The sequence below is a fragment of the Streptosporangium sp. NPDC023615 genome, from assembly GCF_040640155.1.
Lineage (GTDB): Bacteria > Actinomycetota > Actinomycetes > Streptosporangiales > Streptosporangiaceae > Streptosporangium.
The window spans coordinates 1-52,169 of the sequence record NZ_JBFABE010000059.1 but is presented as its reverse complement, the minus strand read 5'-3'; the positions used below and the strand labels follow the sequence as shown (position 1 = coordinate 52,169).

The window sequence follows — 52,169 nt, the reverse complement described above, 5'->3', positions numbered from 1 at the left end:
GAATGGCGCAACGTCGCGGCGAACTGGCTCGCCTACCACACCTCGGCGGTGCCGGGCCGGGTGCTCATCGGCGGCACCGGCTTCAGCCAGGACCTGCGCGACGTCTGCAACGACAGCCGCTTCAACGCGACGCTGCTGTCCTTCCACCACTACGCCTTCTTCTACGGCGCCATGACCTACGACGCCTTCCGGAGCCACATCCAGACGCGCCTGGGCAACTGCGCCTCCCGCGCGGTCGCGACCGAGTTCGGCGCGCCGATGTCCACCGGCCTCGACTACAGCGACCCGAACAGCGCCGACAACTTCGTGCGCTACATCCGCGCCGTGGCCCAGGTCATGCGCGACAACCGGATGGGCGGCACCTACTGGCCCGCCCTCGGCGGCAAGACGGGCACCATCGGCTACGACTGGTACTCGATGTACGCCCTGAGCGGCAGCGGCACCGATCTCAACCTGACGATCCGCAACGCCTCCGGCGCCAACCGGATCCGGTACGCCTGGGGCGACACCGTCAGCGACCCCACCCCCCCGCCGGTGACGTACTACCGGGTCGACGTGCGCCACAGCGGCAAGGCCATGGACGTCCAGCAGCCGAACACCGACAACGGCGCGCGCGTCGGGCAGTACCCCTACGGCGGCAACGCGTGGCAGCAGTGGCGGTTCCAGGACGCCGGCGGCGGCTACTGGCGCATCGTCAGCCGCCACAGCGGGAAGTGCCTCGACGTGGTGAGCGCCTCGACCGCCGACGGCGCCGAGCTCGTCCAGTACACCTGTGGCACCGGCACCAACCAGCAGTTCCAGATGGTCGCGGTCGGCGGCTACTTCCAGCTCCGGGCACGACACAGCGGCAAGTGCGTGGACGTGCCGTCCGCGTCGACCGCGGACGGCGCGATCCTCAAGCAGTACCCGTGCAACACCGGCGCCAACCAGCAGTGGTCGCGCACGGCCGTCTGACGGCCGTCCCGGCGTGACCGCGGACGCGGTACGCCCCTCACACCCCCGGTGCCGATCTCGTGCCCGGTGCCGGGGGAGCGGGCGCGGGGCCGGCGGGTGAGGTCGCGCAGGGGGCGGTGACGGTGATCGTCACGGCGCCGGGGGCGCAGCCGCCCGCGCGGGTGCACGCCTCGACCGGGACGGTCCAGACGCCCGGCACCCGGGAGGCGCCGCCGAGCAGCCCGTCGGCGTCGATCGTGATCCCGGCGGGCAGCAGGGTGGTGTCGACGACCCGGAAACCGAGCGTCTCACCCGCGGGGGCGGTCAGCGTGATCCTGCCCCTCAGCGGCCGTCCGGCCGGGGCGCCGAAATGGCCGAGGATCGGGCGGGCGAGGGGCGGTGAGGGCCGGACGGCCGGCGGGGCGGCCGGGATCGCGCGGGGCGCCGGGGTCACCCGGGTCATCGGGACGGCCCGGGCCGGCCGGGGGAGCGCGGTCGTCCGGGGGGTACCGGTCCCGCGGCGCACCGGGACCGCCGCCGGCGGGCCGGCCGGGGGCGGGGAGGCGAGAGGCGGCCGGACGAAGGGGAGCGCGGGGTCCGGGAGCGGGGCGGGGACGGGGCGGGGCACCGGAAGGGGGACGGCGATCCGGGCCGGGGAGGCGGGCCTCGTGCCCGGGGACGCGGCCGACACGGCGGCCGATTCGGCAGACGCGGCAGACGCGGTGGCCGGTGTGCCGTACGCCAGGACTCCGGCGACGATCACCCCGGCTCGGAGGAAACCCTGTCTGCGCCACATGAACGATCCCCCGTACGAGAAACGGACCCTTCCCTCACGATGCCGGAGGGATCATCAAGGGATCGTCCGGGGGGTCTCCGCGATCACCCACGATCGGGTCAGGGCGTTCGGGCACCGATGATCGGGGGATCGGGAGGCGGGCTCGGGGCGCGTCGTGCGGGGTGTGGCCGTACCGCTCCGTACGGCGGCACCGCGCGGCGGGATGTGTGACCTCTGGATGCCGGGTTCACCGGTCGGCGGACGTCGTCACGGCCGGCTGCGCACCGTCCCCGTGATCGGCCGGGGCGCGGTGTGGTGATCCGGTGGTCGGTGAGGTTCGCGCTCCCCCATGGATCGGCCGGGAGCGCGGGTGACGCGGTTCAGGGCGGGGCCGGGCCTCGCCCGGCGGTCAGTTGAGCACTCGGGTGACGAACAGAGCCAATCGATCCGCTCCTGTCACGATTCCATCGAAGACTCCGTTGACCGCACTCGCCGCTTCGGCGGGCTTGGTGAACAGATAGAAGACCACGAACGCTACCGCGAGGTAGGTGAGGACCTTCTTGACCTGCATGGGGGCCTCCTGGCAGTTCCAATCCCAGCCGTATATACCCGAATTTTATCGATCTTTGGCATCTGCGGCCCGGGTGGCTCCCGGATTTTGATGATCATACCCGGAGCACGGGGACGAGCCGTGGTCCGGTCGCGAGTCTGGCATAGGTCACACCCGCCATGGTGCGGTCATGGGGCGATCCTGTCCAATGTTCACTGCCAGGTATACCGGTAGGGCTAGGCCGGGCGGGCGGGTACGGCGGACCCGGGGACCGTTCCAGGGGGGGCGGGCGCCGGGCCGGGAGGGGCGGCGGGCCGGAGACCGCCGCCCCCGGGGGCGGGCGGGGGACGCGTGGGGAGGGGGTCAGGCGACGAAGCCGTGGAAGCGCGAGATCTCCTCGTCACGGTGGTGGACGACCACCTCGGTGGGACCGATCAGGCTCTGGTGCACCTCGGCGCGGACGGCGGAACCGTTCGGCAGCGTGCCCCTGAGGGAGAAGTCCCCGGCCGCCTCGGCCCGGTCGACCTCCCGGCCGTCGACCGTGAGGACCCAGCGGGCGTGCACGGGACCGGTCTTGCCGGTCACCGCCACCGTGTGACCGTCGACGTGGACGCTGTAGTCATCGCTCGTAAGGCTCATGTCCCCCGATTTCCCTGGAAGGGGGGCCTTTAACGTCGTGCGGGACGGCGGTCCGGGCGGCCGGTGCCCGCCCCGGCCGCGACGGCGGCCCCACGGCCCCCGTCACCTCCGCCTTCGGCTCCCGGTCTCGCGCCGGGGCGGCTCAGATGCCCAGGGGGGTGTCCATCAGCCGGGCGACCGCCTCGTCGTCGCCGCTGACGTCGACCTTGGCGTGCGCCTGGCGGCCGAAGCAGAACAGCAGCAGCTCCCCGGCCCGGCCGGTCACCTCGACCTGCCCGGTGGCGTCCCTGGGGCCGCCGATGGCCACGCCCCCGCCGATGCGGTGCAGGATCACGCGGACGGGGGAGCGGCGCAGGAACACCCGGGCGCCGGCGCGGATCTGCTTCCAGAACCGCTCCTCGAGGTCGCCGGGGAGCTCGCGCGGCTCCCAGACCCGCTGGGCGCGCCGTACGTCCTCGTGGTGGACGAAGTACTCCGTCGTGTTGACCACCTCGTCCAGGGCGGGCAGCCGGTAGAGCCCGGCCGGGCCGGAGCGCACCAGCTCGACGAGGCCCGTGTAGCCCTTCGTGGACTTGAGGGCCTCCTGCACCCTGGCGGTGCGCCCGGCCAGCGGCTTGAGGAGGATGCCCCCGGCGGCGTCGGGGCGGCGTTCGCGGAGCACGAGGTGGGCGGCGAGGTCGAAGGTGGTCCATCCCTCGCACAGCGTGGGGGCGTCCGGCCCGACCGTGGCGAACAGGTCGGCGAGCGCGGCGCGCTCGACGCGGGCGTGGTTCATCGGATACCTCCGTAGGCGGTCCGGGGCCTCGGCCCCGGGGCTCGACCCCCCGGCCCGCGGCAGTAGGAAGGAGGTCGATCGATCATTCTAGCAACGTCGTTGCGCGGGCAACCGGTGGCGTGCTCCCCTCAGGCCGGGAGGCGGGCCCGGGAATAACCGCATGATCGACTTTGATAGGGACTTAGGTAGAAACAAGCCACACATCTCCTCCGAAGGGACACTCCCCGCGTGTCGAGCAAGGTGACCACCGCAGTCATGCGCCGGGGGATCGGTGTCCTCGGGGTGGCCGTCCGCGCCGAGAAGTCGATCTTCACCGCGGCCGTCCTGTCCAGCGCCCTGTACGGCTTCATGACCGTCGCGGCGGCGTGGGCGCTGGGCTGGGCCACCGACCACGTCGTGCTCCCCGCCTTCAGGAACGGTGACATCACCACCGGCACCCTGGTCGCGGGGACGCTCCTCATCCTCGGCGTGTCGCTGCTCAAGGCGCTGGGCGTGGCCGGCCGGCGCTACTTCGCCGGGGTCATGCAGTACCGGATGCAGGCCCGTTCCCGCCGCGACGTCACCCGCCAGTACCTGAGGCTCCCGCTGGCCTGGCACCACCGCCACCCGACCGGGCAGCTGCTGTCCAACGCGGGCTCCGACGTCGAGGCGGCCTGGGCGCCGCTGGCCCCGCTGCCGATGGCGGTCGGGGTGGTGGTGATGCTCGTCACCGCCGCGGTCGCGATGGTGATCACCGACCCGGTCCTCGCCCTGGTGGGCTTCCTGGTCTTCCCCGCGATCGCCGTGCTCAACCTGGTCTACCAGCGCAGGCTCAACCCGCTGGCGACCCGCGCCCAGCAGCTGCGCGCCGAGGTCAGCGAGATCGCCCACGAGAGCTTCGACGGCGCCCTGGTCGTCAAGACCCTGGGCCGCGAGGACGAGGAGACCGCCAGGTTCACGGCCAAGGCCCAGGAGCTGCGCGACGCCAACATCGCCGTCGGCCGGGTCCGCGGCCTGTTCGACCCGGTGCTGGAGGCGCTGCCCACCCTGGGCGTGCTCGCGGTGCTGCTGATCGGCGCGATGCGGCTGGAGAGCGGCGCGATCGGCTCGGGGGTGCTCGTCCAGGTCGCCTACCTGTTCACGCTGCTGGCCTTCCCGATCCGGGCGCTGGGCTGGGTGCTGGCCGAGCTGCCCCGGTCGGTGGTCGGCTACGAGCGGATCCGGGCCGTGCTGGACGCCAGCGGGTCCATGGAGCACGGCACGGCCGAACTGCCCGGCACCGACCCGGTCAGGCTGGAGGTGCGCGACCTGGCCTACGCCTACGGCGACGGCGACTTCCCCGTCCTGCGCGAGGTGAGCCTGGAGGTCGAGCCCGGACGGACCGTCGCCCTGGTCGGCCCCACCGGCTCGGGCAAGTCCACGCTCGCCCAGACCTTCGTCCGCCTGGTCGACCCGGCCTCGGGCGCCGTCCTGGTGGACGGCACCGACCTGCGCGAGGTGGCCCGGGGAGGAGTCAGCGGCGCGGTCGCCCTGGTGCCCCAGCAGACGTTCCTGTTCGACGACACCGTACGCGGCAACGTCGCCCTCGGCCTGCCCGTGGCCGACGAGGAGGTCTGGGCGGCGCTGCGGCTGGCCCAGGCCGAGGGGTTCGTCAGCGCGCTGCCCTCCGGGCTCGACACCATGGTCGGCGAGCGCGGCACCTCCCTGTCCGGCGGCCAGCGCCAGCGGATCGCCCTGGCCCGCGCGCTGGTGCGCCGCCCCAGGCTGCTGATCCTGGACGACTCCACCTCCAGCGTCGACCCGCAGGTCGAGGCCAGGATCCTGTACGGGCTGCGGGACGCGGCCCAGGTCTCCACGGTCGTCGTGATCGCCTACCGGATGGCCACCATCGCCCTGGCCGACGAGGTCGTCTACCTCGACCACGGCCGCATCGCCGACCGCGGCTCCCACGCGGAGCTGCTGGAGCGCTGCGAGGGCTACCGCAACCTGGTCACCGCCTACGAACGTCAGGGCGCCGAGCGCGAGGCGCTCGCCGCCGAACACGAGGAAGAGGTCAGCGCGTGAGGCAGTACGACCGGAGCCCGGCCGCCCCCGGACCGCGGGCGGGAGGGCTCCGATGAGCGCGTTCCAGGGGATCGAGCGCTCCGGCCTGGCCACGGTCCGCCACGGGCTGTCGCTCACGCCGGAGTTCCGCAAGGGCCTGGCCGGGACGCTCGCGCTGGCCGTGGTCGCCACGGCCGGCAAGGTCATCGTGCCGATCGCGGTCCAGCAGACCATCGACACCGGCCTGGCCGGCGACACCCCCGACCTGGCCTACGTCCGCACCACGGTGCTGATCTGCGCCGCCGCGGTGGTGTTCACCGCGCTGTGCGCCTACCTGATGAACGTCCGCCTGTACCGGGTCACCGAGTCCTCGCTGGCCACGCTGCGGGTGCGCGGCTTCCGGCACGTGCACGACCTGTCGGTGCTCACGCAGAACACCGAGCGGCGCGGCGCGCTCGTCTCCCGGGTGACCGGCGACGTCGACCAGATCAGCACGTTCATGCAGTGGGGCGGACTGATGATCATCATCGCCCTGGGGCAGTTGCTGGTCGCCACCGCGCTGATGTTCGTCTACTCCTGGCAGCTCGCCCTGGTGGTGTGGGCGTGCTTCCTGCCGCTCATGGTCGTGCTGCCGCGTTTCCAGCGGTGGCTGTCGGGGGCCTACACGCGGGTGCGCGAGCGCACCGGCGACATGCTGTCGGCCGTCAGCGAGGCCGTGGTGGGCGCCGCGGTGATCAGGGCGCACGGCTCGGAAGCCCGTACGGCCGAGCGGCTCGACGTCGCGATCGAGGCCAACAAGGCGGCCCAGGCCCGCACCCAGCGGATCGTCGCTACCGTCTTCCCGCTGACCGAGATCGTCGCGGCCGTCGCGCTGGCCGCGCTGGTGCTGGTCGGGGTCAGGCTCGGGCTGGCGGGCGACATCAGCGAGGGGCGCCTGGTGGCCTTCCTGTTCCTGATCACGCTGTTCGTCTCGCCGATGCAGATGGCCACCGAGGTGCTCAACGAGGCGCAGAACGCCGTCGCCGGGTGGCGGCGCATCCTCGGCGTGCTCGACACCCCGGCCGACGTCGCCGACCCCGGCGACGACGGCGTCGACCTGCCGCGCGGCCCCATCTCGGTCTCCTTCCAGGACGTCGGATTCTCCTACCCCGGCGGGGCGCCGGTGCTGCACGGCGTCTCGGCCGACATCACGCCGCGCTCGCGGGTGGCCGTGGTGGGGGAGACCGGCTCGGGCAAGACGACCTTCGCCAAGCTGCTCACCCGCCTGATGGACCCGGTCTCGGGCAGGATCACCGTCGACGGCCACGACCTGCGCGACGTGCGCTTCTCCTCGCTGCGCCGCAGGATCGTCATGGTGCCCCAGGACGGGTTCCTGTTCGACGGCACCCTGGCGGAGAACATCGCCTTCGGCCGGCCCTCGGCGACCGAGGCGGAGATCAGGCTGGCCCTGACCGAGCTGGGGCTCACCGACTGGCTGGAGGGGCTGCCCGCCGACCTGGCGACCGAGGTCGGCCAGCGCGGCGAGTCGCTGTCGGCCGGTGAGCGCCAGCTCGTCGCGCTGGCCCGCGCCTACCTGGCCGACCCCGACCTGCTCCTGCTGGACGAGGCCACCTCGGCGGTGGACCCCGCCACCGAGGTGCGGCTGGCCCGCGCGCTGGAGGGGGCCACCCGGGGGCGTACGGCCGTCTCCATCGCCCACCGGCTCTCCACCGCCGAGGCCGCGGACGAGGTGTTCGTCTTCGACCGGGGCCGGATCGTGCAGCGCGGCCCGCACGCCGAGCTCGTGCGGCAGCCGGGCGTCTACGCCGACATGTACGCCTCCTGGGTCTCGGCGGCCCGTTCGTAGGTGCCCCGCGGCCGGCTGGGAGCGGGGACACGGCCGGCCGGGACCGCGGGGAACGGCCGGTCAAGGCCGTCCCGTCGTCGAGGATTAGCCTGGTCACGGTGAGGTAGAGGCAAGGACGGGCGGATCCCACGTTCCGCCCCGGGGAAGGGACCGATGACAGAGGTACTGGGCGAAGAGCCCATGGGCGGGCAGCCGCCCGTCCTGGACGTCCGATCGGCCATGGAACGCAGCGACCTGCTCGACGAGCTGGCGGACCTGCGGGTCGAGGACGACGACGACGACGATCCCGTCCTGGTGCGGGTGGACGGGTCCCCGGTCGACACCTGGCGGGAGAGGTACCCCTACTCCGAGCGGATGGACCGGGCGGAGTACGACCGGCTCAAGCGACTGCTCCAGATCGAGCTGCTCAAGCTGCAGTACTGGATCAAGGACAACGGCGGGCGCCTGATCATCCTCTTCGAGGGGCGTGACGCGGCCGGCAAGGGCGGCACGATCAAGCGCTTCATGGAGCACCTCAACCCCCGCGGGGCCAACGTGGTGGCGCTGGAGAAGCCGAACGAGCGCGAGAGCACCCAGTGGTACTTCCAGCGCTACATCTCCCACCTGCCCGCCGCCGGGGAGATGGTCTTCTTCGACCGCTCCTGGTACAACCGCGCCGGCGTCGAGCGGGTGATGGGCTTCTGCACCCCCGAGGAGTACCTGGAGTTCCTGGAGCAGGCCCCGGCGTTCGAGCGGATGCTCGTCCGCGACGGCATCCACCTGGTGAAGTTCTGGTTCTCGGTGTCGCGCTCGGAGCAGCGCACCCGGTTCGTGATCCGGCAGGTCGACCCGGTGCGGCAGTGGAAGCTCTCGCCGATGGACCTGAAGTCGCTCGACAAGTGGAACGACTACACCGAGGCCAAGGAGGACATGTTCGTCAACACCGACACGGAGGAGGCGCCGTGGACGGTGATCAAGAGCAATGACAAGAAGCGTGCCAGGATCGAGGCCATGCGGCACGTCCTGAGCATGTTCGAGTACGACAACAAGGACCACGACGTCGTCGGCACCCCCGATCCGAAGATCGTGGTCCACGCCGCCGACGTGCTGGACGACGACCGCTCGAGCTGAGCGCCCGCCGTCCCACCCGTGCCGGGCACCGGCCCTCCCCGCCGGTGCGGCACAATTGCGGCATGCCCCTTGACCCCGCCATCGCCGCCCGGCTGAAGCGCACCGCCGACGGGCTGGTCCCCGCCGTGGTCCAGCAGTACGACACCGGCGAGGTGCTCATGCTCGCCTGGATGGACGACGAGGCGCTGCACCGCACGCTCACCACCGGCAGGGCCACCTACTGGTCACGCAGCCGCGGGTCCTACTGGGTGAAGGGCGACACCTCCGGCCACGTCCAGCACGTGAGGTCCGCCGCGCTCGACTGCGACGGGGACACCCTGCTGCTCAGGGTCGACCAGGTGGGCGCCGCCTGCCACACCGGCGACCGGACCTGCTTCGACGCCGGCGAGCTGGCGGTGACCGGGGCATGACGGCCGGGCGGGAGCCGTGGATCTGGCTGGGGGCCTGCGTGGCGGGCGCCCTGCCGGTGCTGCTCGCCGCCGGGCGCGACTGGTTCACCGTGACGTACGGCACCCGCCAGGTGGCCCTCTCGGCCGCCGAGCTGGCCCCGGCGCTCGGGCCCGCCGCCTGGGCGGCGCTCGCCGCGGCGGTCGCCGTGCTCGCGACGGGCGGCCTCTGGCGCGCGGTCGTCGGCGCGGTGCTGGCGCTCTGCGGGGCCGGGGTGGTCGCCGCCTCCTGGTGGGGGAGCGGTACGGACGCCGCGCTGCGCCTCGCCGCCGAGCGGGCACCGACGGCGACGGCGACGGGCGCGGTCCCGCACCTCGTCCCGGCCCCCGCCTGGCCGCTCGTCGCCGGGGCCGGAGGGGTGCTCCTGCTGGCCGCGGGCGTGGCGGCGGTCCTGCGGGGCGGTCGCTGGCCGGGCATGTCCGGCCGCTACGACCGCCCCGGGACCGCCGGTCCCGGCGCGGGCCGTCCCGCCCCGGGCTCCTCGGCGCCGAGCGGCCCGAGCGCCGTGAGCCCCCCGAGCGCCGCGAGCGAGCGGGCGCTCTGGGACGCCATCGACGAGGGGACCGACCCGACGGCCGGTCCGGACCCCGGGACGCCTGACCCGGCCGCGCGCCCTCGGTGACGTCCCGGTCGCGGTGGGCTGGTCCGGAGGGGCGTACCCCGTCGTTCCGGAGGCATTTTCGCTAGTATTTCGCCCGTAACCCGGAAAATCAGGAGTCATCATGAGCTACGGCAATCAGTCCGGTGGTTATGGACAGCCTCCGGAGAACGGTGGCTACGGCTCCTCGGACCCCAAGGGTTCCTCCGGCGGCTACCCGCCCCCCGGTGGTTACGGCTACCCGGCCGACCACGGTCCCGCGGGGGGCTACGGTTCGCCGGGCGGCTACGGGCCCGCGGGCGGCTACGACCCCTCCGGGGGCTACGGGCCGCAGCAGGACGGGTACGGGCCGGCCGGTCACGACCCCTACGGCGGTTACGGGGGCTACGGGGGCTACGGGCCGCCGCCGTCCCGGCCCAACAACGGCATGGCCATCGCCGCTCTGATCATGGGCATCTGCGGGCTGATCGCCTGTGGCGTCCCCTCGGTCGTGGGCGCCGTGCTCGGTCACATCTCCCTGGGACAGATCAACCGGACCGGTGAGGACGGGCGGGGCATGGCGATCACCGGGCTGGTGCTGTCCTACATCGGGATCGCGTGCTGGGTGGGCTTCCTCGTCCTCTGGCTGGTGCTGGTCGGCACCCTCGGCGGTGCCGCCCTGCTGAACGGCGGCTGAGCCGGGTCCTCCGCGGGTAGGCTGGCCGGCCGGAGGCGGGTCATCGGTGGGAGGTGCTGACGGTCGTGCCGACGAGCCGGGCCGCGAGGTCACGGGTGGCCGTGCCGGTGTCGCTGGGGATCGCGGCGGCCGCCGCGGTGGCCTTCGTGGCGGCGGTGGACCCGAACGAGCCCGGCCACTACCCCCCCTGCCCGTTCCTGGTGCTCACCGGCCTGTACTGCCCGGGCTGCGGCGGGTTGCGAGCGGTGCACGCGCTCGCGCACGGTGATCCGCCGGCCGCCCTGGGGCTCAATCCGCTGGTCGTGATCCTGATCCCGGTCGTGGTCGCCCTCTGGGGCCGGTGGACGCTGCGCGTCTGGCGCGACGGCGCCGCCGTGGTCACGGACGGGGGCGCCGCCGCGGGCGGGGGCGGGAAGACGGGCACCGGCATGGGCGGGGAGGCGGGCACGGGCGCCCGCGCGGGGACGGGCGGGATCGCCGGGCCGAGCTCCCGCAAATCCGTACAACCCGCGCATGGATGGCTATTACTGACTTTAGTGCTCGCATTTTGGATAGTGCGAAATCTTCCTTTTGGTGAATTCCTAGCCCCATAGTCACCTATAGGTCTCACCCCGTGGCCGGGTGACCCCGGGCGGGCCGATACCATCGGCGGGACAAGGGCAGTCGATCGGGAGGGGCCTTACTCGTGAGCGAGCGGAGCGAGCGAACCACGGACACGACGGCGTTCGCGAGCCTGGCCTCCGAGCTTCGCGGGGAGGGCAAGTGAGCGTGCTCGAGGAGATCCTCGAAGGAGTCCGCGCCGACCTGGCCGAGCGGCAGGAGAAGGTGACGCTGGCCGAGCTCAAGGAGCGGGCCGCGAAGGCGCCCGCCCCGCGCGACGCGTACGCGGCGCTGGGCGGGGACCAGGTGGCGGTCATCGCCGAGGTCAAGCGCTCCAGCCCGTCCAAGGGCGCCCTGGCCGCGATCGCCGACCCCGCCGCGCTGGCCGGCGACTACGAGTCGGGCGGCGCCCACGTCATCAGCGTGCTCACCGAGCGGCGCCGCTTCGGCGGCAGCCTCGACGACCTGGCCGCGGTGCGCGCCGTCGTCGACATCCCGGTGCTGCGCAAGGACTTCATCGTCACCTCCTACCAGCTCTGGGAGGCCCGGGCCTACGGCGCCGACCTGGCGCTGCTGATCGTCGCGGCGCTCGACCAGAACGCGCTGGTCTCGCTCATCGAGCGGGCCGAGTCGATCGGCCTGGCCCCGCTGGTCGAGGTGCACACCGCCGAGGAGCTCGACCGGGCGCTGGCCGCCGGAGCGAAGATCATCGGTGTCAACGCGCGCGACCTCAAGACCCTCGAGGTGGACCGCGAGGTGTTCGCCAAGCTCGCCCCCAAGATCCCCGAGGGCGTCATCAAGATCGCCGAGTCGGGCGTGCGCGGCCCCCACGACCTGCTCGCCTACGCCAGGGCCGGCGCCGACGCCGTGCTGGTCGGCGAGAGCCTGGTGACCGGCAGGGATCCGCGGGCCGCCGTGGTCGACCTGGTCACCGCCGGTGCCCATCCCGCATCCCGACCCGAGGGGCAGTAAGCAGTGACGACTCAAGACGGAACCGTCCTCACCACCGCGGACCTCGCGGGCAACGGCGTGCACGGCGACGACCCCGACGTGCACGGCAAGTTCGGCATCTTCGGCGGTCGTTACGTCCCCGAGGCGCTGATCCCCGCCCTGGACGAGGTCGCCGCCGAGTACGACAAGGCCAAGAACGACGTGGCCTTCCTGCGCGAGTTCGACCACCTGCTGCGCACCTACGCCGGGCGGCCCACCACGCTGACCGAGGTGCCCCGCTTCGCCGAGCAGGCGGGCGGCGCCCGGATCATCCTCAAGCGCGAGGACCTGACCCACACCGGCGCCCACAAGATCAACAACGTGCTCGGCCAGGCCCTGCTGACCAAGCGGCTGGGCAAGTCGCGCGTGATCGCCGAGACCGGCGCCGGGCAGCACGGCGTCGCCACCGCGACCGCCGCGGCCCTGATGGGCCTGGAGTGCGTGATCTACATGGGCGCCGTCGACTGCGAGCGCCAGGCGCTCAACGTCGCCCGGATGAAGCTGCTCGGCGCCACCGTCGTGCCGGTCACCAACGGCAGCCAGACCCTCAAGGACGCCATCAACGAGGCGTTTCGCGACTGGGTGGCCAACGTCGACCGCACCCACTACCTGTTCGGCACGATCGCCGGGCCGCACCCGTTCCCCGAGATCGTCCGCGACTTCGCCCGGATCATCGGCGTCGAGGCCCGCCGCCAGATGCTGGAGCTCACCGGTGCCCTGCCGGACGCGGTCGCCGCGGCGGTCGGCGGCGGCTCCAACGCCATCGGCATCTTCCACGCCTTCATCGGCGACCGCGACGTCCAGCTGCACGGCTACGAGGCGGGCGGGCGCGGCCTGGAGAGCGGCGAGCACGCCCTGACCCTCACCGAGGGCTCCGTCGGCGTGCTGCACGGCTCGCGCACGTACGTGCTCCAGGACGACGAGGGCCAGACGGTCGAGTCGCACTCGATCTCGGCCGGCCTCGACTACCCCGGTGTCGGCCCCGAGCACGCCTGGCTCAAGGACACCGGCCGCGCCGTCTACCACGGCATCACCGACGCCGAGGCGATGGACGCCTTCTCGCTGCTGGCCCGCACCGAGGGCATCATCCCGGCGATCGAGTCCTCGCACGCGCTCGCCGGCGCCCTGAAGCTCGGCCGCGAGATGGGCCCGGACGCCACCATCCTGGTCAACCTCTCGGGCCGGGGTGACAAGGACATGGGCACCGCCATGAAGTACTTCAACCTCTGACGACCCACCCTCTTCCCCTCCGCCACGGCCGGGGAGGACGACCCGCAACGGAAGCAACGATGACGACTCTCCAGACGGTGTTCGCCAAGGCCAAGGCGGACGACCGCGCCGCCCTCATCGGGTACCTCCCCGCCGGGTTCCCCAGCAAGGAGGGCGGCGTCGCCGTCGCCACCGCCATGGTGGAGGCGGGCTGCGACGTGATCGAGATCGGGCTGCCCTACTCCGACCCGCTCATGGACGGCCCGACGATCCAGGACGCCGTCCACCGGGCGCTGACCAACGGCACCCGCATCGCCGACGTGCTGCGCACCGTCGAGGGCGTGGCCAGGACGGGCGCCGCCACCCTGGTCATGACGTACTGGAACCCGATCGACCGCTACGGCGCCGAGCGTTTCGCCCGCGACCTGGCGAACGCGGGCGGGGTGGGCACCATCACGCCCGACCTGACCCCCGAGGAGGCCGGGCCCTGGCGCGAGGCCAGCGCCGCCGCCGGGATCGACACCGTCTTCCTGGTCGCGCCCAGCTCCACCGAGGCGCGCATCCGGGCCGTCGCCGACAGCTGCACCGGCTTCGTCTACGCCGCCTCCCTGATGGGCGTCACCGGCGCCCGCGACTCGGTCGGCGAGGCCGCCCAGGGCCTGGTCGAGCGGACCCGCCCGCACACCTCGCTGCCGGTCTGCGTCGGCCTGGGCGTCGGCACCGGCCGCCAGGCCGCCGAGGTCGCCGCCTACGCCGACGGCGTCATCGTGGGCTCTGCGTTCATCCGCCGCGTGCTGGACGCCCCCGACGAGGCCTCGGGCCTGGCGGCGGTCCGCGAGCTGGGCGCCGAACTGGCGGCCGGCGTCCGCGGCTGAGGCCCCCCGGCGTGTCGGCGCCTTCCCCGGAGAAGGACCGTCACGCTCCGTGTCCGTACGGCAGGCTTATCCAACGCTTATCCAGCTCGTGATGAGGTTTCCCTCGGTACCGTGCGTCCGCCGGAGCCGTGAGGACCCGGTCTCTGGAAGAGGAGAATGGTGGTCGTGACCGCAAACAGCACGCGCCCAATAGGTCGCGTATCGTGATTTCGGCGCTACGCTGGGTGACGACCGTCTCGCGGCTGGTGCTGGCGGGCGTGCTGATCGTCGCGGGTTGGGGCAAGATCGGCACACCGGCACTCTCGGTCCAGGCGGTCGAGGCATACGAGCTGCTCCCTGAATCGCTCGCCACGGTGGTCGGGTACGGCCTGCCGATCCTGGAGATCGTCGTGGGGGTGTTGCTGGTTGTCGGGCTGCTCACCCGGGCGGCGGCCGTCGTCTCGGCGCTGCTGATGCTGGCGTTCGTCATCGGCATCGCCTCGGCGTGGGCGCGCGGGCTGCGCATCGACTGCGGCTGCTTCGGCGGCGGCGGTCAGCTGGCGGCCGGCGTGGAGCCCGACTACCTCGTCGACATCCTGCGTGACTTCGGTCTCTTCGTGCTCGGTGTGTTCGTCGCCTGGTTCCCGCCGGGTCGCTTCGCGCTGGACTCCGTGCTGGGGCTCACCCCCGGCCAGGAACCGTACGACGACTTCGAGGGCGACGACGAGGAGCCCCACGAAAAGGAGACGGACTGATGGGCAAGGCCGCGCGGGAGCAGTCGGCGCGTGATCGCATCAAGGCGCAGCGCGACGAGCAGAGGCAGAAGGAGCGCCGCAAGCGGGCGGTGACGGGCGCCACGGTGGCGGTCATCGCGCTCGCCGCGATCGGCGCCGGGTGGTGGTTCGCCGCCCAGAGCAGCAGGTCCGAGCAGGTCGGCGCCACACTCGCGCCGATCACCGTGGCCGCCGACGGCTCGGTGGTCATGGCCAAGCCGGGCGTGGAGAAGCCGGTCCTGGAGGTCTTCGAGGACTTCCAGTGCCCGGCGTGCAAGGCGCTGGAGGAGACCAGCGGCCCCACGATCAGGAACCTGGCGGCCGAGGGCAGGGCCAAGGTCGTCTACCACCCGATCACGATCTTCCCGCAGCAGACCAACAAGGGCATCACCCGGGCCAACTCGGTGCGCGCCGCCGCCGCCTCCCGCTGCGTCCCCGGGGGCGCGCCCTGGATCGCCTTCCACGACAGGCTCTTCAAGGAGCAGCCCTCGGAGACCGCCGAGGGCTTCGCGATCCCCGACCTGATCGCCTGGGGCAAGGAGGCGGGGGTGACCGACCCCGGCTTCGCCGCCTGCGTGACCAGCCAGGAGAAGGCGGCCGCGCACGCCGAGTACAGCACCAAGATCATGAACGGCCAGAAGCTCACCGGGACCCCGACGCTGAAACTCGACGGCACCGAGGTCGACATCGACGTGGCCTTCAAACCCGCCGATCTACGCCAGACCGTTCTTGATGCCGCCAAGTAGCGCGCGACACGGTAACGTCACCTGACATGCCCCTCGCCTCGATTCCCAGCCCCTCGAACGGGGTCTGGTACCTCTTCGACATGGTCCCGATCCGGGCCTACGCACTGTGCATCGTGCTCGGCGTCGTCGTCGCGGTCATCATCGGTGAACGCCGCTGGCGGGCCCGTGGCGGCGAGCCGGGGACGATCGTGGACCTCGCCGTCTGGGCCGTGCCGTTCGGCCTGATCGGTGGACGCCTGTACCACGTGATCACCGACTGGCAGCTCTACTTCGGGGCGGACGCGCCCAACGAGCCGTACGAGGCGCTGTTCATCTGGAACGGCGGCCTGGGCATCTGGGGCGCGGTCGCGCTGGGGGGCGTGGGTGTCTGGATCGCCTGCCGGCGGTCGGGCATCTCGGTCACCGCGGTGGCCGACACCATCGCCCCCGGCATCGTGATCGCCCAGGGCATCGGCCGCTGGGGCAACTACTTCAACCAGGAGCTGTTCGGCAGCCCCACCGACCTGCCGTGGGGCCTGGAGATCGACCCCGACCGGCCGGGCACGGTGCCGGGCGAGGACACCTACCACCCGGCGTTCCTGTACGAGTCGATCTGGGACCTGGGCCTGGGGCTGATCCTGATCTGGGCGGGCAGCCGGTTCGCGCTCCGTCACGGCCGCCTGTTCGCGCTCTACGTCGCCGGCTACACCGTGGGCCGCTTCTGGATCGAGGGGCTGCGCGTCGACACCGCCCACCACATCCTGGGCCTGCGGCTCAACCAGTGGACGTCGATCGTCGTGTTCATCGGGGCGATGATCTACTTCTGGTACGCCAGGAACAGGAACGACGACGAGCCGGTGCTCCCCACGCGTATCGGCCCGGACATCCCGGGCACGCACGCGAGCGGTGTCCTGGCCGTGTCCGCCGATCCGGCCCACCCGGCCGACCTGGCCGACCCCGGCGAGATCGCCACGACCACCACGACCGCCGAGCGTGACGGGAACGGCGGGGACGGCGGGGACGACGGGGACGACGGGGACGACGGGGACGACGGGGGGCACAGGGACACCGGCGACGGGGCCGGCGGGGACGCCGGGATCGACGAGGGAGCCCGGGGTGACGGCTCCGGCGGCGACGAGACGGCACGCGGCGACGCCGTACCGGCCGTGACCGGAGGCGACCCGCGCGAGGCGGGTGCGGCCGAGGTCCGTGAGCCGGGCGCGGCGGCGTCCGCTGCCGAAGGCGGGAAAGACCGACGTTGACGTCACGTCCGTCCAGGACCCGGGCCGGCGGATCACCCGGCACGGGGGCCTCCCCGCGCCGGGGCCGGCACGGGCACCCCGCGACGCGGGGGACGGGATGAACGAGGAGGACACCCGGCAGGGCGCCGAGATGCACCACCGGCACCGCGACGTCAACGGCGGCTGGCTGCGCCCCTCGGTGTTCGGCGCGATGGACGGCCTGGTCTCGAACTTCGCCCTGATCGCCGGGGTCGCCGGCGGCGACGCCGGAACCCGGGTCATCGTGCTGGCGGGCGTCGCGGGCCTGGCGGCCGGCGCGTTCTCCATGGCCGGCGGCGAGTACGTGTCGGTGGCCAGCCAGCGCGAGCTGGCGCTGGCCGAGATCGCCGTCGAGCGGCGCGAGCTCGAACGCCACCCCGAGGCCGAGCAGGAGGAGCTGGCCAAGCTCTACCGGGACCGGGGCGTCGACCCGGCCGTGGCCGCCGAGGTGGCGCGGCAGATCTCGATGGATCCGGAGACGGCGCTGGAGGTGCACTCCGAGGCCGAACTCGGGGTGACCGCGCGGGACCTTCCCTCGCCCCGGATCGCGGCGGTCTCCTCGTTCCTGTCGTTCGGCCTGGGCGCCCTTCTGCCCCTCCTGCCGTACCTGCTGGGCGTCACCAGCCTGGTGACCTCGGCGGTGATCTCCTGCCTGGCGCTGTTCGGCGCCGGCGCGCTGGTCTCCCGGGTCACCGCGCGGAGCTGGTGGTACAGCGGGCTGCGCCAGCTGCTGGTCGGCGCGGTCGCCGCGGCCCTGACCTTCGCCCTCGGGACCCTGCTGGGAGGGACCGGACTGTGACCACCCCCGCCGGAAGCAACCGGCCCCTGACGACGCCCACCGGGAGGGACCGGCCCGTGACGACGCCCACCGGGAGGGGGCGGTCCGGAAGAGGGCGGCCCGTGACGCCCCCCACCTCGACACCCCCCGCCGGGATGCCTCCCACCGTGCCGCCTCCCAACGTGCCACCCCCCGCCGGGATGCCTCCCACCGTGCCGCCTCCCACCGTGCCGCCTCACGCCGGGATGCCTCCCACCGGGAGAGGGCGGCCCGTGACGCCGCCCCCCGGGCCTCCTGCCGGGCCTTCCACCGGGACGCCTCCCACCGGGAGGGGCCGGCGTGCGGCGCCCCCCGTCGCGGGGCCTCCCCACGAGGGGGGCCGGGACGTGACCGGCCCCGCCGACCCGTCCCCCGACTCGCCCGCCGCCCCGCCGTCCCGCAAGCGCCGCCGCGGCCCGGGCCCGACGCGCCGCGTTTCGGGCCCCGCGCCGTCCTGGAGCATTCCCCGGCTGGAGGAGTGGGGCCTGACCCCCACCCAGCAGCGGCTGCTCATGGTCCTCGCCTCGGTGGCGGGCGTGCTGGTCGCGGCCGTCGCCCTCACCCTGGGGATCTCCGCGATCGGCAACGACTTCGTGCCCGAGAGGGCCGTCACCTCGGTCGCCGGCACCGAGTCGCGGCCCGAGGTCTACCGGGGGTGGCCCTCCTCGGAGGTGTTCGGGCCCATCGCGCAGAGCAAGGCCGACCCCCGCCCCCTGACCGTCAAGGAGCTCTTCGCCGCCCGGACCCTCAAGGAGGGAAGGACCACGCTGCGGCTGGCGGACGCCCGGCTCGACCCCGACTGCGCGTCCGTGGTCTGGGGGCGCGAGCTCACCGACCTCCTCGCCCGGGGCGGCTGCACCCAGGCGGTCAGGGGCCTGTACGCCAGCGCCGACGGCCGCTACGTCGCGCAGTACACGCTGTTCAACCTCCGCGACACCGCCTCGGCCGACGCTCTGGTGAACGGCCTGACCACCCTGCACCGCGGCGGCTGGGTCCAGCCGCTCCAGTCGCCCAGGGCCGTCTTCCCCGCCGACGGCCACACCGAGTCCAGCGGTCACGCCATGGGCCACTATGCGGGCCTGGTCTGGTTCGGCCGGACCGACGGCGCCGAGCCCGGCCCGAGGGACGACCTCGTCTCCCTGGCGCTGACGGTCCGCGGCGCGGAGAAGGCGATCTTCCGCCGGATCGTCGCCGTGGCCCCGGCCCCGGCCCCGTCCAGGTAGCCTCCCGTGCACCGCCGGTCACAGTAGGCTCTTTCGTCATGCGCATGTGGATCGCCGCCGCCGTACTGGCCGTCGTCGCGGGGGGCGGGGCCTATCTGTGGCTGGGCGGCGGGCCCGGGCCGCGCGCCGCCGTCCTGCGCGCCGAGCCCGGCACCGCCCACTACGCGCCCATCGCCACCCGCGCCCTCGATCCCCGGCCGCTGACCGTCGCCGAGCTGTTCGCCCGCCCCACGGTGTCGGCGGGCACCACCCGGCTCGCGCTCAAGGGCACCGAGGAACTCGCCGACTGCGCCGAGGCGGCCTGGGGGAGCGCCCGGGACGCGCTCGGCGGATGCACCCAGGCGCTGCGAGCCCGGTACGAGACCGAGGACGGCGAGGTCTGGGGCCAGTTCCTGATCTTCAACCTCGCCGACTCGGCCGCCGCGGACCGCCTGGTGACGGCCCTGGAGGGGGAGGGGTTCGTCCTCCCGGCCCCCGGCACGCCCGCCGGTTCCGGCGACCCGCAGGGCTGGGCCCAGGTCCGCGCCCTGGGCCACCTCGTCACGGTGAGCTGGGTGGCCCCGACGGCTCCGGCGGCCCAGGACGCCCCGGAGGGTCGGCCGGATCTGACCTACCCGCAGGTGGCGCTGGACGGCCTCAGCCTGGTGATCCAGCGGCGGCTGGTGAGCTGAGGGATTCGCGCACCGCGGCCGGGAGCTCCCGCAGCCGGTGGGCGGGCAACTCCAGCACGGTGACGTCGGCCGCCCAGGGGGCGACGACGGCGATGACGGCCCTGGCCTGCTTCTTGGTCAGGTCGCCCCGCGCGCCGATCAGGGCCTCGCGCCAGGTGTTGGCGAGCTTGCCGTGCGCGTTGTCCAGGATCCGGCGCAGGATCCGCTCGGCGTCCCCGGTTCGTTCGGTGTCCCCGGTTCGTTCGTTGTCTCCTGGTCGTTCGGCGTCCCCGGCCCGGCCGGTGTCCGGCGCGTTCCCGGTTTCCGGGGCGGGGGGCGGCACCCGCACGGCGCGCAGGCCGGTGCCCTCGGCGGTGAGGCGGTAGACGGGCGAGAGCAGGTCGGCGGGCAGGTCCCTGAGGGGCGAGGCCACCGTGACGCGCACCTCCCGGGCGCGCGTGGCCAGCAGCAGGCGGGGCAGCGCGGTCTCCAGCCCGGCCGGTACGGAGATCGCCACACTGGCCGGGTCGCTGGCGTAGGGCTTGGCCAGCCAGGTCGTCAGCCGCGCCCGGGGGACCCTGGGCAGCACGTCGCGGGGCCAGTCACCCACCAGCACCTCCGGGGCGAACCCGTCGTCCGCGGCGCCGTCCGCGCCGGAGGCGGCCGTGGGAGAGCCCCCGGGACCCCCGGCGCCCGGGGCGGGGGAGCCCGCCGCGCCCGAGGTCGCGGCCGCGGGGGAGGGGCCGGTCGACTCCACCGACTGCGGGCCCCGGGTGTAGATCGCGGTGGCGGCGGTCTCGACGCGGGCCGCCGCGGCGGGCCAGGTCTTCGTGGTGGGGCGCAGGACGTACAGGTCGGCGGCCGAACCGATCGCCTCGGCGCCGAGGTAGCGGTTGAAGTCGGGGTAGATCGCCTCGCTGACGAGGTTGAGCCCGGACAGGGCCTGCTGCACCTTCAGGGCGAGCGCGGGGGTGCGCTCGCTCGCCCCGTACGCCAGCAGGATCCGGCCCCGCTCGCGGTCGCGCAGTCCTTCGGCGCCGCGGGCGACGAACAGCGCGACCCCTTCGGGGGAGTAGGGCGGGTCGGTGATCGCCAGGTCGGCCCAGGCGTGCGCGGAGGCGGGCAGGCCGAGCCGCAGGTCGGCCCAGCGGGTCCGCACGGCCAGGTCGAGCCGGGCGGCCTGTTCGGCGATGTAGGCGAGGATCCGCTCGTCGATGTCGGCCACGGTCACCTCGACACCGGGGTGCAGCAGGGCGGTGGCCAGCGAGGTCAGGTCGTGGTCGCCCACGCAGAGCAGCCGGGCGCCGTCCAGCCAGAAGCGGGTGTCCAGCAGCAGTGCCCGCCGGACCACGGTCTCGCCGGTGGCCGCGACGTGGTCCAGCGTGTGGCGGCCCCGCGGCGCCTTGGCGATCAGCTCGTCCATCAGCGCGACCAGGTCGCCGTGATCGGTCAGGAGGTGGGCCACCGGGTCCGCCGGGGCGACGGCGCCGGGCCGCATCCCCGGTGTCCCCGGCGCCCTTCGCGGGCCGGTCCGGGTGGGTCGGGCGGCCGTTCCGGTGGGGGCGGGCAGGTCGGACGGCTCGGGCGGGGCGGGCGGCCCTGACGGTCCGGTCCGGGGGGCCGGGGTGGCCGGGGTGGTCGGGGAGGCCGGGGTGGCCGGGAGCCGGAAGCGGGCCCCGGACCTCTCCAGCCGCCCGTCCACCTCGCGCAGGAGTTCCTCGATGGTCCGCCGGGAGGTCGCGGTCTCCCTGACCAGGTCGGCGAGCGTCCACCAGCGGCCGTCCGCCAGTGCCACGAGGGCGTTGCGCAGCCGCCTGCCGTCGATCCCGGCCCGTGCGACGAGCGCCATGGCCTCCTCGCCCGGCCCGGCGGCGTCCCCGGCGAGGGCGGAGGCGAGGGCGGGCACGGGCACGGGGGCGGACACGGGGGCGGACACGGGGGTGGACACGGCGGCGGGAGCCGAGGTGGAACGGGGCGCGGAACCGGGGGCGGAATCGGGCGCGGCGGCGGAGCCGGGGGCGCGAGCGGGGACGGGGGCGGCGGGTCCGGGGGCGTCCCCCGACATGCCCGAGGGGCCCGCGGTGGTGGCGGTTGTCAGATCGGCGGAGTCGCCCGACGGCACGGGGTCGCTCGGTTCCATCGGACCACCTTAGAGCCCCGACCTGGAATGTCGTGCCGCCGGAGTGCGTTGGACGTAACCGGGGCGAAGCACCATCAATTCGCACGACCAAGGCCGGGTAGGCAGCTATCCGGCAGGGTACGGTAACCTCTACCCACCACGCAGCAGGGCCAACGTCGTCCCTTGCTTGTTCCAAAGAAGCAAGACGACGGGAGGGATTCAATGCCTGCTGCCCACCTCGGCTTTCCCGAGCCTCAGGGCCTGTACCACCCCTCGAACGAGCACGACGCCTGCGGCGTCGCCATGGTGGCGGATGTGGCCGGTCGCCGCAGCCACGACATCGTCGCCAAGGCCCTGACCGCACTGTGCAATCTCGACCACCGGGGAGCCCAGGGAAGCGAGCCCGACACCGGGGACGGGGCCGGAATCCTCACGCAGATCCCGGACACGTTCTTCCGGGTCACGACGGACTTCCCGCTGCCCGAGGCCGGCGCCTACGCGGCCGGCACGGCCTTCCTGCCCGCCGACGCCGAGGCCCGCGCGGTCGCCGTACGGCTGATCGAGGAGATCGCCGGGCAGGAGGGCCTGACGGTCCTCGGCTGGCGCGACGTGCCGACCACCCCCGACCTGCCCGGGCCGAGCGCCCGCGCGGTGATGCCCTTCTTCGCCCAGCTGTTCGTGACCTCACCGAACGGCGAGACCGGCCTGGAGCTGGACCGGCTGGTCTTCTGCCTGCGCAAGCGGGCCGAGCACGAGGCGGACGTCTACTTCCCCTCGCTGAGCTGCCGGACCATCGTCTACAAGGGCATGCTCACCCCACTGCAGGTGGAGCGGTTCTTCCCCGACCTGAGCGACGAGCGCTACGAGTCCGCGATCTCGCTGGTCCACTCGCGTTTCTCCACCAACACCTTCCCCTCCTGGCCGCTGGCCCACCCCTACCGCTACGTCGCGCACAACGGCGAGATCAACACGGTCAAGGGCAACCGCAACTGGATGCGCGCCCGCGAGGCCATGCTGCGCACCGCGAACCTGCCGGGCGACCTGGCGCGGCTCTTCCCGATCTGCGACCCGGACGGCTCCGACACCGCCTCCTTCGACGAGACGCTGGAGCTGCTGCACCTGGCCGGGCGCCGGCTGCCGCACGCGGTGCTGATGATGATCCCGGAGGCGTGGGAGAACCACACCGAGATGGACCCCGCGCGGCGGGCGTTCTACGAGTTCCACTCCACGATGATGGAGGCCTGGGACGGCCCGGCCTCGATCACCTTCTCCGACGGCACCCTGGTCGGCGCGGTCCTCGACCGCAACGGCCTGCGCCCGGGGCGGTTCTGGGTGACCTCCGACGGCCTGGTCGTGCTGGCCTCCGAGGCCGGCGTGCTCGACATCGCGCCCGAGGACGTGGTCCGCAAGGGCCGCCTGCAGCCCGGCAGGATGTTCCTGATCGACACCTCCCTCGGCAAGATCATCGAAGACGGTGAGATCAAGGCCGAGCTCGCGGCCGAGCTGCCGTACGGCGACTGGCTGCACGCGGGCCTGGTCCGCTTCGAGGAACTGCCGGCCCGCACGCGCGAGATCCCCTCGCACGAGGCGCTGATCAAGCGGCAGCAGACCTTCGGCTACACCGAGGAGGAGCTGCGGATCATCCTGTCGCCGATGGCGAAGGCGGGCGCCGAGCCGATCGGCTCCATGGGCACCGACACCCCCGTCGCGGTGCTCAGCGAGCGGCCCCGGCTGCTGTTCGACTACTTCAGCCAGCTCTTCGCGCAGGTCACCAACCCGCCGCTGGACGCCATCCGCGAGGAGCTCGTCACCTCCCTGGCCAGCACCATCGGCCCCGAGGGCAACCTGCTCGACCCGGGCCCGGCCTCCTGCCGCCAGCTCGTGCTGCCCTACCCGGTACTCGACAACGACGAGCTCGCGAAGATCATCCACATCAACGACGAGGGCGCGCTGCCGGGCTTCCACCCGCGCGTGATCTCGGGCCTGTACCCGGTCGCGGGCGGCGGCGAGGCGCTGCTGCACCGCCTGGAGGAGATCCGCTCCGAGGTCTCGGCGGCGATCGAGGGCGGGGCGCGGATCATCGTGCTCTCCGACCGCGGTTCCTCCGACGCGCTCGCGCCGATCCCGTCGCTGCTGCTCACCGGCGCCGTTCACCATCACCTGATCGCCGAGAAGACCCGCACTCGGGTCGGCCTGGTCATCGAGACCGGCGAGGCGCGCGAGGCGCACCACATGGCGCTGCTCATCGGTTACGGCGCGGGCGCGGTCAATCCGTACCTGGCGATCGAGACCGTCGAGGACATGGTCGCCGCGGGTGTGCTCCAGGTCGACCGGCACAGGGCGGTGCGCAACCTGATCAAGGCGTACGGCAAGGGCGTGCTGAAGGTCATGTCCAAGATGGGCGTGTCCACGGTCGCCTCCTACACCGGCGCGCAGATCTTCGAGGCGCTCGGCCTGAGCCAGGAGGTCGTCGACGCCTGCTTCACCGGGACCACCTCCCGCCTGGGCGGCGTCGGCTTCGACGTCCTGGCCGAGGAGACGGCGCTGCGTCACCGCCGCGCCTACCCGCGGGCGGAGAACGCCCACCGCCGCCTGGAGGTCGGCGGCGAGTACCAGTGGCGCCGCGAGGGCGAGCCGCACCTGTTCAACCCCGAGACCGTCTTCAAGCTGCAGCACGCCACCCGCTCGCGCCGTTATGAGATCTTCAAGGAGTACACCGGCCTGGTGGACTCCCAGGCGGAGAGGCTGATGACGCTGCGCGGCCTGTTCCGGTTGAAGGAGGGCGTCCGCGAGCCGGTCCCGATCGACGAGGTCGAGCCGGTCGGCGAGATCGTCAAGCGCTTCTCCACCGGCGCCATGTCGTACGGCTCCATCTCGATGGAGGCGCACGAGACCCTCGCGATCGCGATGAACCGGCTGGGCGGCAAGTCCAACACCGGTGAGGGCGGCGAGGACCCCGAGCGGCTCTACGACCCGGCCCGGCGCTCCGCCATCAAGCAGGTGGCCTCCGGCCGCTTCGGCGTGACCTCCGAGTACCTGGTCAACGCCGACGACGTGCAGATCAAGATGGCCCAGGGCGCCAAGCCCGGCGAGGGCGGCCAGCTCCCCGGCCACAAGGTCTACCCGTGGATCGCCAAGACCCGGCACTCCACCCCGGGCGTCGGCCTCATCTCGCCGCCGCCGCACCACGACATCTACTCCATCGAGGACCTCGCCCAGCTCATCCACGACCTGAAGAACGCCAACCCCGCCGCCCGCGTGCACGTCAAGCTGGTGGCCGAGGTCGGGGTCGGCACGGTCGCGGCGGGCGTGTCCAAGGCGCACGCCGACGTGGTGCTCATCTCCGGCCACGACGGCGGCACCGGCGCCTCCCCGCTGACCTCGCTCAAGCACGCGGGCTCGCCCTGGGAGCTCGGCCTGGCCGAGACCCAGCAGACGCTGCTGCTCAACGGGCTGCGCGACCGGATCACCGTGCAGGTCGACGGCCAGCTCAAGACCGGCCGCGACGTGGTCATCGCCGCCCTGCTGGGCGCCGAGGAGTTCGGCTTCGCCACCGCCCCGCTGGTCGTCTCCGGCTGCGTGATGATGCGCGTCTGCCACCTGGACACCTGCCCGGTCGGCGTCGCCACCCAGAACCCCGAGCTGCGCCGGCGCTTCACCGGCAAGCCCGAGTTCGTGGTCAACTTCTTCGAGTTCGTCGCCGAGGAGATCCGCGAGTACCTGGCCGCGCTGGGCTTCCGCAGCATCGAGGAGGCCGTCGGCCACGCCGAGCTGCTCGACACCACCCCGGCGGAGAACCACTGGAAGGCCTCCGGGCTGGACCTGGCGCCGATCCTGCACATGCCCGAGCTGCCCGAGGGCACCTCGCTGCGCCGTACGGTGGCCCAGGACCACGGGCTGGACCGGGCGCTGGACAACACGCTGATCCAGCTCGCCGAGGGCGCGCTCAAGACCGGCAGCAGGGTCACGCTCGACCTGCCCATCCGCAACGTCAACCGCACGGTCGGCACCATGCTCGGCCACGAGGTGACCAAGCGGTACGGCGGCGCGGGCCTGCCCGACGACACCATCGACGTCCGCTTCACCGGTTCGGCGGGCAACTCCTTCGGCGCCTTCATGCCCCGGGGGATCACGCTGCGGCTGACCGGCGACACCAACGACTACGTCGGCAAGGGCCTGTCCGGCGGCCGCATCTCGGTCCAGCCGCACGACGTGGCCCCGCTGGAGGGCCACATCATCGCCGGGAACGTCGGCCTGTACGGGGCGACCTCCGGCGAGGCGTTCATCCGCGGCGTCGCCGGGGAGCGGTTCTGCGTCCGCAACTCCGGCGCCACCGCGGTCGTCGAGGGCGTCGGCGACCACGGCTGCGAGTACATGACCGGCGGCAGGGTCGTCGTCCTCGGCTCCACCGGGCGCAACTTCGCGGCCGGCATGTCGGGCGGCGTCGCCTACCTGCTCGACGCGGACGTCGAGCGGGTCAACCGCGAGATGGTCGAGGTCGAGGAGCTCGACGCGGCCGACTCCGAGACGCTGCGCGAGATCGTCGAGGCGCACCTGACCGAGACCGGTTCCACCGTGGCCAAGACGCTCCTGGCCGACTGGGACCCGTCCCGCTTCCGCAAGATCATGCCGACGGACTACAAGCGGGTCCTGCGGGCCGCCGAGTCCGCCCGGCTCGAGGGCCGCGACATCGACGAGGCCGTCATGATCGCCGCGGTGCAGGCATGAGGCCGCGGCAGGGGCCGGCCGGCCCCCTCGCGTCCGGGCCGGTGAACGGGACGGCCGCGCGCGGCCGTCCCCGCCGGACCCACGTCGCCGGCGTCGCCGGCGTCGTCCGCGTCGTCCAGGTCGAAAAGGGATAGGGGAGGTACGACCGATGGCTGACCCCAAGGGTTTTCTCACTCACGGACGCGAGCTGCCGGCGCGCCGCCCGGTGGACGTGCGCATCCGCGACTGGCGGGAGGTCTACCAGGACTTCCCCAAGCCCGCGCTGACCAAGCAGGCCGCGCGCTGCATGGACTGCGGCATCCCGTTCTGCCACAACGGCTGCCCGCTGGGCAACCTCATCCCCGAGTGGAACGACCTGGTCTACCGGGACGACTGGCGCGAGGCCATCGAGCGCCTGCACGCCACCAACAACTTCCCGGAGTTCACCGGGCGGCTGTGCCCCGCACCGTGCGAGGCGGCGTGCGTGCTCGGCATCAACTCCGACCCGGTCGCGATCAAGAGGGTGGAGGTCGAGATCATCGACCGCGCCTTCGACGAGGGCTGGGTCACCCCGCAGGTCCCCGCGTCCAAGACCGGTAAGCGCGTCGCGGTCGTCGGCTCGGGCCCCGCGGGCCTGGCCGCCGCCCAGCAGCTCACCCGGGCCGGCCACGACGTGGTGGTCTTCGAGCGCGCCGACCGGATCGGGGGCCTGCTGCGCTACGGCATCCCCGAGTTCAAGATGGAGAAGCGCCACATCGACCGCCGCCTCGCCCAGATGCGGGCCGAGGGCACCGAGTTCCGCACCGGCGTCAACGTCGGCGTGGACATCACGGCGGCGCGGCTGCGCGAGGAGTTCGACGCGATCGTCCTCGCCGGTGGCGCGACCCAGTGGCGGGACCTGCCGGTCGCCGGGCGCGACCTCAAGGGCGTCCACCAGGCGATGGAGTACCTGCCGCCGTCCAACAAGGTCCAGGAGGGCGACTTCCCGGTCTCGCCGATCAGCGCCGAGGGCAAGCACGTCGTGGTCATCGGCGGCGGTGACACCGGCGCCGACTGCATCGGCACCGCGATCCGCCAGGGGGCCGCGTCGGTCACCCAGCTGGAGATCATGCCCCGGCCGCCGGAGTCGCGTCCCGGCAGCCAGCCGTGGCCCACGTTCCCCATCCTGTTCAAGATGGAGAGCGCCCACGAGGAGCTGGCCGAGAGCGGCGGCGACCGGGTGTACGCGGTCTCCACCACCGAGTTCGTCGGCGACGCCGACGGCAACGTCCGGGCGCTGCGCCTGGTCGAGGTGGAGGGGCCGGCGACCGGGTTCAGGCCGGTGCCCGGCTCCGAGCGGGAGATCCCGGCCGAGCTGATCACGCTCTCGATGGGTTTCGTCGGCCCGGAGCGGAGCGGCCTGCTGGACGAGCTCGCCGGGGCCGCCCAGGGCGAGTTCTTCGACGCCCGGGGCAACGTCGCCAGGGACAGGGGCTACATGTCCTCGGTCGACGGCGTCTTCGTCGCCGGCGACATCGGCCGGGGCCAGTCCCTGATCGTCTGGGCGATCGCCGAGGGGCGCTCGGCGGCCTCGGCCGCCGACGCCTACCTCACGGGCCGGACGGCCCTGCCGGTGGCGATCCCGCCGACCGCGCGGCCGATGGTCTGAGCCCGCGCACCCGGCACACGCGGCACACGCGGTGTGCCCGGTGTGTGCCCGGTGTGTGCGGCACGCGGTGCGCGGCACGTGGAACGCGGGGCCGGCCCCATCCCCCGGGGGCCGGCCCGTCGCGCGACCGGAGGAGCCAGAATGGAGCCGGGAGAGCGCACCCCGGACCGGCCCGGGAGGAGGGCCGGAGCCCGGCACCCCGGGGCGGGACCCGGGATCGGATCCGGGGACCGGATCCGGGGGCGCGGGGCCGGCACCATCACCTCGACGAGAGCGCGCAAAGCAGGGATACGAATTGCTTTGTCGTACATATGCCTGAAAGATAAATATTCTTGATCGGGCCAGGTGCGGAGGACGGATGAATCGCGGTAGCAGAGGTCTGATCGGGGCGGCGACCGCGCTGACCCTGGCGGCGACCCTCACGGCGGGGGCCCTGGGCGAAGGGGCCACGGCCGCCGCGGGCCAGACCCGCGAGTACCTGGTCTTCTACGCCGACGGCGCCCGCGACCGGGCGGCCGGGGCGATCGGCGCGAACGGCGGCACCGTGCTGTCGGGCGACACGAGGCTCGGCTACCTCGTCGCCGACGGTCCGGGCGAGCGCTTCGTGGAGGGGCTGGCGGGCAGCGACGCCGTCGAGGGCGTCTCCTCCGACCGCAGGATCGGCACCGCCACCGCGTTCTCCGGCACGGCCTCCGGCTCGGGTCCAGGCTCGGCTTCCGTGGCCGCCGCGCCCTCCGGGACGTCCAGGACGTCCAGGACGTCCGGGGCTTCCGGAGTGTCCGGGGCCCTGGCCTTCCCCGACGCCGACGCCCTGGGACGGGCGGGCACGCCCGCGGGGACGGCGGCCGGTGCCGCGCCGGAGCCGCTGGCCGGCCGGCAGTGGGACATGAAGCTGATCGGCGCCACCACCGAGGGCTCCTACGCCACCGCGCCGGGCAAGAAGGAGGTGCTGGTCGGCGTCATCGACACCGGCATCGACGGCCGCCACCCCGACATCGCGCCCAACTTCAACCGCGAGCTGAGCCGCAACTTCGTCACCGACCGGCCCAAGGACCCCAACGGCAAGGTCCTGGACGGGCCGTGCGAGGTCGCCGGCTGCAAGGACCCGGCCGACCGGGACGACGACGGCCACGGCACCCACGTGGCCAGCACCATCGCCTCGCCCGTCAACGGCCTGGGCATCGCCGGCGTCGCCCCCAAGGTCTCCCTGGTGAACCTGCGCGCGGGCCAGGACTCCGGGCTGTTCTTCCTCAAGCCCAGCATCGAGGCGCTCACCTACGCCGCCGACAACGGCATCGACGTGGTCAACATGAGCTTCTACGTCGACCCCTGGCTGTTCAACTGCAAGGCCAACCCCGCCGACTCCAAGGCCGAGCAACTGGAGCAGCGCGGCATCGTCACCGGCATGCAGCGCGCCCTGGACTACGCCCGCAAGCGCGGTGTCACCCTGATCAGCGCCCTCGGCAACGGCTCCACCGACCTCGGCAGGCCCAGCAAGGACACCTCCAGCCCCGACTACCCCAAGGACGCCGAGCGCAGCCGCAAGGTCGACAACTCCTGCCTCAACGTCCCGGCCGAGTCCAAGGGCGTCATCTCGGTCTCCTCGGTCGGCCCGACCACGCGCAAGGCCTACTACTCCGACTACGGCCTGGAGCAGACCGACCTGTCGGCCCCCGGCGGGGACGAGTTCGACGGGAGCAAGGCCTACGACCCCACCAAGGGCATCCTGGCCGCCGCGCCCAAGAACGCGCTCCAGGCCAAGGGGCAGATCAGCGCCGACGGCACGCCCAGGGACGACTCGATCGTCCGGGAGTGCGGGAACGGCACCTGCGCCTACTACCAGTACCTCGTCGGCACCTCCATGGCCGCCCCGCACGCCACCGGCGTCGCCGCGATCCTGATCAGCCGCTTCGGCAGGAAGGCCAAGGGCGGCGTCACCATGGCCCCCGGGGACGTCCAGCGCCTGCTGTACGCGACCGCCACGGAGAAGGCGTGCCCCACCCCGCGCGCGTACACGTACAAGATCGACCTGGTGAAGGACGAGACGCACCGGTGCGAGGGGTCCAAGGCGCGCAACGGCTTCTACGGCCACGGCATCGTCAACGCCGCCGCGGCGGCGACCACCGCCCGCTGAACCCCCCGGGCGTGCGCGGTCCCTTCACCGCGCACGCCCGGCGGTGTTCAAGAGACGATCAACAGGCGGATGCCCCCGGGCGCGGCGGGGAAGGAGAAGGGTTCCGGCTCCGTCTCGTCACTGGGGGACCCATGAGACTCCTGTCGCGCCCGCACCAGCTTCCCGCCCGGATCGCCGTCGGTGCGTACATCCTGAACTCCGGGCTGGGCAAACGCTCCGCCGGGCCGGAGACCGCCGAGGGGCTGCACGGCATGGCGGCGGGCACCTACCCCTTCCTCAAGGACATGGAGCCGGTGCGGTTCGTACGGCTGCTCTCCACCGCGGAGATCGCCCTCGGTGCCGCACTGCTGATCCCGGTGGTGCCGTCGCTGCTGGCCGGTGCCGCGCTGACCGCCTTCGCCGGGGGACTGGTCGGTCTCTACCTCAAGACGCCGGGCATGCGCGAGGAGGGGAGTCTGCGCCCCTCCCAGCAGGGCATCGGGATCGCCAAGGACGTCTGGCTGCTGGGCATCGGCGCGGGGCTGGTCGTGGAGGAGCTCGCCCGCGACTGAGGCGGCCGGGGGCGAGGTGGTCGATTCGCAACCTGGTGTTCACGGAAGGTAGCGTAATGTCACCGGTTTTTTCATCGGCGCTCTGACCAACGTCACGACCAAGTGGTCTGTACCAATTAGGGTGGGATCCGTGACTCGTCGCGCGAAAATCGTCTGCACTCTAGGCCCCGCCACCTCCTCTCCCGAACGCCTACGCGAACTGATCGTGGCAGGGATGGACGTGGCCCGTTTCAACCTCAGCCACGGCAGCCACGAGCTGCACAAGGAGGTCTACGACCGCCTGAGGGAGGCCGCCGCCGAGCTCGGACGTGGCGTAGGTCTGCTGGCCGACCTGCAGGGTCCCAAGATCCGGGTCGGCAAGTTCGAGGAGGGTCCGGTCCGTCTCGGCTTCGGTGACGTCTTCACGATCACCACCGAGGACGTCCCGGGCGACCGCGAGCAGGTCTCCACGTCCTACCAGGGGCTCTCCAAGGACGTCAGGCCCGGGGACAACATCCTGGTCGACGACGGCCGTGTCCGTCTCGAGGTGACCCGGGTCGACGGCCAGCGCGTCACCACCCGCGTGGTCATCGGCGGCATGATCTCCGACAACAAGGGCCTCAACCTCCCGGGCGTCAACGTCAGCGCCCCCGTCCTGACCGACAAGGACGAGACCGACCTGCGCTGGGCGCTGCGGACCGGCTTCGACCTGGTCGCGCTCTCCTTCGTCCGGCGTCCCTCCGACGCCGACGTGGTGCGCAACATCATGGAGCAGGAGGGCATCCGCCTCCCGCTGCTCGCCAAGATCGAGAAGCCGCAGGCCGTGGAGCGGCTCCCCGAGATCATCGAGGCCTTCGACGGCATCATGGTCGCCCGCGGTGACCTCGGCGTCGAGCTGCCGCTGGAGGAGGTGCCCATCGTGCAGAGGCGTGCCATCGAGCTCTGCCGCGAGAAGGCCCGCCCGGTCATCGTGGCCACCCAGATGCTCGAATCGATGATCACCGCCCCGCGTCCCACCCGCGCCGAGGCCTCCGACGTCGCCTACGCCGTCATGGACGGCGCCGACGCGGTCATGCTCTCGGGGGAGACATCGGTCGGCAACTATCCGATCGAGGTCGTCGAGACCATGAGCCGCATCGCCACGACGGCGGAGAAGAGCTCGCTGCAGGCCACGCACAGCCTCGACCGGCTGCCCGAGACCACCGGTGGCGCCATCGCCCGCGCCGCGGCCGAGGTCGGCGCCATCGTCGGCGCCAAGGCGCTGGTGGCGTTCACCATGTCGGGCGAGACGGCCCGCCGCCTGGCCCGTTACCGCTCGCCGATCCCGCTGCTGGCCTTCACCTCGGCCCGTCACGTCCGCAACCAGCTCGCGCTGACCTGGGGCGTGGAGACCTTCGAGGTGCCGTTCGTGCACCACACCGACGACATGGTCCGGCAGGTGGAGGCCTCGCTGCTGGCCAACTCCCGCCTGGAGAAGGGCGACAAGGTCGTCATCGTCGCCGGCTCGCCTCCCGGCACCGCCGGTTCCACGAACGCCCTGCGTGTGCACACCATCGGGGCGGCGGTCTCCAACCCCGCCTGATCCGTCCTCGCGTACTCCCGGCCACCGCTTCGGCGGTGGCCGTCGGTGTTTTCGGATGTTCCCTCCGGATTCTTGGAGCTCTTTCCGGTCACGGATTCAAAAAGGCGAAAAATATACTCTTGTCGTGTCCGAATAGGTGTCAGAGGATCGGTCCATGGCGTGCCCGGATCCGGGCCGCCTCACGAACTGAACGAGAGGCACCGGATGATCCAGGGCAGTCGGCCGGGAGGAGCGGAGCCGCGACGCGGAGAGGGAGCGGGCGGGCCACCCGGCTCTCCGGGGCAGCGCGTCCCGGCCGCCGACAGGGTCGCGGAGATGATAGAGGCGCGCCTGGGGCGACCCGTCGATCCCGATGAGAACTTCTTCGAGGCCGGTCTGAACTCCATGGCGCTGGTCGAGCTGCACGCCGACCTCACGGGCGAGCTCGGCCTGGACTTCCCGGTCACGTCGATGTTCACCCGGCCCAACGTGCGGGCCCTGAGCCGCCTCGTCGAGGACGCGCGGGAACCGGTGAAGCAGGAGCCGGCCAGGAGCGAGCCCGCCCGCCTGCGTGCCGTCGGCGGCAGCCGCCGGGACGTGCGCTCCCGCATCCGCCGCGACGGCGGGTCGCCTCGGTGACGGACACTTCGCCGATCGCCGTGATCGGCACGGGCTCACGCGTGCCGCTCCCCGCCGACCCTGCCGAGGCCCTACGGAGCGCCGACGCCCTACGGAGCGCCCGGGACGCGCCGGCCGCCGGTGAGGGACCGGGGAGCGCCCCGGGGACCCCGGACGCGGCCGTGGAGGCCGCGCTGGAGGACGCGGGGTACGACCCCGCCCGCCTGCCCGGCGTGTTCGCGGCCTGTGACACCGCCGGGGCCGCCTGCCTGGCCCTGGCCTCGGGTGCCTGCGACCTCGCCGTGGCCCCGGCCGGGCCGGACCTGCGCGCGGTCGCCGGACCGGGCACCCCGATCGTGCTCCGGCGCCTGGGCGACGCCCTGCTGGACGGTGATCTCGTACACGCCGTGATCGACGTCGCCGGCGGTTCCCCGGCAGGCTCCGGCCCCGCCCGCAGCGGGTCCGGATCGCCCGGCCGGGGACCGGTCGCGGACGGCTCGGGCACCGGCCGGGCGGGCACGTCCCCCGGGGCGTCCGCGTCCCGGGTGCCGCTGACGGTGCGGGACGGTCCTCCCCCGGTCCACCTGCCCGCCGACGGCCGGCCCCGCGTCGTCGTGTGGTCGGGCCGCACGGCCGAGGAGGCCGGGACCGTACGGGCGAGGCTGGCGGAGTTCTTCGCCGGCCTCCCCGCCGACCGGTTCGCCGACGCCGTGGCCGTCCTGCAACGGGGCCGCACCGCGCACCCGGTACGGGGAGCGGTCGTGGCCGCCACCCCGGCCGAGGCCGCCGAGGCCCTGACCACGGCCGCGACCACTGCCACGGCCACGGCCACGGTGGCGGACGGCGCGGCGGGTGCGGCCTTCGTGTTCCCCTCCGGCGGCGCCGGACGGCTGGGCGCCTCCCTCTACGGGACGGAGCGGCTGTTCAGCGAGGCCGTGGACGTCTGCCTGGAGGCTCTGGAGCGGCACGGCGTCGACGTTCACGACGCCTGGCTCGCCGGGGAGCGCGACGACGACCCGGTGACGTTCGCGGTCACCCACGCGCTGGCGGCGACCCTGACCGGCTGGGGCGTCACCCCCCTCGCCTGCTCGGGGGAGGGCGTCGGCGAGCTCACCGCCGCCGTCCTGTCCGGAGCCGTGGACCTCGACGAGGCGATCGCCCGCCTGGCCTCCTCCACGGCCTCCTCCACGGCCTCCTCCACGGCCTCCTCCACGGAGGCTTCCACGGCCTCCTCCACGGCGGCCACCGGGCCGGGAGCCCCCGCCGGTGTCGCGGAGCCGGTGCCGCCGACGTCCCTGCTGGTGGGAACGGCCGGGGAGCGGGCCGGGCGGGCCGGCGAGGGGACGACCCTCGACTGCGGTGACGACCGGCGCGGCCTGCTCGCGGCCGTCGCCCGGCTGTGGACCCTCGGCTGCCCGGTGGACTGGGTCGCGCTCGACCCCGACCACCCCCTGCAGCGCCTGCCCGTTCCCGGGAGGTACGGCACCGCCGCACCGGCCCCGTCACCGGTCGCCGATTCCGTACCGGCGCGGGGCCCCGTCACGGCACCGGTGGCCGCGACCCCTGCCGCCGCCCCCGTGCCCGCTCCGGCGGGCCGGGAGCCCGGTGTCGCGGGAGCGGCCGGGGACGCCCGGCGAGAGCCGGGGGAGCGGCCTGCCAGTGCCGGGCTCCCGGTGAGGACACCGGAGGGCCTGCCCGAGCCCGAGGAGCCGCTGCGCAGGCCCGAGGCGGTGCCGTACTCGTTCTGGGTGCTGGAGCAGCTCGCCGGGTCCAGCGGGGTGTCCAACCTGGCGGTGGCGTTCAGGACCCGCGAGCCGCTGCGCAGGCTCCCGCTGCAGATCGCGGTGAACCGGCTGCTCAAGCGGCACCCGGCGCTGCGCCTGCGGTTCCCCGAGGTGGACGGCGCTCCCGTGCGGCACCTCACCGCGCCCAAGGACGCGCAGATCAAGCTGGTGAACGGGGAGACGACCGAGGAGACGCTGGTCGCCGACCTCCAGGCGTTCCTCGACGTGCCCTTCGACCTGGACCGCGACCTGCTGCTGCGCGCGGGGCACTTCACGCTGCCCGACGGCGGCGGGAGCGTGGTCTGCCTGGTGGCGCACCACATCATCGTGGACGCCACCTCGATGCAGTTCCTCGTGGAGGAGCTGGGCGGCTTCTACGACGCGCAGACGAGCCAGGAGCCGCTCCCGGCCGCGCTCACCGGCACCGCGCCCATGCTGGAACCGGGCCGTGCCTCGCGCGGTTCGCTGGACTACTGGCTGGAGCGGCTGCGCGACGTCGACCCCGGCGCGATGGTGCTGCCCGGCAGCAGGCCCTCGCCCGCCCGGCCCACCTTCGCCGGGCACACCTGCTCGTGGGAGGTGGACGCCGACACCCGCCGGGCGCTCGACACGCTCCGGGCCGGCCTGCGCACCACCGACAACATCGTGCTGGCGGCGGCGTTCATGCTCACCCTGCACGCCCACGGCGCCGGCCCCGACCTGGTGGCGGCGATGCCGGTCACCACCCGGACCGCCGCGATGCGCGGGCACGTCGGCTACGGCGTCAGCACGCTGCCGATCCGCGTCCTCGCCCATCCGGACGAGGGCTTCGCCGCCCTGGTGCGGCGCGTCGAGGACGCCTTCTTCGAGGCCGTCGAGCACGCCGACGCCTCGGTGGAGGCGGTGCTGGTCGAGCGCGGGCACGACACCGGCGACTGGCGGGTGCCGCTGTTCCGGCACATGTTCAACTACCGGCCGTGGACCGACGAGCAGGTCAGCATCCGCGGATCGGTCCCCGAGTACGTCGAGGACCTGTTCGACCGCAGCCGCCTGGACCTGCAGTGCATCGCGGTGCAGGAGCCCGGCAGGCTCACGATCCGGGTCTGGCACAGCACCGAGGTCCACGACGAGGCCGAGATCGCCGCGTTCGTCTCCAGGATGACCGCGCTGCTTCGGCGGGCCGCCGAGGACGGCGGGCGAGCCCAGCGGGCGCTGGAGGCGTTCTCGGCGTCCGACCGGGCGCTGCTCGACCGGCTCAACGACACCGCGCGGACCTGGGAGGGACCGGCCACGCTGCCGGAGAGGATCGCCGCCCACACCGGCGCGGCCGTCCTCGACGGCGACCGGGAGGTCGGCTACGACGAGCTGCTCGCCTGGGCGGCGACGGTCAGGGACACGCTGGTCTCCTACGGCGTCGGCCCCGGTGACATCGTCGCGCTCGGCCTGCCCCGCTCGGCGGCGGCGGTCGCCGCGGTGCTCGGCGTCTGGGCCGCCGGGGCCGCCTACCTGCCGCTGGACCCGCGCCAGCCCGAGCTGCGCCTGGCCTACCAGGTGGAGGACTGCCGCGCCCGGCTGGTGATCTCCGACGCCGACGCCCCGTGGGCGGGGGAGATCCCGGTGATCGCCATGCCGGCGTCCCCCGGCGCCGGGGGTACGAGGCTGGACCCCGCCGGGGCCGCCGCGGCGATCACCGGCGACTCGATCGCCTACGTGATCTACACCTCGGGTTCCACCGGGCGGCCCAAGGGGGTCGCCGTCACCCACGGCAACCTGGCCAACCTCGTGCTGGACTTCGCCGGCCGGCTCGCGGCCGGGCCGTCGGACGCGGTGCTGTGGTCCACCACCACGTCGTTCGACATCTCCGCGCTGGAGCTGATGCTCCCGCTCGTCGCCGGCGGCACCCTGGTCGTCGCCTCCGACGACGACCAGCTCCAGCCGCGCAGGTTCCTGGAGCTCATCGCCGCCCGGGACGTGCGCGTGGTGCAGGCCACCCCGACGGCCTGGCGGCTCATCGCCCCCGAGGCGGGCGGCGAGCTGGAGGGCCGGATCGTGCTGTGCGGCGGGGAGCCCATGCCCGCCGCGCTCGCCGCCGACCTGCTGGGGCTGGGCTGCCGGCTGTTCAACGTCTACGGCCCCACCGAGACGACCATCTGGTCCACCGCCGCGGAGATCACCGCCCCGCCGTCCGACCCGGTGCCGATCGGGGTGCCGCTCGCCAACACCCGGATCTTCGTACGGGACGCGGACGGCCGCGAGGCCCCTCCCGGGGTCCCGGGCGAGCTGTGCCTGGCGGGCGACGGGGTGAGCGCCGGATACGTCAACCGGCCGGAGCTCACCGCCGAGCGGTTCGGCGAGCATCCCCGCCACGGGCGCTTCTACCGCACCGGCGACATGGCCCGGCTCAGGCACGACGGCACCCTGGAGCTGCTGGGCCGCGACGACCGCCAGATCAAGCTGCGCGGGCACCGCATCGAGCTGGGCGAGATCGAGGCGGTGCTGCACCACCACGACGCCGTCAAGGTCGCGGCCGTGATCGTGCACGACGAGCGGCTGGTGGCGTTCGTGCAGCCCACGGCCGAGCCCGACGAGGACGCGGTCGCGGCCCTGCGCCAGGAGCTGTGGCGCTACGCCGGGACGCGGCTGCCGGACTACGCGGTGCCCTCGGGGATCGTGCTGACCGGGGAGCTCCCCATGACCGGCAACGGCAAGATCGACCATCGGGCGCTGACCGTACCCGAGGACGACGCGCCGGCCGCCCCGCAGGCACCGGCGAGCTCGGAACTCGCCGAGGGGGTGCTGCGGCTCTGGCGGGAGGCGTTGCGCCGCCCGAACCTGGGCGAGCACGACAACTTCTTCCTCAACGGGGGGCACTCGGTGCTCGCGGTGCGGCTGATCGCCCCGCTGGAGGACCTCGCCGGTCACCCGATCGGCGTACGCGCGGTCTTCGACCATCCCACCCCGGCCGAACTGGCCGCCTACATCCAGGAAGGGGCGGGATCGTGACCTACTCCCCGTGGTTCGTGCCGGTGGGGGAGCGGCGGGAGGGCCGGATCCGCCTGTACGCCTTCCCCAACGCGGGCAGCGGCCCGGCCTCGCTCACCGGCCTGGCCGAACGTTTCCCCGACGAGGTCGAGGTGTGGTCGGTGAACCTGCCCGGCCGTCAGGCCAGGCTCGCCGAACCGCCCGCCGAGGACCTCGACGCGCTCGTCGACGCGCTGGCCCGCGACCTGCTGGCGACGGCGCGGGAGCCGTACGCGCTGTTCGGCTACTGCAGCGGCGCGCTCCTGGCCTACCTGGTCTGCCGCCGCCTCGCCGAACTCGCACCGCCCCCGGGGCCTGTCGCGTCACCGGGGCCGGGCACGCCACCCGGGCCGGGTCAGGCCCCGGCCGGGCCGGTGCGGCTGCTGGTGGGGTCCTTCGCCGCGCCGGACGTCACGCTCCTGCTGCGCAGGCTGCCGTCCCTGCCCTCCTGGCTGTTCTGGGACCAGCTCATCGAGCTGGGCGGCGTCCCGGCGGAGGTGGCCGAGCGCGAGGTGCTCAGGCCCATCCTGGAGCCCGCCCTGCGCGCCGACTTCGGCATGCTCGCCGGGTACCGGCACCGCCCCGCGCCGCCGCTGCCCACCCCCATCACCGTCCTGTACGGCAGCCGCGACGGCTCGGTGTCGCGCGGCGGGCTGCTCGGCTGGCGCAGGCAGAGCGCGCGGCGCCTGTCGATGCGCGAGCTGGACGCGTCACACTGGCTGGCCGAAGAGGTCCCCGACCTGCTCGCCGCCGTCATCGCAGAGGAGATCGGATGCGTCTCGGTTACAGCATGAGCTACTGGGGCGGTGCCGGTCTCGGACCGGCCGACCACCTCACCCTGGTCCGCGAGGCCGAGCGGCTCGGCTACGAGTCGGTGTGGGCCGCGGAGACCTACGGCACCGACCCGGCGAGCCTGATGGCCTGGATCGCCGGGCAGACCGAACGGATCGGCCTGGGCACCGGCGTGCTGCAGATGTCGGGCCGCAAGCCCGTGGTGGCGGCGATGACGGCCGCCACCATCGACCAGGTCTCCGGCGGCCGGGCCCGCCTGGGCGTGGGCGTGTCCGGGCCGCAGGTCGTGGAGGGCTGGCACGGCGAGCGGTTCGACCGCCCGCTGGCCCGCGCCCGCGACTACCTGTCGGTGCTGCGCCTGGCCCTGGAGGGCCGCCCGGTGAGCTACGCGGGCGAGACGATGACGCTGCCGCTCCCCGGCGGCCAGGGCAAGGAACTCTCGCTGGGCGTCTCCCCGGTCCAGAAGCACCTGCCGGTCTATCTCGGCGCCATGGGCCCGGAGACCACCGCGCTGGCCGGGGAACTGGCCGACGGCTGGCTGGCGATCCACTTCCCGCCCGAGCACCTGGCCGAGCGCATGGCGCACCTGCGCGCCGGCGCGGCGCGGGCCGGCCGCGACCTGGACGGCTTCGACGTCGCCCCGATGATCCTCACCCTCGTCGACGAGGACGAGGAGCTGGCCTTCGACATGATGCGGCCGATGCTCGCCCTCTACCTGGGCGGCATGGGCTCACGCCGGACCAACTTCTACAACCGGCTGGCCCGCTCCCTGGGTTTCGAGAAGGAGGCCGAGGAGATCCAGGAGGCGTTCCTGGCCGGGCGCCAGGGCGAGGCCATGTCACTGCTGCCCGACGGCCTGGTCGACGCGATGACGATGTGCGGGCCGCCCGGCAAGCTCCGCGAGCGCGTCGCCGCCTACCGCGAGGCGGGCGCCACCAGCCTGGTCGTCGGCCTGGTCACCCCGACGTTGCGGCTGCGTCTGGAACAGCTCGAACTGGTCGCCGACCTGGTGACCTGACGCTTCCCCGGATCCGCCGGGATCGTGCGGCCTGTGGCCCGCGCGATCCCGGCGGGTCACGAAGCGTCTGATGCTCCGCGTTCACCGATCATCGGCCGTGTCCCGCTCTGAGTTTCGGCCTTCGTCACGCGTCGTTCTTCAGCCGTGTGACGAAGGCCGACCACGTGTCACGGGCGAAGACGAGTGCGGGGCCGCCGGGGTTCTTGGAGTCGCGGACGGCCACGACGCCGCCCAGGTCCGCGACCTCCACGCAGTCACCGTTGGCTCCGCTGAGCGAGCTCTTGCGCCACGTGGCGATGGTCAGGTCTACCGGTTCGGACATCTGACGCCCCTTCGGCTGGACACTCACGCCACGGTGTTCGGCGCGTTCATCAGCATAACCGCCGTTTCGGCGGGGCTGAGGGCCGCGGCCCTGAGGTAGTCGAACACCGAGACGTACCGACGGACGTCGGCGGCGTCCTCCAGATACAGGCCGCTGGACATGTTCTCCAGGTAGATGACGTCCAGGTCGTTCGAGGCGGGAAAGCCCACGACGGTGAACGACCCGGTCATCGCCGGATGCGCCCCGGCCCGGTAGGGGAGGATCTGGATCATCACGTTGGGGAGGCGGCCGATCTCGGCGAGGTGCTTGAACTGACCGGCGGTGATCTGGGCCGTTCCCACGTGCTGACGCACCACGCCTTCGCCGAGAACGACGGAGAGCTCCAGCGGGTCGCCGTCCGTGAGCCGTTTCTGGCGCTCCATCCGCACGGAGACCCTGCGCTCGACCTCCTCCGGTGTGTCTCCTGGACGTCCTGCCGCGATGAGGGCTCGTGCGTAGTCGGCGGTCTGCAACATTCCCGGCACCAGCGTCTGCTGGTACGTCCTGAGGGACGTCGCCTCGGCTTCGAGCCCGATGAGCGTCGCGTAATCACCGGGGAGCACGTCCCCGTAGTTCTGCCACCATCCTCGCTGCCGCGCCTCCCTGGACAGGGCGAGCAGGGGCTCCCGGTCGGCTTCGGGCACCTCGTACATGTCGAGGAAGGCGCGGAGGTCTCGCGGGCGTATGCCTCGGCGGCCCGTCTCGATCCTGCTGACGGAGGCCGGCGTGAGCTCCATCCGTTCCGCGGCCTCCTGCATGGACAGGCCGCGCTCGATGCGCAGCCGTCGCAGCTCCGATGCCAGGCGACGTCTGCGCACGGTGGGACTCGTGTCAGCGGTCAAGTTCGCACCTTCCTTCCGTTCCTCCGCTTTGGAAGTTTCCAAAGGTAACCACCAGAGCCCTATGACCTGCGGTACGTTCCGGAGTGTAGTCAGGCAACTACGGAGGTGGTGTGAAGATGGCGACACCGGTGCGAAAGCACGATCCGCAGCAGGAGCAGTACATCCACCTCGTACGGCTGGGCTGGGACCTGAGGGTTCTGGGAATCTCCACCTCGGTGGTGGTCCCCGCCGTAGGGCCGCCGGTACTGGAGATCATGTCCGCGTCCGGGGTGCGGCTCCGGGTCCGTGTCGTTCACCGCGCGTGGGGGTGGGTCTTCATCTGGCGGCCGTGGTGGTCGGTACTGTGGCGGCGGCGCGAATGGATCTGCGCCGAGGCGGACAACGCGGCCGACATGATCGCATCGGCGGCGATCGCGTGAGCGCGCCCGACCGGATCGGCCACGGTGCGACGGCCGGGCGCTGGGACGGGCTGCGCGTTCTCGGGCGGCGGGAGTTTCCCGGCGTCGCACGGTCGGCGGGGGCCGCGCGCACGTGGACGGTGGAGCTTCTGCGCGGTCATGTGACCGCCGAGACGCTGGAGACGGCCGAACTGCTCGTCAGTGAGGTGGTCACCAACGCGATCCTGCACAGCGACTCGGCCGGACCGGACGGGCTCATCACGGTCCGGGTGGGACTGGGCGGGGGTCTGTTCCACGTCGAGGTGACCGACGAAGGCTCGGCGACCAGCGTGCCCGCGATCCGGACGACCGACGAGGACAGCCTCAGCGGGCGCGGCCTGGCCTGGGTGGACCGGCTGGCCGCCGCCTGGGGTGCCGACCACGACGAGGCGGGCGGGACGGTCTGGTTCCGACTCCCGTAAGACGGATCGGCGATCCTTTAGATCCCTCCGGTGCTCGGAAGCGGGTCATGCGGAGCCGCTCGGGCCGGACGGAGCCGAACGACGACCTGCCCGGCGGGGCCGAGGGTTCGTCTTTGCCGGTTCACCCGCTCTGAGCTGTCGCTTCAGGACGAAAAAGCTCGCCGGCGGGCGGCGCGGTCCGTTCTGGGGCAAAGCCCCACATGAACGTGGAGTCCTTCAGCAGTCGCTCCGTCACCCTGATCCCGGTCAGGTGCTCGACGAGCAGGAACGCCGGCCCTTGGTAGTAGTGGTGGGAAAACGGCGGGTGGAGCCTGTGGATCTCCGTCATCGTGTCCGTGATTTCGTCCGGGTCCTCCGCCGGATATTCCGCGTCGACCCCCCAGAAGAACCGGATCTCGCCGTCCTCGCACCAGTGGAAGTAGTCCAGGCCCTTGATGGCGAGTGCGGCCTGGGAGACGAGGCGGGTGCCCTCGGAGAGCATGGTGATCACGTCTTCGTCGGTGCCGAGCCAGTCGGGGTCGAAGACGAACGTCCAGTCGCCGATGGAGGTGATGCCGAGAGGCTCCCCGTGGCTTGGGTACTGATCCGGGTCGTCGGGGAAGGGGCCCGGCGTGAAGTCCTCCCAGCGGCCACCGAGGCGGGCGATCACCTGTTGAGGCGTGGCGCGGACGTAGATGAAGCTGTAGCACTCCTCGCCGTATTCGCCGCGGAGCCAGGAGACGTCGGGGGGCTGCATGGTCATGCCGTGATGTTGTCAGCCGCCACCGACAGACACGGGAACCGGCCGTCACGGGACGACGGAGCCGGACGCGATGCGGCGTGGCGCCCCCGGCCTTCGCCGGCCATGGTGGCCGAACGGCAGGCGGGCGATGTGATCTACTCGCGGCGAGGTGTCACATTTCCAAAGGTGCCGGACATGAACAGACGTCCGGCACCTTTCGGCAAGGAGATCGTGTGACCCAGCGAGATCGCTTCGAGGCGGTCTATGACGCGTACTAGCCGGCGATACACCAGTACGCCGCCCACCGGCCGACTCCATCGGCCTGGCGGTCAAGGGCGACAGGAGCACCGTGGTGCTGGAGTCGGGCTGGACCGACACCAGGCGGTCCCCACCCTCGGCCGGGTGAGACCCGCCGGGCCGGCCGCCGTCCCGGTGCCGGGCGCGACGACGGGGCGGGACGGTACGGGCGCTGGCCACGTACGACCCGGTGACCTCGCCCGGCGCGGCCCGGTGCCCGGGGGCGTCGCCGATCAGGGCTCGCGGGCGCCGTACAGGCGCACGATGCTGTGGCGGAGCGTCGCCGCCGCCTGGTCGGTGGTCATGCGGCCGGCGGCGACCTCGCCGCCGGCCGCGTGACCGAGCGCGATCGTCGCGGAGATCAGCCAGGCCGGGCCGAGGACGCCGTCGAACTCGCCGGTGGCCCGGCCGCGCCTGATCAGTTTCTCCAGGCCCTCGGTGACCGGGGCGTGCAGGCGGTCGGAGTCCGCCGGGTCGACGGTGGTCACCGAGGGGTGCAGGAGCAGCGGGTACCGGTCCATCAGCCGCCAGATGACGTCCAGCCAGCGCAGCAGCGCCTCCAGGGCGGTGCCGCTCTCCACGTCGGCGTCGAGGGCGGCGATGACCTCGGCGGTGATGCGGTCGACGACCGCGGCCACCAGCAGCGGCCGGGACGGGTAGTGGGCGTACACGGTCTGGCGGGTGACGCCCGCCGCTGCGGCGACCTCCTCCACCGTCGCGTCCGGGTGCCGACCGAGGACCTGGACGGCGGCGTCCAGCACGGCGGCGGCGCTGCGCTCGGCGTCCGAACGCCGCCGACGGCGCCGGACGCCTTTTATCTCTGACACGTTGTCCAATCTATCAGCCGGCGTTATCATGGACACGATGTCAAAGATAAGACGATCCAGGGAGATCGCATGACGCCTCGCGCCGATCTGGCCGGCTACCTGACCCACTATCCGCAGGAGGCGGGCCTGGGGGAGGAGGACCCGGCGGCCGTGCTGGACCGCTATCACACGCCGGACTACGAGGTGGTCAGCGACGGGGTGCGGCTGGACCGGCAGCGGCTGCTCGACCACATGCGCCCGGCCCGCAAGCGGGTCGCCGGTGTCCGTGTCGAGGTGGAGCAGGCGTTGGTGGACGGTGACCAGGTCGCCGCCCGGTACCGGCTCGTCGCGGAGATGCGCAAGGGCGGCACCGTCGTCACCGAGATCTACATGTTCGGGGAGCTGGCCGCCGACGGCCGGTTGCGCCGCGCGGTCCAGGCCACCCGGCCGATGCCGTCCGAGTAGATCCGCAGGAGCGGGAGCGCCGACCCCGGCAGGCGGGAGAGGGGAGGCGGGAGGCGGTGTGGCGAGTCGCGCGGGCTGGCCGGGGCGGGCCGTCGCGTTCCGGAAGGCGTCCTGCCCCTCCTCGTGGCCGTTGCCGGGGGTCGTCGTTGACAGGTTTGGCTAATGGGAGTAGCTTTTAGCTAATCGAGTTAGCCAAACCTGGAGGACGTCATGACCGAACACCTCGCCGTCGACGGCGGCACGATCGCTTACGAGGTGACGGGGGCCGGGCCGCTGATCGTCCTCGCGCACGGCATGGGCGACAGCCGGGCCGCGTACCACGCCGTGATCCCGCCGCTGGTGGCGGCGGGGTACCGGGTCGCCGCGGTCGACCTGCGCGGCTGCGGCGAGTCCAGCGTCGACTGGCCGTCCTGGAGCCGCACCGACATCGCCGGCGACCTGCTCGCCGTGATCCGCCACCTGGGCGGCCCGGCCGTGCTCGTCGGCCACTCGATCTCCGGCGGCGCCGCCACGATCGCCGCGGCGGCGGAGCCCTCGCTGGTCACCGCGGTCGTCGAGCTGACGCCCTTCACCCGCAAGCAGTCGATCCGCCTCGGCGACCTGCGGGTCAAGCGCTTCCGGCGGGGCATGCTGCGGCTGGCCGGCGCGACCACGTTCGGCAGCGTGCCGCTCTGGCGCTCCTACCTCGACGTGGCCTACCCCGGCGTGAAGCCCGCCGGCTGGGCCGGGCGGCTCGACCGCGTCGACTCCCTGCTGCGCGAGCCGGGCCGGATGAAGGCCCTGCGGGGCATGGGCGGGGGCACCCCGGCCGACGCCGGCGCGCGGCTCGGCGACGTCCGCTGCCCGGTCCTGGTCGTGATGGGCACGCTCGACCCCGACTGGGCCGACCCGCGCGCCGAGGGTGAGGCGATCGTCGAGGCCCTGCCGTCCGGCCTCGGCCGGCTGGAGATGATCGAGGGCGCCGGGCACTACCCGCACGACCAGTTCCCCGAGCGGGTGACCGAGCTCGTGCTGGACTTCCTCCGGTCGGACGCCTCCCGTGCCTAGGGCCGGCCTGGACCCGGCGGCCGTGGTCGCTGCCGGAGCCGCCCTCGCCGACGAGGTGGGCCTCGCGGGCCTGACGATGGGGTCGCTGGCCGAGCGGCTGGGTGTGCGCCCCCCGTCCCTGTACAAGCACGTGGACGGCCTGGAGGACCTCACCCGGCGCATCGCGGTCCTGGCACTGGGCGAGGCGGCCGAGGCCATCGGCGGCGCGGTCCAGGGGTACGCCGGCCGCGACGCCCTGGAGGCCGCGGCGCGCGCCTTCCGCGCCTTCGTCCTGGAGCACCCCGGCCGGTACGCCGCGACGATCGGCGTGGAACCGTCCGGCCCGGACGACCCGCTGACCACCGAGAGCCGGCGCGCGCTGGGCGCGTTCACGGCGGTCCTGCGCGGCTACGGGATCGCGGAGTCCGAGACGGACCACGCCCTGCGCATGCTCCGCAGCCTCTTCCACGGCTTCGCCACGTTGCAGGTGGGCGGCGGCTTCCGGTGGAGCGCCGACGTCGACGAGAGCTTCGAGTGGCTGATCGCCTTCGTCGACCGGGGCCTGCGCGCCCTGGGAACGCCGCCGTCGACGGCCGCGCCCGCCGCGGCGCCCTAGGGAGCCGACATCGTCTCGATCACCGGGCCTGCGGCGGCGATCTCCGTGCTCGCCCGGACGAAGGCGGCGACCGCCCGTGACCGCGTCCGCTCGGGCCAGGCCGGCAGGATCGAGCTCCTCGGCGCGTCGAGCACCGGCACCTTCACCGACGACACGGGTCCCGTGCCCTGGTAGGAGCGGCCGGGTCCGGTCCCGGGAGCCGGGCACGGGATCCGGGGCGCCCGGCGCGGGCCGCCCAGGGTGATCTGTCGCCGGTGACGTCACCCGGTGGCGGGAGGGGCCTGCCCGGCCGTGAGGTAGCGGGTGAGCATGGCCGTGAGCTCGTCCTCCAGCCGGGAGAGGTCGACGGGGTCGGGGGAGGCGATGAGCTGGTGGACGGCGAGCTCGACCGTGGAGACGGCGATCCGGGCCGCGGTGTGCGTGTCCCCGACCCGCGTCTCGGGGTGACGGTCCAGCAGGTCCCGCATGTAGGCGACCCGTGCCCGCTCGTACCGGGTGATCCTCTCCAGCAGCGCGCCGGAGCGGGGCGCCTGCTCGACCATCACGCGCAGCAGCTGCGGATCGTCGAGGTGGTTCTCGATCGCGGCCCGTACGAAGACGCGGATGATCCCCTCCAGGGAGTCGGGCAGCTCCTCGCTCTGGCGCCGCTCGACGGCGGTCATCCCGGCGTCGAGGTGCGCGACCAGCAGCTCCACCAGGATCGCGTCCTTGTTCGGGTAGTACTGGTACAGCGAGCCGATCGAGATCCGGGCCCGTTCGGCGATCCGGTTGGTGGTGCCCGAGGCGTAGCCGTGTTCGGCGAAAACGTGAGCAGCCGCCGTGAGGATGCGTTGCCGGGTGAGCTCGGCCCGGGTCTGGCGTGGCTGTTTACGTGGGCGAAGCCGGCGTTCGTCCGACGTCATGGCACCTCCTGGACGGCGCCGGAAAGCGAGTGGCGCGCGACGTGAATGATTGCTCATAATAGTGGCCTGACCTGCGGCGAAGCAGAAAAAGCCGCTGCGGGACCACATGCTCGGCGCTCGCCGGCCCTCGCCGCGCGGCTCCCGCCCGCCGGTGGGACCGCCATCCCCGCCGACCGGCCGAACCCGATGAGGAACGACATGCTGCCCAAGGTACGCGCCCCCGAGACACGCAGGATGATCACGCTGGAGGTGCTCGCCAGCACCCGGCTGAGCCCCGGTTTCACGACCGTCACCCTCGGCGGCCCCGAGCTGGAACACCTGACACCCATGGGTCACGACCAGATCGTGCGCCTGTTCTTCCCCCGCGAGGGGCAGGACCGGCTGCGGATGCCGAGCTTCTCCAACGAGGCGTGGATGGCGGAGCTGCTCCTGATGCCGAAGTCGCGCCGTCCCTGGGTGCGCAATTTCACGATCCGGCGGGTTCGGCCGGAGCTCGGCGAGGTGGACATCGAGTTCGCCCTGCACGGCGACGCCCCGGCCTCCTCCTGGGCCAGGAGCGCCCGGCCGGGGTCGCCGGCCGGCATCTTCGACATGGGGATGAGCTACCTGCCGCCGGCCGGGGTGTCCTGGCAGTTGCTGGTGGGGGAGGAGAGCGCCGTGCCGGCGATCCTGGCCATCCTGGAGCACGCGCCCCCGTCGCTGGTCGCGGAGGTCTTCCTGGAGGTGCCCCGGACGGCGGACATCCGGCCGGACATCGTCGCCCCCGAGGGGGTACGCGTGCACTGGCTGGCCCGCGACGGCGCGGACGGCCTGCCCGGGACGCTGGCCCTGGAGGCGGTCAGGCGCTCCCCGCTGCGGCCGGGCCGGTTCTACACCTGGGTGGCGGGCGAGACCAGGCTGCCCACCGGTCTGCGCCGCCACCTGGTCAACGACCGGGGCGTGCCGAAGTCCGACATAGCGTTCCTGGGGTACTGGCGGCACGGGCGGTCGAGCCCCGGCTGACGCCCGGGGCACGTGGACGCGCCCTCCTGTCCCGGGACGACGGCGCGGGTCCCGCCGTGGGCGGCGATCGTGGAGGCCCCGCCAAGGGGAGATCCGGCGTGGGCGGGCTCAGAAGCCCGGGAACACCCGGCGCAGGTCGTCCAGGGTGATCCCGTCGCCGGTGACCGTCACCGACGCCGGGGTGTGCTCGGGCGCGAGCCTGCCGGTGAGCAGGCGTGCCCACGCCTCGGCGGGCAGCGACAGGACGACGTCGGCGTCTTCGGGGGCCTCGCTGAAGCCGACGGTCTCGCCCAGGGTCAGGCCCAGCACCCGCCCGGGATCGGTCGTCTCGACCCGCAGGGTGGTGGCCACGCGCGGGTCGAGGGCGTCGGACCTGGCGATGAAACCGGTCAGGAAGCCGAGCGGCCCGGCGTGCAGGTCGGTCAGCACCCCGGCGGTCTCCGGCGCGACGGCCGCCGCCGGGTCGAAGGCGACGCGCACGTCCCAGGAGTGCAGCGCGGACTCGTTCAGGCGCATCCCGGCCACCAGCGCGACGTCGCCGGGCTCGGGCAGGAAGCCCAGCTTGATCCTCAGGTCCTCGCGGGCGGTCGCGTCCAGGCTCTCGTACGCGGAGACGATCTCGGCGTCCGCAGTCGCGAAGTCCGCGGCCTGCTCCTTGGGGCCCTTGGCGTTCCAGCGGTCCCAGACCGCGTTCATGAAGTCCGAGCCGGGGGCGTCCCGGCCCTCCCTCGCCGCCCGCAGCGTGGCCAGGCCGATCTCCGCGCCGCTGCCGATGTGGCTGAGCACCTGGGCGACCGTCCACTCCGAGCAGCCCGAGGAACGGGTGAGGTCGGGAGCGTCCAGGTCGCGGACGAAGGCGGTCAGCTCGTCATGGGTGGTGCGCAGGGCCGCGACGGTCCTGTCGGCGAGGCTGGTCATGGTTCTCCTGAGGGGTGGCGCGGGACACGACGGCCAGGTCGACCGGCCGGGTGCATCGTATCCGGCCACAGGCGCACGATCGGAGGCGACCGGCCGGGTGCGTCGTGTCCGGCCCCCGGCATGCCGTCGCGACGACCGGCCGGTGGCGGCCCTCCCCGTCGCGGGAGGGCCACCGCCCGGTCAGGTGCCGGGGATCCTCTTCACCTTCGGGATGGGGGAGAAGACCAGCAGCAGGATCGGCAGGATGGCCCCGGCGACGACCGCGAACAGGATGGCCGTGCGCAGGCCCAGGGTCTCGCCGAGCAGGCCCGCGCCCAGGGCGCCGAGCGGCGCCGGGATCAGGCCGAGGGAGTAGATCGTGCCGATCACCCTGGCCTGCAGGTGCGGCGGCGTGATCGACTGGACCAGGGTCATGTTGCTGACGAAGAAGACCTGGTTGCTGGCCCAGACGATGAACTGGGACAGGCCGAGCATCCCGGCGGCCAGCCAGACCGGTCCGGACGCGAACGGCACCAGCAGCAGCGCGCAGTTGCCGACCACCGTGCTCCACAGCAGCGTCGGGCCGATCCCGATGCCGCGCATGACCCTCACCGACATGGTGGCGCCGAGGATGGCGCCGACACCGCCGGTCGCCATCACGATGCCCACCCACTCCGGCGGCAGGTCGGGCCCGCCCCGCAGCAGGAACAGCACGTAGATCGACTGCATGGCGCCCATGACGAAGAACGAGTACAGCCCGCTGGCGATGGCCAGCGGCCGGATCATCGGCTGATCCATGATCCACTTGAAGCCCGCCCAGATCGCCCGGTGCACGCTCCCGGCCGTCTCCTCGTCCGGTACGGGGGCGTCCTCGCGCTTGCGGATGAGCATGATGGCGATCGCGGAGAACAGGTACGTGAGCACGTCGATCATGATGAGCAGCGGCGCGGCCACGACCTTGAGCAGCGCCGAGGCGACGCCGGGACCGGCCGTCTGCGCCAGGGACTCGCTCAGCTGCAGCTTGCCGTTGCCCTCGCCGAGCTGGTGCATCGGGACGAGCAGCGGGAAGTAGGAGCGGTAGGCGACCTGGAACAGCACCGACAGCAGGCTCAGCAGGAACACGACCACGTACAGCACGCCGAGCGTGAGGGCGTCCATCACGTACAGCAGCGGTATCAGGGCGAGCACCGCAGCCCGGCCCAGGTCCGACCAGATCAGCACCGGCCGCTTGCGCATCCGGTCGATGTAGACGCCGAACAGCAGGAAGCCCAGCATCGGCAGCCGGAGCAGCGCGCCGAGGATTCCCATCTCGGTCGAGCTCGCGCCCAGGGTGACGATGGCGATCAGCGGGATCACCAGGTAGGAGATCTGCGAGCCGAACTGGGAGAGGGTCTGGCCGGTCCACAGGCGCAGGAAGTCCTGGTTGCCCCAGAGGCTGCCGCCGCCCCCGCCCCCGCCCCCGCCCTGTCCGGGGTGCTCGCCCTCGCCGGTGTCCTTCGGGTTCCCCGGCTCGCCGGGACCTCCGGGGTCCCCGAGCGCGGCGGGGTCCGCCGGTCCCGCGGCCTCGCCGGCGGGGCCGGCGACACCCGCGGGCGCGGCCGGTCCTGCGCTCTCCCCGGGAGGGCCGGTGACGGTCGCGGCCGGTCCGGCGGGCCGGACGTCACGGGGGTTCTCGGCGCCGTCCGGGAGCCGGGGTGGCCCCGGGCTCCCGGCGCCCTGGGTGCTCTCAGTGTCCGGTGACGCCATGGTCGATCCAACTCCTCAGCTTGGCGGCCGCCTCGGCGACCAGGGGTTCGAAAAGGATGACCACGCGCTCGCCGGGAATCGCCTCGATCGCGAGGTTTCCCTTGACCACGTCGCCCCAGCCCAGATCGGGCCGGTCTCCGGTGGGGGCGAACAGCGCCACGTCACCGTCGTAGGGTTCGTGCCGGTAGCGGCCGACCGCGTGCGCGTTGGCCCGGAACACCGTCAGGAAGCGCCGGGCCTGCTCGACGTCGGCGGTGTCGGGGGCCAGCCGCTGCTCCCGGCTCGCGGCGGCGATGACGGCCAGCAGCATCTCCTCCGGGCCGAGCCCGGCGAACTCCGCGGCGTCGGCCTCCAGCGGCCCTCCGGCCAGCGCGTGGGTCATCAGGGAGGCGTCGTCCTCCAGCGAGCTGTTGATCACGGGCTCGTCGGCGTCGGAGTAGAACAGCACCAGCAGCGGGACGTCCTCGCCGAGCTCGCGCAGCCGCCTGGCCATCTCCATCGCGATGTTCCCGCCGATGCAGAAGCCGCCCAGCACGTACGGGCCGTGCGGCCGGACGGCCCGCAGCCGCTCGACGTAGTCCTCGACCATGTCGGCCATGGTGGTGTGCGGCTCCTCGCCGGGGGCCAGCCCGGCGGCGGCGATCGCGTAGACGGGCTGGTCTGGGCCGAGCCTGCGGGCCATCGGCTGGTAGCGGAAGACCTGCCCGCCCAGGGCGTGCACCAGGACGATCGGCGGGCGGTCCCCCTCGGCGTTGAGCGTCACCAGCCGCTGCTCGCTCAGGTCCTCCGGGCGGCGCAGCACGTCCGCCAGGCCCGCCACGGTCGGCGAGGCCAGCACGGTGGCGACCGGCAGGTCCCTGCCGAACTCCCGCCTGATCCGCACGGCCAGCCGCAGCGCCAGCAGCGAGTGCCCGCCCAGGTCGAAGAAGTCGTCGAACACCCCGACCATGGGGACGTCGAACAGCTCCTCCCAGATCGCCGCGACCCGTCCCTCGACCGGGTCCCTCGGCGGCACCCGGAAGGCGTCGCCGCCGGTCCGCTCCGGCGCGGGCAGGGCCTTGCGGTCCAGTTTGCCGTTGTGGGTCAGGGGGAGCGCGTCCAGCGCCACCCAGGCCGAGGGGATCATGTGCTCGGGCAGCCGGGAGCGCAACCGCGCCCGCCAGTCGACGCCCGGGGCGTTCCCGGGGCCGTCGCCGTCTCCGGCCGTACCGGCGCTCGCCGGGGCGTCGTCGCTCCCGGCCGTTCCGGTGGTCACCACGTAGCCGATCAGGCGGTCGCCCTCGACGACGACCGCCGCCGCCCGCACCTCGGGCTCGGAGAGCAGCGCGGCCTCGATCTCGCCGGGTTCGACGCGCATGCCGCGGATCTTGGTCTGGGTGTCGAGGCGGCCCAGGTAGTCGAGTTCGCCGTCGGGTCGCCAGCGGGCGCGGTCCCCGGTGGCGTACAGGCGGGAGCCGGGGGGTCCGTAGGGGTCGGGCAGGAAGCGTTCGGCGGTCAGGGCGGGGCGGCCCAGGTAGCCGCGGGCCACCTGCGTCCCGCCGATGAAGAGCTGCCCGGGGGTGCCCACCGGGGCCCGCCCGAACCGGTCGTCGAGCACCTCCAGGCGGGTGTTGTCGACCGGGCGGCCGATCGGAACGGTCGGCTCGGCCGGGTCGCACACGTGCCAGGAGACGTCGACGGCGGCCTCGGTGGGGCCGTAGAGGTTGTGCAGCTCCACCCCGGGCAGCCGCTCGGCGAAGCGCCGCACCAGGTCGGCGGGGAGCGCCTCGCCCGAGCACACCACCCGGCGCAGGCTCCCCGTACGGGCGCCGCCCGAGCGGGCGCCGCTCACGGGAGTGGCGTCCGGGCCGTCCGTGGCGGACGCCTTCGCGATGTCCACGAGCAGCGCGGTCGCGGTGTCCTCGGGGGAGCCGGGGGTCTCGGAGCTCGCGGAGCCGGCGTCGTCGGTGACCAGGTCCGGCGTGTCGAGGAACGCGTCGAGCATGGACGGCACGAAGTGCGCCGTGGCGACCTTCTCGGTCTCGATGAGGTCGATGAGATGACCGGGCTCGTAGTGCCCGCCGGGCCGCGCCACCACCAGGCCCGCGCCGGTGAGCAGCGGCCAGAACAGCTCCCAGACCGACACGTCGAACGACACCGGCGTCTTGTGCAGCACCCGGTCGGCCGGGGTGAGCCGGTAGGTCTCCTGCATCCAGCGCAGCCGGTTGACGATCGCGCGGTGCGAGA

At 73.1% G+C, this 52,169-nt stretch carries 46 protein-coding genes; 32 read left to right on the top strand and 14 right to left on the bottom strand.

Annotated elements, in window-relative coordinates; translation table 11 throughout:
• Positions 1 to 954: RICIN domain-containing protein (locus tag AB0G16_RS30200; RefSeq protein ID WP_362812438.1), on the top strand; the 954-nt coding region annotated here is incomplete at its 5' end.
• 37 nt (positions 955 to 991) lie between these two features.
• Here the strand turns inward: AB0G16_RS30200 and AB0G16_RS30195 are convergent.
• From AB0G16_RS30195 to AB0G16_RS30180, 4 genes are all read right to left on the bottom strand, one after another.
• A complete protein-coding gene (locus AB0G16_RS30195; protein ID WP_362812435.1) occupies positions 992 to 1,729 on the bottom strand; it encodes a hypothetical protein in 738 nt (245 codons plus the stop codon).
• Positions 1,730 to 2,117: 388 nt separating this feature from the next.
• Positions 2,118 to 2,279, bottom strand: a complete 162-nt coding sequence (locus tag AB0G16_RS30190; protein ID WP_344904412.1) for a hypothetical protein — start codon at positions 2,277 to 2,279, stop codon at positions 2,118 to 2,120.
• Positions 2,280 to 2,621: 342 nt separating this feature from the next.
• Positions 2,622 to 2,897 carry a hypothetical protein gene (locus tag AB0G16_RS30185; protein ID WP_362812432.1) on the bottom strand — a complete coding sequence of 92 codons (276 nt, stop codon included), beginning with the start codon at positions 2,895 to 2,897 and terminating at the stop codon, positions 2,622 to 2,624.
• Between the two features lie 142 nt (positions 2,898 to 3,039).
• On the bottom strand, positions 3,040 to 3,672 hold the full coding sequence (locus tag AB0G16_RS30180; RefSeq protein WP_362812429.1) for a TIGR03085 family metal-binding protein: 633 nt from the start codon (positions 3,670 to 3,672) through the stop codon (positions 3,040 to 3,042).
• Positions 3,673 to 3,927: 255 nt separating this feature from the next.
• On the opposite strand from AB0G16_RS30180, the gene AB0G16_RS30175 reads away from it, so the two are divergent.
• The 16 genes from AB0G16_RS30175 (at position 3,928) to AB0G16_RS30100 (ending at position 19,513) form a co-directional block, all read left to right on the top strand.
• Positions 3,928 to 5,715 (top strand): ABC transporter ATP-binding protein, encoded by a 1,788-nt coding sequence (locus AB0G16_RS30175; RefSeq protein WP_362812444.1) that lies wholly within the window; start codon positions 3,928 to 3,930, stop codon positions 5,713 to 5,715.
• A gap of 52 nt (positions 5,716 to 5,767) precedes the next feature.
• Positions 5,768 to 7,540, top strand: coding sequence for an ABC transporter ATP-binding protein (locus tag AB0G16_RS30170; RefSeq protein ID WP_362812426.1), 1,773 nt, complete (start codon positions 5,768 to 5,770; stop codon positions 7,538 to 7,540).
• 153 nt (positions 7,541 to 7,693) lie between these two features.
• Positions 7,694 to 8,650, top strand: a complete 957-nt coding sequence (gene ppk2, locus AB0G16_RS30165) for a polyphosphate kinase 2 (RefSeq protein WP_362812424.1) — start codon at positions 7,694 to 7,696, stop codon at positions 8,648 to 8,650.
• A 62-nt stretch (positions 8,651 to 8,712) separates the two neighbouring features.
• Positions 8,713 to 9,060 carry a phosphoribosyl-AMP cyclohydrolase gene (hisI, locus tag AB0G16_RS30160; protein WP_362812421.1) on the top strand — a complete coding sequence of 116 codons (348 nt, stop codon included), beginning with the start codon at positions 8,713 to 8,715 and terminating at the stop codon, positions 9,058 to 9,060.
• Positions 9,057 to 9,719, top strand: coding sequence for a Trp biosynthesis-associated membrane protein (locus AB0G16_RS30155; RefSeq protein WP_362812418.1), 663 nt, complete (start codon positions 9,057 to 9,059; stop codon positions 9,717 to 9,719). The genes hisI and AB0G16_RS30155 overlap by 4 nt, the downstream gene beginning before the upstream one ends.
• A 100-nt stretch (positions 9,720 to 9,819) precedes the next feature.
• The gene (locus AB0G16_RS30150; protein ID WP_362812415.1) at positions 9,820 to 10,371 is read left to right on the top strand and encodes a DUF4190 domain-containing protein; all 552 of its coding nucleotides are present in this window, start codon (positions 9,820 to 9,822) and stop codon (positions 10,369 to 10,371) included.
• Between the two features lie 65 nt (positions 10,372 to 10,436).
• A complete protein-coding gene (locus AB0G16_RS30145) occupies positions 10,437 to 10,964 on the top strand; it encodes a DUF2752 domain-containing protein (RefSeq protein ID WP_362812412.1) in 528 nt (175 codons plus the stop codon).
• Between the two features lie 169 nt (positions 10,965 to 11,133).
• On the top strand, positions 11,134 to 11,943 hold the full coding sequence (gene trpC / locus AB0G16_RS30140; RefSeq protein WP_362812409.1) for an indole-3-glycerol phosphate synthase TrpC: 810 nt from the start codon (positions 11,134 to 11,136) through the stop codon (positions 11,941 to 11,943).
• Between the two features lie 57 nt (positions 11,944 to 12,000).
• Positions 12,001 to 13,191 (top strand): tryptophan synthase subunit beta, encoded by a 1,191-nt coding sequence (gene trpB / locus AB0G16_RS30135; protein WP_362812441.1) that lies wholly within the window; start codon positions 12,001 to 12,003, stop codon positions 13,189 to 13,191.
• A 59-nt stretch (positions 13,192 to 13,250) separates the two neighbouring features.
• On the top strand, positions 13,251 to 14,045 hold the full coding sequence (trpA, locus tag AB0G16_RS30130) for a tryptophan synthase subunit alpha (protein ID WP_362812406.1): 795 nt from the start codon (positions 13,251 to 13,253) through the stop codon (positions 14,043 to 14,045).
• 203 nt (positions 14,046 to 14,248) lie between these two features.
• Complete coding sequence (locus tag AB0G16_RS30125; protein ID WP_362812403.1) at positions 14,249 to 14,779, top strand: MauE/DoxX family redox-associated membrane protein; 531 nt, start codon at positions 14,249 to 14,251, stop codon at positions 14,777 to 14,779.
• Positions 14,779 to 15,543, top strand: a complete 765-nt coding sequence (locus AB0G16_RS30120; protein WP_362812400.1) for a thioredoxin domain-containing protein — start codon at positions 14,779 to 14,781, stop codon at positions 15,541 to 15,543. Before AB0G16_RS30125 ends, AB0G16_RS30120 begins: the two co-directional genes overlap by 1 nt.
• Before the next feature lie 26 nt (positions 15,544 to 15,569).
• Positions 15,570 to 16,784, top strand: coding sequence for a prolipoprotein diacylglyceryl transferase (lgt, locus tag AB0G16_RS30115; RefSeq protein ID WP_362812397.1), 1,215 nt, complete (start codon positions 15,570 to 15,572; stop codon positions 16,782 to 16,784).
• Positions 16,785 to 16,881: 97 nt separating this feature from the next.
• Positions 16,882 to 17,601 carry a VIT1/CCC1 transporter family protein gene (locus AB0G16_RS30110; RefSeq protein ID WP_362812394.1) on the top strand — a complete coding sequence of 240 codons (720 nt, stop codon included), beginning with the start codon at positions 16,882 to 16,884 and terminating at the stop codon, positions 17,599 to 17,601.
• A gap of 365 nt (positions 17,602 to 17,966) precedes the next feature.
• A complete protein-coding gene (locus AB0G16_RS30105) occupies positions 17,967 to 18,842 on the top strand; it encodes a hypothetical protein (RefSeq protein ID WP_362812391.1) in 876 nt (291 codons plus the stop codon).
• A 38-nt stretch (positions 18,843 to 18,880) separates the two neighbouring features.
• A complete protein-coding gene (locus AB0G16_RS30100; RefSeq protein ID WP_362812387.1) occupies positions 18,881 to 19,513 on the top strand; it encodes a hypothetical protein in 633 nt (210 codons plus the stop codon).
• On the opposite strand, the gene AB0G16_RS30095 is transcribed toward AB0G16_RS30100, so the two are convergent.
• On the bottom strand, positions 19,479 to 21,632 hold the full coding sequence (locus AB0G16_RS30095) for a bis-aminopropyl spermidine synthase family protein (RefSeq protein ID WP_362812384.1): 2,154 nt from the start codon (positions 21,630 to 21,632) through the stop codon (positions 19,479 to 19,481). The genes AB0G16_RS30100 and AB0G16_RS30095 overlap by 35 nt on opposite strands.
• A gap of 201 nt (positions 21,633 to 21,833) precedes the next feature.
• Between AB0G16_RS30095 and gltB the strand changes: the two genes are divergently transcribed.
• From gltB to AB0G16_RS30050, 9 genes are all read left to right on the top strand, one after another.
• Positions 21,834 to 26,339, top strand: coding sequence for a glutamate synthase large subunit (gltB, locus tag AB0G16_RS30090; protein WP_362812381.1), 4,506 nt, complete (start codon positions 21,834 to 21,836; stop codon positions 26,337 to 26,339).
• Between the two features lie 148 nt (positions 26,340 to 26,487).
• On the top strand, positions 26,488 to 27,966 hold the full coding sequence (locus AB0G16_RS30085) for a glutamate synthase subunit beta (protein ID WP_362812378.1): 1,479 nt from the start codon (positions 26,488 to 26,490) through the stop codon (positions 27,964 to 27,966).
• Positions 27,967 to 28,324: 358 nt separating this feature from the next.
• Entirely contained in the window at positions 28,325 to 30,100 is a 1,776-nt protein-coding gene (locus tag AB0G16_RS30080; protein WP_362812375.1) for a S8 family serine peptidase, read from the top strand.
• A 131-nt stretch (positions 30,101 to 30,231) separates the two neighbouring features.
• Positions 30,232 to 30,651 (top strand): hypothetical protein, encoded by a 420-nt coding sequence (locus tag AB0G16_RS30075; RefSeq protein ID WP_362812372.1) that lies wholly within the window; start codon positions 30,232 to 30,234, stop codon positions 30,649 to 30,651.
• 130 nt (positions 30,652 to 30,781) lie between these two features.
• Positions 30,782 to 32,212 (top strand): pyruvate kinase, encoded by a 1,431-nt coding sequence (gene pyk / locus AB0G16_RS30070; RefSeq protein WP_362812369.1) that lies wholly within the window; start codon positions 30,782 to 30,784, stop codon positions 32,210 to 32,212.
• Positions 32,213 to 32,416: 204 nt separating this feature from the next.
• Entirely contained in the window at positions 32,417 to 32,830 is a 414-nt protein-coding gene (locus tag AB0G16_RS30065) for an acyl carrier protein (RefSeq protein WP_362812366.1), read from the top strand.
• Positions 32,827 to 37,575, top strand: a complete 4,749-nt coding sequence (locus tag AB0G16_RS30060; RefSeq protein ID WP_362812363.1) for an amino acid adenylation domain-containing protein — start codon at positions 32,827 to 32,829, stop codon at positions 37,573 to 37,575. The genes AB0G16_RS30065 and AB0G16_RS30060 overlap by 4 nt, the downstream gene beginning before the upstream one ends.
• A complete protein-coding gene (locus tag AB0G16_RS30055; protein ID WP_362812360.1) occupies positions 37,572 to 38,387 on the top strand; it encodes an alpha/beta fold hydrolase in 816 nt (271 codons plus the stop codon). The genes AB0G16_RS30060 and AB0G16_RS30055 overlap by 4 nt, the downstream gene beginning before the upstream one ends.
• Positions 38,366 to 39,403 carry an LLM class F420-dependent oxidoreductase gene (locus AB0G16_RS30050; RefSeq protein WP_362812357.1) on the top strand — a complete coding sequence of 346 codons (1,038 nt, stop codon included), beginning with the start codon at positions 38,366 to 38,368 and terminating at the stop codon, positions 39,401 to 39,403. Before AB0G16_RS30055 ends, AB0G16_RS30050 begins: the two co-directional genes overlap by 22 nt.
• A gap of 124 nt (positions 39,404 to 39,527) precedes the next feature.
• Here the strand turns inward: AB0G16_RS30050 and AB0G16_RS30045 are convergent, their stop codons facing one another.
• Positions 39,528 to 39,725 (bottom strand): DUF397 domain-containing protein, encoded by a 198-nt coding sequence (locus tag AB0G16_RS30045; RefSeq protein WP_362812354.1) that lies wholly within the window; start codon positions 39,723 to 39,725, stop codon positions 39,528 to 39,530.
• A gap of 23 nt (positions 39,726 to 39,748) precedes the next feature.
• A complete protein-coding gene (locus AB0G16_RS30040) occupies positions 39,749 to 40,606 on the bottom strand; it encodes a helix-turn-helix transcriptional regulator (RefSeq protein WP_362812351.1) in 858 nt (285 codons plus the stop codon).
• A gap of 128 nt (positions 40,607 to 40,734) precedes the next feature.
• On the opposite strand from AB0G16_RS30040, the gene AB0G16_RS30035 reads away from it, so the two are divergent.
• A complete protein-coding gene (locus AB0G16_RS30035) occupies positions 40,735 to 41,025 on the top strand; it encodes a hypothetical protein (protein ID WP_362812348.1) in 291 nt (96 codons plus the stop codon).
• Entirely contained in the window at positions 41,022 to 41,465 is a 444-nt protein-coding gene (locus AB0G16_RS30030) for an ATP-binding protein (RefSeq protein ID WP_362812345.1), read from the top strand. The genes AB0G16_RS30035 and AB0G16_RS30030 overlap by 4 nt, the downstream gene beginning before the upstream one ends.
• A gap of 121 nt (positions 41,466 to 41,586) precedes the next feature.
• On the opposite strand, the gene AB0G16_RS30025 is transcribed toward AB0G16_RS30030, so the two are convergent.
• Positions 41,587 to 42,207: a DUF6461 domain-containing protein gene (locus AB0G16_RS30025; protein ID WP_362812342.1), complete on the bottom strand. Its 621-nt coding sequence runs from the start codon at positions 42,205 to 42,207 to the stop codon at positions 41,587 to 41,589.
• Positions 42,208 to 42,716: 509 nt separating this feature from the next.
• Positions 42,717 to 43,310, bottom strand: coding sequence for a TetR/AcrR family transcriptional regulator (locus tag AB0G16_RS30020; protein ID WP_362812340.1), 594 nt, complete (start codon positions 43,308 to 43,310; stop codon positions 42,717 to 42,719).
• 69 nt (positions 43,311 to 43,379) lie between these two features.
• Between AB0G16_RS30020 and AB0G16_RS30015 the strand changes: the two genes are divergently transcribed.
• From AB0G16_RS30015 to AB0G16_RS30005, 3 genes are all read left to right on the top strand, one after another.
• Positions 43,380 to 43,754: a nuclear transport factor 2 family protein gene (locus tag AB0G16_RS30015; RefSeq protein WP_362812337.1), complete on the top strand. Its 375-nt coding sequence runs from the start codon at positions 43,380 to 43,382 to the stop codon at positions 43,752 to 43,754.
• A gap of 210 nt (positions 43,755 to 43,964) precedes the next feature.
• Entirely contained in the window at positions 43,965 to 44,801 is an 837-nt protein-coding gene (locus AB0G16_RS30010; RefSeq protein ID WP_362812334.1) for an alpha/beta hydrolase, read from the top strand.
• Positions 44,794 to 45,396 carry a WHG domain-containing protein gene (locus tag AB0G16_RS30005; protein WP_362812331.1) on the top strand — a complete coding sequence of 201 codons (603 nt, stop codon included), beginning with the start codon at positions 44,794 to 44,796 and terminating at the stop codon, positions 45,394 to 45,396. Before AB0G16_RS30010 ends, AB0G16_RS30005 begins: the two co-directional genes overlap by 8 nt.
• Here AB0G16_RS30005 and AB0G16_RS30000 read toward each other — a convergent pair.
• A complete protein-coding gene (locus AB0G16_RS30000; RefSeq protein ID WP_362812328.1) occupies positions 45,393 to 45,551 on the bottom strand; it encodes a hypothetical protein in 159 nt (52 codons plus the stop codon). The two genes, AB0G16_RS30005 and AB0G16_RS30000, sit on opposite strands and share 4 nt — an antisense overlap.
• A gap of 105 nt (positions 45,552 to 45,656) precedes the next feature.
• Positions 45,657 to 46,298, bottom strand: coding sequence for a TetR/AcrR family transcriptional regulator (locus AB0G16_RS29995; RefSeq protein ID WP_362812324.1), 642 nt, complete (start codon positions 46,296 to 46,298; stop codon positions 45,657 to 45,659).
• Between the two features lie 198 nt (positions 46,299 to 46,496).
• Here AB0G16_RS29995 and AB0G16_RS29990 point away from each other — a divergent pair, with 198 nt between their 5' ends.
• A complete protein-coding gene (locus AB0G16_RS29990; RefSeq protein ID WP_362812321.1) occupies positions 46,497 to 47,300 on the top strand; it encodes a siderophore-interacting protein in 804 nt (267 codons plus the stop codon).
• A 108-nt stretch (positions 47,301 to 47,408) separates the two neighbouring features.
• Here AB0G16_RS29990 and AB0G16_RS29985 read toward each other — a convergent pair whose 3' ends face one another.
• The 3 genes from AB0G16_RS29985 to AB0G16_RS29975 form a co-directional block, all read right to left on the bottom strand.
• Positions 47,409 to 48,218, bottom strand: coding sequence for a maleylpyruvate isomerase family mycothiol-dependent enzyme (locus AB0G16_RS29985; protein WP_362812318.1), 810 nt, complete (start codon positions 48,216 to 48,218; stop codon positions 47,409 to 47,411).
• Positions 48,219 to 48,398: 180 nt separating this feature from the next.
• A complete protein-coding gene (locus tag AB0G16_RS29980) occupies positions 48,399 to 49,943 on the bottom strand; it encodes an MFS transporter (RefSeq protein ID WP_362812315.1) in 1,545 nt (514 codons plus the stop codon).
• Positions 49,924 to 52,169 (bottom strand): AMP-binding protein (locus AB0G16_RS29975; RefSeq protein ID WP_362812312.1); only part of this gene is annotated, 2,246 nt, incomplete at its 5' end. The genes AB0G16_RS29975 and AB0G16_RS29980, both read right to left, overlap by 20 nt.

What these genes read in the sequence shown, in the direction of transcription:
- AB0G16_RS30080 (WP_362812375.1), top strand. Translation starts at nt 28,325, where the DNA reads ATGAATCGCGGTAGCAGAGGTCTGATCGGGGCGGCGACCGCGCTGACC.
- AB0G16_RS30085 (WP_362812378.1), top strand. Translation starts at nt 26,488, where the DNA reads ATGGCTGACCCCAAGGGTTTTCTCACTCACGGACGCGAGCTGCCGGCG.
- AB0G16_RS30050 (WP_362812357.1), top strand. Translation starts at nt 38,366, where the DNA reads ATGCGTCTCGGTTACAGCATGAGCTACTGGGGCGGTGCCGGTCTCGGA.
- AB0G16_RS29990 (WP_362812321.1), top strand. Translation starts at nt 46,497, where the DNA reads ATGCTGCCCAAGGTACGCGCCCCCGAGACACGCAGGATGATCACGCTG.
- AB0G16_RS29985 (WP_362812318.1), bottom strand. Translation starts at nt 48,218, where the DNA reads ATGACCAGCCTCGCCGACAGGACCGTCGCGGCCCTGCGCACCACCCAT.
- AB0G16_RS30195 (WP_362812435.1), bottom strand. Translation starts at nt 1,729, where the DNA reads ATGTGGCGCAGACAGGGTTTCCTCCGAGCCGGGGTGATCGTCGCCGGA.
- AB0G16_RS30100 (WP_362812387.1), top strand. Translation starts at nt 18,881, where the DNA reads ATGCGCATGTGGATCGCCGCCGCCGTACTGGCCGTCGTCGCGGGGGGC.
- ppk2 (WP_362812424.1), top strand. Translation starts at nt 7,694, where the DNA reads ATGACAGAGGTACTGGGCGAAGAGCCCATGGGCGGGCAGCCGCCCGTC.
- AB0G16_RS30065 (WP_362812366.1), top strand. Translation starts at nt 32,417, where the DNA reads ATGATCCAGGGCAGTCGGCCGGGAGGAGCGGAGCCGCGACGCGGAGAG.
- AB0G16_RS30185 (WP_362812432.1), bottom strand. Translation starts at nt 2,897, where the DNA reads ATGAGCCTTACGAGCGATGACTACAGCGTCCACGTCGACGGTCACACG.
- AB0G16_RS30150 (WP_362812415.1), top strand. Translation starts at nt 9,820, where the DNA reads ATGAGCTACGGCAATCAGTCCGGTGGTTATGGACAGCCTCCGGAGAAC.
- AB0G16_RS30155 (WP_362812418.1), top strand. Translation starts at nt 9,057, where the DNA reads ATGACGGCCGGGCGGGAGCCGTGGATCTGGCTGGGGGCCTGCGTGGCG.
- AB0G16_RS30025 (WP_362812342.1), bottom strand. Translation starts at nt 42,207, where the DNA reads ATGACCATGCAGCCCCCCGACGTCTCCTGGCTCCGCGGCGAATACGGC.
- AB0G16_RS30095 (WP_362812384.1), bottom strand. Translation starts at nt 21,632, where the DNA reads ATGGAACCGAGCGACCCCGTGCCGTCGGGCGACTCCGCCGATCTGACA.
- trpA (WP_362812406.1), top strand. Translation starts at nt 13,251, where the DNA reads ATGACGACTCTCCAGACGGTGTTCGCCAAGGCCAAGGCGGACGACCGC.
- AB0G16_RS30175 (WP_362812444.1), top strand. Translation starts at nt 3,928, where the DNA reads ATGCGCCGGGGGATCGGTGTCCTCGGGGTGGCCGTCCGCGCCGAGAAG.
- AB0G16_RS29995 (WP_362812324.1), bottom strand. Translation starts at nt 46,298, where the DNA reads ATGACGTCGGACGAACGCCGGCTTCGCCCACGTAAACAGCCACGCCAG.
- hisI (WP_362812421.1), top strand. Translation starts at nt 8,713, where the DNA reads ATGCCCCTTGACCCCGCCATCGCCGCCCGGCTGAAGCGCACCGCCGAC.
- AB0G16_RS30180 (WP_362812429.1), bottom strand. Translation starts at nt 3,672, where the DNA reads ATGAACCACGCCCGCGTCGAGCGCGCCGCGCTCGCCGACCTGTTCGCC.
- AB0G16_RS30110 (WP_362812394.1), top strand. Translation starts at nt 16,882, where the DNA reads ATGAACGAGGAGGACACCCGGCAGGGCGCCGAGATGCACCACCGGCAC.
- AB0G16_RS30120 (WP_362812400.1), top strand. Translation starts at nt 14,779, where the DNA reads ATGGGCAAGGCCGCGCGGGAGCAGTCGGCGCGTGATCGCATCAAGGCG.
- AB0G16_RS30015 (WP_362812337.1), top strand. Translation starts at nt 43,380, where the DNA reads ATGACGCCTCGCGCCGATCTGGCCGGCTACCTGACCCACTATCCGCAG.
- gltB (WP_362812381.1), top strand. Translation starts at nt 21,834, where the DNA reads ATGCCTGCTGCCCACCTCGGCTTTCCCGAGCCTCAGGGCCTGTACCAC.
- AB0G16_RS30045 (WP_362812354.1), bottom strand. Translation starts at nt 39,725, where the DNA reads ATGTCCGAACCGGTAGACCTGACCATCGCCACGTGGCGCAAGAGCTCG.
- AB0G16_RS30170 (WP_362812426.1), top strand. Translation starts at nt 5,768, where the DNA reads ATGAGCGCGTTCCAGGGGATCGAGCGCTCCGGCCTGGCCACGGTCCGC.
- AB0G16_RS30075 (WP_362812372.1), top strand. Translation starts at nt 30,232, where the DNA reads ATGAGACTCCTGTCGCGCCCGCACCAGCTTCCCGCCCGGATCGCCGTC.
- lgt (WP_362812397.1), top strand. Translation starts at nt 15,570, where the DNA reads ATGCCCCTCGCCTCGATTCCCAGCCCCTCGAACGGGGTCTGGTACCTC.
- AB0G16_RS30010 (WP_362812334.1), top strand. Translation starts at nt 43,965, where the DNA reads ATGACCGAACACCTCGCCGTCGACGGCGGCACGATCGCTTACGAGGTG.
- AB0G16_RS30190 (WP_344904412.1), bottom strand. Translation starts at nt 2,279, where the DNA reads ATGCAGGTCAAGAAGGTCCTCACCTACCTCGCGGTAGCGTTCGTGGTC.
- AB0G16_RS29980 (WP_362812315.1), bottom strand. Translation starts at nt 49,943, where the DNA reads ATGGCGTCACCGGACACTGAGAGCACCCAGGGCGCCGGGAGCCCGGGG.